Below are 57,671 nucleotides of genomic sequence, written 5' to 3'. Positions count from 1 at the left end.
AGCTGGTGCGGCTCGCGGTGGCGCACGCCGTGCCGGTGGGCGGATTCACCGGGTGGCGGCAGGCGATGCCGGTGACCCAGTGGGCCGCACAGAAGACCCTCGACACCCCTTCGGGAGCCAACAGATGACCGTGTACTTCATCGGCGCCGGACCCGGTGCCGCCGATCTGATCACCGTGCGCGGCGCCCGCACCCTCGGGGCCTGCCGGGTCTGCCTGTACGCGGGCAGCCTGGTCCCGCGCGAGCTGCTGGCCGAATGCCCTCCGGACGCCCGGCTGGTGGACACCGCGCAGCTCACCCTGGACGAGATCACCGCCGAACTGGTCCGCGCCCACGAGGAGGGGCACGACGTGGCGCGGCTGCACTCGGGGGACCCGTCGGTGTTCAGCGCGGTCGCCGAGCAGATGCGACGCCTGGACGCGGCCCAAGTGCCCTACGAGGTGGTCCCGGGCGTCCCGGCCTTCGCCGCCGCGGCGGCGGCCCTGAAACGGGAGCTGACCGTGCCCACCGTCGGCCAGACCGTGATCCTCACCCGCGTCGCCCAGCGTGCCACCGCCATGCCCGACGGGGAGGACCTGGCCACCCTCGGCCGCAGCGGCGCGCTGATCGTGCTGCACCTTGCCGCCGGCTACGTGGACCGCGTGGTCGACGAACTCCTCCCGCACTACGGCGCCGACTGCCCGGCCGCGGTCGTCGCCTACGCCTCCCGCCCGGACGAGGTGATCATCCGCGGCACCCTCGACGAGATCGCGGGGAAGACCAAGGAGGCCGGTGTGCTGCGCACCGCCGTGATCATGGTCGGGCGGACGCTGGGGGCGGAGGGGTTCCGGGACAGCCACCTCTACTCGACCGACCGGGAGCGTCACGTGTGCTGAGCCGGCCGGGCCCTCAAGCCGTGGAGCTGCGCCCCACCACCGTGCCCGCCCGGTCGACGCAGATCACGTCCACCATGACCGGCGCACCGCGCAGCACGGCCAGTGCCTCGTCGCGAGCGGTCACGGCGACCAGATCACCGAGCGGCACACCGGCGGCCAGGCACGACTGCAGAGCGGCCAGCCCGGTGTTGGCCTCGGCCACCTCGGCGCGCAGCGCCTCGTCCGCGCCGCCCCGCCGGGCCAGTTCGGCGAGGAAACCCTTGTCGACCTGGGAGCGGGCGGAGTGCAGGTCGAGATGGCCGGCGGCGAGCTTGGACAGCTTGGCGAAGCCACCGCAGATCGTCAGCCGGTCGACGGGGTGGCGGCGGATGTACTTCAGCACCGCGCCCGCGAAGTCGCCCATGTCGAGCAGGGCGTCCTCGGGCAGCCCGTACTCGGCGACGACCGTCTTCTCCGACGTCGACCCGGTGCACCCCGCGACATGCGTACGGCCCGCGGCCCGCGCCACGTCCACACCCCGGCGGATGGAGTCGATCCACGCCGAGCAGGAGTACGGCACCACGATCCCGGTGGTGCCCAGGATGGACAGCCCGCCCAGGATGCCGAGTCGCGGGTTCCAGGTGGAGCGGGCGATCTCCTCGCCGTGGTCGACGGAGACGGTGATCTCGACGTCGCCGGTGCCACCGTGCCGGGCGGCGACCTCGGCCACGTGCTCGCGCATCATCCGGCGGGGTACGGGGTTCACGGCGGGCTCGCCGACGGGCAGCGGCAGGCCGGGGCGGGTGATCGTCCCGACCCCGGGCCCCGCCCTGAAGACCACCCCGGCCCCGGCGGGCAGCCGCCGTACCGTGGCCCGGATCAGCGCGCCGTGCGTGACGTCCGGGTCGTCGCCCGCGTCCTTGACGACGCCCGCCATCGCGGATCCGTCGCGCAGTTCCTCGGCCGCCAGCGCGAACGACGGTGTCTGCCCCTTGGGCAGGGTGATCGTCACCGGGTCGGGGTACTCCCCGGTCAGGAGCGCCGTGTACGCGGCCGTCGTGGCCGCCGTCGCACAGGCGCCGGTGGTCCACCCGTGCCGCAGGCCGGTGTGCTCCAGCTGGGCCCTGCGGCCCCCCTTCACTTCGCTGCTCATGAACGGACCTGAACTTCCTTGCACGTACTGATATTGGGCGGGACCACGGAAGCCCGCCGTCTCGCCGAACTGCTCCACGAGACACCCGGCCTGACCGTGACCAGCTCCCTCGCCGGGCGGGTGGCCGGCCCCCGGCTGCCTCCGGGCGAGGTCCGGATCGGCGGCTTCGGTGGCGTGGAGGGGCTGACCGCGTGGCTCGCCGAGCACGCGGTGGACGTGCTCATCGACGCCACCCACCCTTTCGCCGGGACGATCAGTTTCCACGCGGCACATGCCGCCGCCACCGCCCATGTTCCCCTGCTCGCGGTGCGGCGCCCCGGCTGGGTCCCGGTAGCCGGTGACGACTGGCGCGAGGCCGGCTCCCTGGACGAGGCCGCGACACTGCTGCCCACGCTCGGCCGCCGCATTTTCCTCACCACCGGGCGCATGGGCCTGGCCTCCTTCGCCGCCCTGGACGACCTGTGGTTCCTCGTCCGGTCCGTCGACGCGCCCGAGGCTCCCCACCCGCTCCGCATGGAGGTGCTGCTCGACCGAGGCCCCTTCACCCTCGACGGCGAGCGCGAGCTGCTGCGCCGCCACCGCGTCGACGTCGTCGTGACCAAGGACAGCGGGGGAGTCGCCACGGCACCGAAGCTCACCGCCGCGCGGGAGGCCGGGCTGCCGGTGGTCGTGGTCCGCCGGCCGCCGGTTCCCGAAGGGGTGCAGATGGTGAGGGAGCCGGAAGAGGCGGTCCGGTGGATCAGGAGCCGACGCACTTTCCCGGCTGCTGGCTGAAACCTGACGGGGGCTTTGCCGCCTTGGGCTTGTACCTGCAATCGCTGCGCAGAAGTCTGGAGGGCGCGACTGAGAACAGCCGACCGCCGACGAGTAAGGCCCACGCCTCCATGACCACCGCGCACGCATCCGTCCGCACCACGATGACCCGCAAGGAGTGGACGAGCCTCGGCGGAATGGCCGCGTTCATCCTCGCGCTGCACCTCATCGGCTGGTTCACGCTCGTGGTGATCGTCGCCCCGGAGCACTACAGCCTGGGCGAGCGGACCTTCGGCATCGGGATCGGTGTCACGGCCTACACCCTGGGCATGCGGCATGCCTTCGACGCCGACCACATCGCCGCCATCGACAACACGACCCGCAAGCTGATGAGCGAGGGCCGGCGCCCGCTGTCGGTCGGCTTCTGGTTCTCGCTCGGGCACTCCTCGATCGTCTTCGTGCTCGCCTTCCTGCTCTCCCTCGGCGTCAAGGCGCTGTCCGGTCCGGTCGCGAACGACGACTCCGCACTGCACAGCGTCACCGGCTGGATCGGTACGACCGTCTCGGGAACCTTCCTCTACGTCATCGCCGTCATCAACATCGTGATCATGGCGGGCATCTGGAAGGTCTTCCGCCGGATGCGCACCGGCGACTTCGACGAGGCCGCCCTGGAGGAACAGCTCGACAAGCGCGGCTTCATGAACCGGCTCCTGGGCCGCCTGATGAAGTCGATCACCAAGCCGTGGCAGATGTACCCCCTGGGCCTGCTCTTCGGTCTCGGCTTCGACACCGCGACGGAGATCGCCCTGCTCGTGCTCGCCGGTTCGGGCGCCGCCTCCGGCCTGCCCTGGTACGCGATCCTGTGCCTGCCGGTCCTGTTCGCGGCCGGCATGTCCCTGCTCGACACCATCGACGGCTCGTTCATGAACTTCGCCTACGGCTGGGCCTTCTCCAAGCCGGTGCGCAAGGTCTACTACAACCTCACCATCACCGGCCTGTCCGTCGCCGTGGCGCTGCTCATCGGCACGGTCGAACTGCTGGGCCTGATCGCCGAGCAGGCGGACCTGCACGGCCCGTTCTGGGACTGGGTGTCCGGCCTCGACCTGAACATCATCGGCTACGTCGTCGTCGGCCTGTTCGTCGCCACCTGGGCTGTGGCCCTGCTGGTGTGGAAGGTCGGACGGATCGAGGAGAAATGGACGAAGGGCCTGGCCCAGCCCGCCCCGGCCCCCGTTTCGGTGGCCGAGGAGAGCTGAACCGGGCCCCACGTGCCTACGCCTCGGGATACCGGCGCGGAGTCCAGACGATCTCCTCGCCGTCCCCACGCCGGACGGCCCGCGTCTGCGAGGACCCGACCAGCAGGATCGTGCGCATGTCGACCTCGGCCGGGTCCAGGTCGGCCAGCCGCACAATCCGGACCCGCTCACCGGAGCCGCCCACGTCCCGGGCCACCACCACCGGGGTGTCCGGCGCACGGTGTTCCAGCAGCAGCTCCCGGGCCTTGCCCACCTGCCAGGTGCGGCTGCGGGAACCGGGGTTGTACAGGGCCAGCACCAGATCCGCGGAGACCGCGGCCCGCAGCCGCTCCTCGACGACCTCCCAGGGCTTGAGCCGGTCGGAGAGGGAGATCGTGGCGTAGTCGTGCCCGAGCGGGGCGCCCGCGCGGGCCGCCGCGGCGTTGGCGGCGGTGACACCCGGCAGCACCCGCACCGGGACGTCCGCGTACTCCTTCTGCGACGCGACCTCCAGCACGGCCGTCGCCATGGCGAAGACGCCCGGGTCGCCGCCCGAGACGACCGCGACCCGCCGCCCGCGCCGGGCCAGATCCAGGGCGAACTCGGCGCGCTCCGACTCGACCCGGTTGTCCGAACCGTGCCGGACCTGACCCGCCCGCCGCGGCACCCGGTCGAGGTAGGTCGTGTAGCCGACCAGGTCGTCGGCGGCGGCCAGCGCACCCCGCGTCTCGGGCGTCAGCCACAGCGGACCGGCCGGCCCGGTCCCGACCACCACGACCTCGCCCCGCTCCCGGGCCTCGGGCCGCTCGGCGTCGACCTGGCTGGGCAGCACGGCCACCGAGAAGTACGGCACCGACTCCGGGTCCACGTCCGCCAGTGCGGCGAGCCGCTCCCCGGCCATGGTGGCCCGCTCGACATAGCGGGCCTCGCCGAGCCGCCCCGAACTCTCCAGCGCGCCACGCACCTTGGTGAAGGTCCGCCCCAGCTTCATCACCACGGCCACATCCGTCGCCGCGAGCCGTGCGGTCAGCTCCTCCTCGGGCAGCGTGCCCGGCAGGATGGTCAGCACCTCCTCGCCCTCGGCGAGCGGTGTGCCCAGCCGGGCGGCGGCGGCGGACACGGACGTGACACCCGGGATGACCTCGGTGTCGTAGCGGTCGACCAGCCGCTTGTGCATGTGCATGTAGGAGCCGTAGAAGAGCGGATCGCCCTCGGCGAGGACCGCGACCGTCCGTCCCGCGTCCAGGTGCGCGGCGAGCCGCGCCGACGCCTCGGCGTAGAACTCCTCCATCGCGCCCTTGTAGCCACCGGGGTGATCGGTGGTCTCGGTCGTGACCGGGTAGACCAGCCGCTCCTCGATGTGGTCGGCGCGGATGTGCTTCGCCGCGATCGAGCGCGCGATGGAACGGCCGTGCCGCGCACTGTGGTACGCGATCACGTCCGCCTCGGCGATGGCCTCCACGGCCCGTACGGTCATCAGGGACGGGTCACCGGGGCCGAGCCCCACCCCGTACAGCTTGCCGCTCACTCTTCCTCACTCGCGATCGCGTTGAGCGCGGCGGCGGCGATGGCACTGCCCCCGCGACGGCCGCGCACGACCAGGTGCTCCAGGCCCGACGGGTGCGCGGCCAGGGCGTCCTTGGACTCGGCGGCCCCGACGAACCCGACCGGGACACCGATGACGGCGGCGGGCCGGGGCGCCCCCTCCTCGATCATCTCCAGCAGCCGGAACAGGGCGGTGGGCGCGTTGCCGACGGCGACCACCGAGCCCTCCAGCCGGTCCCGCCACAGCTCCATCGCGGCGGCGCTGCGCGTGGTGCCGAGCTTCGCCGCCAGCTCCGGCACGGACGGGTCGGACAGCGTGCACAGCACGTCGTTGTCGGCGGGCAGCCGCTTGCGCGTCACGCCGCTGGCCACCATCTGCACGTCGGTGAAGATGGGCGCCCCCGCACGCAGGGCCTCACGGGCGCGAGCCACGACGGCCGGCGTGTAGGCCAGGTCCCGTACGAGGTCGACCATCCCGCAGGCGTGGATCATCCGGACCGTGACCTGGCTGACGTCGGCGGGCAGGGCCGTGAGGTCCGCCTCCGCGCGGATGGTGGCGAAGGACTGGCGGTAGATGGCCGGGCCGTCCTTCTCGTAGTCGTACGTGGTCACGGTGTTCTTCTCGCTGCCTTCGGTCGTCATGGTCGTCATAGGGGTCATGAGGTGATCGCCGCCAGGGCGGTGGCGAGCCGGGCGGGGGCGGCCATCGAGGCGGTCCGGGGTTCCCGACCGCTCACGGCGGTGGAGAGCAGATAGCCGCCTCCCGGGGCGGCGACCACGTCGACGCGGTCGCCCCGGGGGTGTCCGCAGCGGCGTTCGCACCCGGACCAGTACAAGGGGAGGCCGCCCGGCCCGATCGCGTCGAGGGCCTCGGCCGCGTCGGTCCGTACGTCCGCCCGCGACTTGGCGCACCCGGGACTGCCGATACAGGCACCGACGCGGAGCCAGGGGGAGCCGGGGTCGGTGACCAGGCCGGTGGCGGCGAGGCGGGTGAGGGATTCCTCCAGGTCTGTCCCCTGTGTGGGAAGAACCACACCGCGCCACGGGGTGAGACGCAGCTCACCGGCGGCGACATGCGCCAGTTCCCGCCACTGGTGCGCCGAGAGCCGTCCCAGAGGAACGTGCACGGAGAGGCCGGCACCGAGAGCGCCCGGGGGCGGGCCGGCCGTGCGCCCGGTCGCCCGGTCCCGCCGCTCGTGACCGACGCCCTCGGCCCGCAGCCGCCGACCGACCGCGTCGAGCAACTCGTCACCGGAAAGGGACAGTTCGTCCACGCGCCAGACGCGGTCCCCGCTCGTCCGCACCGCTTCCAGGAAGGTCTCCGCGGCCACCAGCGCGGCCCGGGCCGCTTCCTCGGCACCGACGTGCAGCGCTTGCCCGGCCGCGCCCAGCGCGAGTTCCGCGCCACCGTCCGCCGTCGCCCGTACCGTCACATCGGCACCGAGTCCGGACACGTCGCCGCGTCCGTCGTCGAGCGCGAAGAGGAAACGCCCCGACAGGTCCCGCGCCGCCTCGCTCGCGCACAGCGCCGTGTCGAGGGCCGTCAGCCAGGGGCGTACGTCCAGCACGCCCCGCCCGTCGAGACCGGACAGCGGCGAGGCCACGATGTTGCGCACCCGCTCGTGCCCGCGCGAGGGCAGCAGCCCGGCCGCGTCCAGCAACTCGGCCAGCTCCCCGGCGCATTCGTCGGGCAGACCCCGCAGTTGCGCGTTGCCGCGCGAGGTCAGATGCAGGTCTCCGTCGCCCAGCCGTTCGGCCGCGTCCACGAGCGTCTCCGCCTGCGCGACGGTCAGCACACCGCCGGGAATCCGGACGCGAGCGAGCGCTCCGTCGTCCGCGGCGTGCAGCCGCAGCGTCCCCGGACAGGCGTCACCACGGTCGCGTGGGACCGCTGTGGCCTGGGTCGATGAGCGGGGGACAGCCGTGGACATGGCGGCGAGCATACCTACCATCACACCTGGTGTATGCCGTGCCCTCTTCCCCTGGCACTTACTATGATCACGGCGGATCATCCGGTCCGCCATCGCCACGACGGCGACAGGGGAGGAAGCCGGTGCGAGTCCGGCGCGGTCCCGCCACTGTGAGCCCGGCCCATGCGGCCGGGCGAGTCAGGAACTCCCTTCCCCGTGTGCTCGGCATCGACCGAGCAGGGGAGACCCCATTTCGAACCACCCGGGGCGCGGACACCCCGAGGAAGGCCGACGCCGCATGATCCTTCTCCTGTCGACGTCCGACACCGATCTGCTGAGCGCCCGCGCTGCCGCGGGTCCGGTGTCGTACCGCTTCGCCAACCCCTCCCGTCTCGCCCTCGACGACCTCCCCGGCCTTCTCGACGGGGTCGACCTGGTCGTCGTACGTCTCCTCGGCGGCATCCGGGCCTGGCAGGACGGCCTCGACCTGCTGCTGGCCGAGGGCCGCCCGGTGGTCGTCCTCACCGGCGAGCAGGCCCCGGACGCCCAGCTGATGGAAGCCTCCACCGTCCCGGTCGGCATCGCCGCCGAGGCGCACGCCTACCTCGCCCACGGCGGCCCCGCCAACCTGGAGCAGCTCGCCCGCTTCCTCTCCGACACGGTCCTGCTCACCGGCCACGGCTTCGAGGCGCCGGCGGCGGCACCCACCTGGGGCCCGCTGGAGCGCACGCCCCGTGACGGCGCCGACGGTCCGACCGTCGCCGTGCTCTATTACCGGGCCCACCACATGAGCGGCAACACCGCCTTCGTCGCCGCCCTGTGCGACGCGATCGAGGACGGGGGCGGCCGGGCCCTGCCCCTGTACGTCGCCTCCCTGCGCGCCCCCGAGCCCGAGCTGGTCGACGAGCTCCGCGCCGCCGACGTGATCATCACCACGGTCCTCGCCGCGGGCGGCACCAAGCCCGCCCAGGCATCGGCCGGCGGCGACGACGAGTCCTGGGACGCCGGCGCGCTCACCGAGCTGGACGTCCCGATCCTCCAGGCGCTGTGCCTCACGGGCTCGCGTGCCGCCTGGGAGGAGAACGACGAGGGCGTCTCCCCGCTCGACGCGGCCAGCCAGATCGCCGTCCCCGAGTTCGACGGCCGCCTCATCACCGTCCCGTTCTCCTTCAAGGAGATCGACGAGGACGGCCTCCCGGCCTACATCGCCGACCCCGAGCGCGCGGCCCGCGTCGCCGGAATCGCCGTACGCCACGCCAGGCTCCGCCATATCCAGCCGGCCGACAAGCGCCTCGCGCTGGTCCTCTCCGCCTACCCGACCAAGCACTCCCGCATCGGCAACGCGGTCGGCCTCGACACCCCCGCCAGCGCGGTGGCCCTGCTGCGGCGCCTGCGCGAGGAGGGCTACGACTTCGGCACGGACGCCGAGGTACCGGGCCTGGCCTCCGGCGACGGCGACGAGCTGATCCGCGCGCTGATCGAGGCCGGCGGCCACGACCAGGACTGGCTCACCGAGGAGCAACTCGCCCGCAACCCGGTGCGCATCCCGGCGGCCGACTACCGCCGCTGGTACGCCACGCTCCCCGAGGAGCTGCGCACGTCGGTGGAGGAGCACTGGGGTCCGGCGCCGGGCGAGATGTTCGTCGACCGCAGCCGCAACCCCGAGGGCGACATCGTCCTCGCGGCCCTGCGCTTCGGGAACCTGCTGATCCTCATCCAGCCCCCGCGCGGCTTCGGCGAGAACCCCATCGCCATCTACCACGACCCGGACCTCCCGCCGTCCCACCACTACCTGGCCGCCTACCGCTGGATCGCCGCCCGCGCCGAGGACGGCGGCTTCGGCGCCGACGCTATGATCCACCTCGGCAAGCACGGCAACCTGGAGTGGCTGCCCGGCAAGAACGCCGGCCTGTCCGCCGCCTGCGGCCCCGACGCCGCCCTCGGCGACCTCCCCCTGATCTACCCGTTCCTGGTCAACGACCCCGGCGAGGGCACCCAGGCCAAGCGCCGGGTGCACGCCACCCTCGTCGACCACCTCGTCCCGCCCATGGCCCGCGCCGACTCCTACGGCGACATCGCGCGCCTGGAGCAACTCCTCGACGAGTACGCCCAGATCTCCTCCATGGACCCCGCCAAGCTCCCGGCGATCCGCGCCCAGATCTGGACCCTCATCCAGGCCGCGAAGCTCGACCACGACCTCGGCATGGACGACCGCCCCGACGACGACGGCTTCGACGACTTCCTGCTCCATGTCGACGGCTGGCTCTGCGAGGTCAAGGACGCCCAGATCCGCGACGGTCTGCACGTCCTCGGCAACCCGCCCACCGGCGCCGACCACGTCAACCTGGTCCTCGCCGTCCTGCGCGCCCGGCAGATCTGGGGCGGCACCACGGCCCTGCCCGGCCTGCGCGAGGCTCTCGGCCTCGACGAGTCCGCCGCCACCCGCACCACCGCCGACGCGGCGGAGGAGAAGGCCCGCACGCTGGTCCAGGCGATGGAGGACGCGGGCTGGGACCTGGCCGCCGTCCCCACCGAGCACGGCGAACAGGTCGCCGCGATCCTGGAGTTCGCGGCCCGCGAGGTCGTGCCCCGCCTCGCCGGTACCACCGCCGAGATCGACCACGCGGTCCACGCCCTGAACGGCGGCTTCGTCCCCGCCGGCCCGTCCGGCTCGCCGCTGCGCGGTCTGGTCAACGTGCTGCCGACCGGCCGCAACTTCTACTCCGTCGACCCCAAGGCCGTCCCCTCCCGGCTCGCCTGGGAGACCGGCCAGGCCCTCGCGGACTCCCTGCTGGAGCGCTACCGCGCCGACAACGGCGAATGGCCCACGTCCGTCGGCCTGTCCCTGTGGGGCACGAGCGCCATGCGCACGGCGGGCGACGACGTGGCCGAGGCCCTCGCCCTGCTCGGCGTCCGCCCCGTCTGGGACGACGCCTCCCGCCGCGTGACCGGGCTGGAGCCCGTCCCCGCCGAGGAGCTCGGCCGCCCCCGCATCGACGTCACCCTGCGGATCTCCGGCTTCTTCCGGGACGCCTTCCCGCACACCATCGGACTGCTGGACGACGCCGTACGCCTCGCGGCGTCGCTGGACGAGCCGGCCTCGGTGAACCACGTCCGGGCCCATGTCGAGGCAGACCTGGCCGAGCACGGCGACGAACGCCGCGCCACCACCCGTATCTTCGGCTCCCGCCCCGGCACCTACGGCGCCGGTCTGCTCCAGCTCATCGACTCCCGCGACTGGCGCACCGACGCCGACCTCGCCGAGGTCTACACGGTCTGGGGCGGCTACGCCTACGGCCGTGAACTCGACGGCCGTCCGGCCCGCGAGGAGATGGAGACGGCGTACAAGCGCATCGAGGTCGCCGCGAAGAACACGGACACGCGTGAGCACGACATCGCCGACTCCGACGACTACTTCCAGTACCACGGCGGCATGGTCGCCACCGTCCGCGCCCTGCGCGGCACCGCGCCCGAGGCGTACATCGGCGACTCGACCCGCCCCGAGACGGTCCGCACCCGCACCCTCGTCGAGGAGACCTCGCGTGTCTTCCGCGCCCGCGTGGTCAACCCCAAGTGGATCGAGGCGATGCGCCGCCACGGCTACAAGGGCGCCTTCGAACTCGCCGCCACGGTGGACTACCTGTTCGGCTACGACGCCACGACCGGCGTGATCGCCGACTGGATGTACGACAAGCTCACCGAGACCTACGTCCTGGACGAGACCAACCGCGAGTTCCTCCAGCAGGCCAACCCCTGGGCCCTGCACGGCATCGCCGAACGGCTGCTGGAGGCCGAGTCGCGCGGGATGTGGGAGAAGCCCGACCCGGCGGTGCTGGAGGGACTGCGGCAGGTGTACCTGGAGACGGAGGGGAACCTCGAGGGCGAGGACTGACGGCAGGCGCCCTACACCTCGATCTGCGAGCCCATGATGACCGTGCGGTCGCGGGGCAGGCCGAAGTACTCGGCGGCGTCGGCCGTGATGTAGGAGGTGGCGACGAACAGCCGCTTGCGCCAGGGCGCCATCGTCGGGGCCTTCCCGCGCCGCAGCTCGATCTTCGACAGGAAGTAGGACGCCTGGTCGAGCTGCAGCGGCCCTTCGGTGTCGGCCGGGTCGAGGAGGGCCAGGGTGCCGGGCACGTCCGGTGTCTCCATGTAGCCGAACCGGGCGGTGACGTGGATGATCCCGTCGTCGGCGTACCCGAGGTCGTCGACGGTGATCCGCTGGTCGGCCCGGACGCGGGGCACGGGCTCGGTCCTGATGGCCAGGATCACGACATGGTCGTGGCGCACGTGGTTGTGCTCGACGTTGGCCACCATCGCCAGGGGCGCGGTCTCCTTCCCCCGGTTCAGGAAGACGGCCGTGCCGGGTGCCCGGACCGTCGGCTCCTGCCCCTCGCGGAGGTGTTCGATGAACTCGGGCAGCGGGCCTTCCTGGCGTGCCCGTTCCGCGGTGACGAGTTCCCGGCCACGCTGCCACGTCGTCATGACGGTGAACGCGGTGAGGCCGATCAGCAGCGGCAGCCACGCCCCGTGGACGAGCTTGGTCAGGTTGGCCGCCACGAACAGCAGGTCCACGAAGAGGAGCACGCCCCCGCCGGCGGCGAGCAGCCAGCGGGGTGTGCCCCACTTGGCGCGGGCGACGTAGAAGAACAGCAGGGTGGTGATGGTGATGGTGCCGGTGACCGCCATGCCGAACGCGTAGGCCAGTGCCTCGGAGGCGCGGAAGGCGAACACCAGCGTGAGGACCGAGACCATCAGGAGCCAGTTGATCCAGGGGACGTAGATCTGCCCGATGGTGGATTCGGAGGTGTGTGCGATGCGCAGCCTCGGCAGATAGCCCAGCTGGGCCGCCTGGGAGGCGACCGAGTACGCACCGGTGATCACCGCCTGGGAGGCGATCACGGTGGCGGCCGTGGCGAGCAGGACCATCGGCCAGCGTCCCCAGCCCGGCACGAGCAGGAAGAACGGGCTGCTGATGTTGGCCGGGTCGTCGAGGATCAGCGCGCCCTGGCCCATGTAGCTGAGGACACAGGCGGGCAGCACGAGGAACAGCCAGCCCCGGGTGATCGCCCGGCGGCCGAAGTGCCCCATGTCCGCGTACAGCGCCTCCGCGCCGGTGACCGCGAGGACGATCGCGGCCAGGGCGAAGAAGGCGGTACCCCAATGGCCGAACAGGAAGCCCAACGCGTACGTCGGCGACAGCGCCTTGAGGATGTCCGGGTGGTCGGAGATGCCCACGACCCCGCACGCGCCGATGGCCAGGAACCAGGCGATCATGACCGGGCCGAACACCCGGCCCACCGCCGCGGTTCCCCTGCGCTGCACCAGGAACAGAAGCACGATGATCACCGCGGTGATGGGCACGACCGCGTCTTCCAGTGACGGCTGAACGACCTTGAGACCCTCGACCGCGGACAGTACGGAGATCGCCGGTGTGATCATGCTGTCGCCGAAGAACAGCGACGCACCGAAGATGCCGAGCGCGGCCAGTGCGGCGGCGGCCCGACGCCCACGCTGTGAACTCAGCCGCCGCAGCAGGGTGATCAGCGCCATGATGCCGCCCTCGCCGTCGTTGTCGGCGCGCGTCGCCAGCAGCACATAGGTGACCGTGACGATGACCATCACCGACCAGAACACCAGGGACACCACCCCGTACACGTTGTCCGTGCTGACCGGGACCGGGTGCGGGTCGCTCGGATTGAACACCGTCTGGAGGGTGTAGATCGGGCTGGTCCCGATGTCGCCGAAGACCACGCCGAGCGCACCGATGACCACCGCGAGCCGCACCGTGTCGTGCGTGCTCGCCGGACCGCCTTCGGGCCCCGGCGACGCGGACCCGTCGTCCGACGCGTTTGCCTGTCGGCGATCGGACATGGTGCTCCTCCTCGTGCGGGCGGTCGAGCCGCGGACCCGGGGCATCGGGGCGGACGATACCGATCCCGTGGAGCAACCGCCGGTAGGGGCGCCGCGTCGTTTCGCGCGGCGTCCGGCGGCGGTGACGGCCGGAGTCCCGGCGGCGCGTCGTGGCCCGATCGGTTACCGGAAGGCTCGGCAGTCGACCTTCGGCCGTTGTCGCGTGACAATACTTGCCGGAATCAACTCTGGAGCCTGCCGGGCCATACGATGAGACCGTTCGCAGCGGCCGGTGGGGGCGAGAATTCCGACAGTTGACGGCCGGTCTGCGTGTCGCAGCGAATGCCGCGGGGCGTTCGGGGAGAGGGAGAGCATGGACAAGGCGGGTACCGCGATCCAGGATCCGAGCGCAGTGCCGGGGGAACCGGAGCTGCGGCGGCTGCTGGCCGGGCTGACGGCGGTACGCGACGGCGACTTCGGCACCAGGCTGCCGGAGGAGGCCGGCGGCCTGCTCGGCGAGATCGCGTCCGTGTTCAACGGCATGGTCGACCAGCTGTCGCTGTTCACCTCCGAGGTGACCCGGGTGGCACGCGAGGTCGGTACCGAGGGCACGCTGGGCGGCCAGGCGCAGGTACCCGGGGTTTCCGGAACCTGGGCCGACCTGACCGACTCCGTCAACGCCATGGCCGGCAACCTCACCACCCAGGTGCGTGACATCGCCCAGGTGGCCACCGCCGTCGCCAAGGGTGACCTCTCCCAGAAGATCACCGTCGATGCCCGGGGCGAGATCCTGGAGTTGAAGAACACCATCAACACGATGGTGGATCAGCTCTCGGCGTTCGCGGACGAGGTCACGCGGGTGGCGCGGGAGGTGGGTACGGAGGGCCGGCTCGGCGGTCAGGCGGACGTCAAGGGCGTGCGGGGTACCTGGCGGGACCTGACCGACTCGGTGAACTTCATGGCGGGGAACCTCACCGCCCAGGTCCGCTCCATCGCCGAGGTGACCACCGCCGTGGCGCAGGGCGATCTGTCGCAGAAGATCCGCGTGGACGCCCGGGGCGAGATCCTGAAGCTGAAGGAGACCATCAACACGATGGTCGACCAGCTGTCGTCCTTCGCCGACGAGGTCACCCGGGTCTCCCGCGAGGTGGGCACCGAGGGCAACCTCGGCGGCCAGGCCACCGTGCGCGGGGTGTCCGGCACCTGGAAGGACCTCACCGACAACGTCAACGTGATGGCCTCCAACCTGACCGGGCAGGTCCGCTCCATCGCCCAGGTGGCCACGGCCGTGGCCCGCGGCGACCTGTCCCAGAAGATCACCGTCGAGGCCAAGGGCGAGGTCGCCGCGCTGGCGGGAACGATCAACACCATGGTCGACACCCTGTCCGCCTTCGCCGACGAGGTGACCCGCGTGGCCCGGGAGGTCGGGACCGAGGGACGCCTCGGAGGCCAGGCCCATGTGCCCAACGTCGCCGGGACGTGGAAGGACCTCACCGACAACGTCAACTCGATGGCGAACAACCTGACCGGGCAGGTCCGCAACATCGCGCTGGTGACCACGGCCGTCGCCAACGGCGACCTGTCCAAGAAGATCGACGTCGACGCGCGCGGCGAGATCCTGGAACTCAAGACCACCATCAACACGATGGTCGACCAGCTCTCGTCGTTCGCCGCCGAGGTCACCCGCGTGGCGCGGGAGGTCGGCAGCGAGGGCCGGCTCGGCGGTCAGGCCGAGGTCGAGGGCGTCTCGGGCACCTGGAAGCGGCTCACCGAGAACGTGAACGAGCTGGCAGGCAACCTGACCCGGCAGGTCCGGGCGATCGCCGAGGTGGCCAGTGCCGTCGCCGAGGGCGACCTCACCCGGTCGATCACGGTGGACGCCTCCGGAGAGGTGGCCGAGCTCAAGGACAACATCAACGCGATGGTGGAGTCCCTGCGGGACACGACGCAGGCGAACCAGGAACAGGACTGGCTGAAGTCCAACCTGGCCCGGGTGTCCTCCCTCATGCAGGGGCACCGGGACCTGGACGTCGTCGCCGAACTCATCATGGACGAGCTGACGCCGCTGGTCTCCGCGCAGTACGGGGCGTTCTACCTGGCCGAGGAGACCGGCACCGGCGTGGAGCTGCGGCTCATCGGCTCCTACGGATATCCCGCCGACGGCGACCGCCTGGAGCGCATTCCCCTCGGGCACACCCTGATCGGCCAGGCGGCACGCAGCCGCCGCACCATCACCGTGGACGAGCTCCCGGCCGACTACGTGACCATCTCCTCCGGGCTCGGCAGCACGACTCCCACCTCGCTGACGGTGCTGCCCCTCACCGTCGAGGAACAGGTGCTCGGCGTCATCGAGCTGGCCTCGGTCACCCGCTTCACCCAGATCCACCAGGACTTCCTGGGGCAACTGAGGGAGACCATCGGCGTCAACGTCAACACCATCCTCGCCAACGCCCGCACCGACGAACTCCTCGGCGAGTCCCAGCGACTGGCCGAGGAACTGCGCGTCCGCTCCGACGAGTTGCAGGCCGGCCAGGGCGAGCTGCAGCGGTCCAACGCGGAGCTGGAGGAGAAGGCCACCCTGCTGGCCACGCAGAACCGGGACATCGAGGCGAAGAACCTGCAGATCGAACAGGCCCGCCAGGAGCTGGAGGACCGCGCCAAGCAACTGTCGCTGGCCTCGAAGTACAAGTCGGAGTTCCTGGCCAACATGAGCCACGAACTGCGCACCCCGCTCAACAGCCTGCTCATCCTCGCCCAGCTGCTCGCCCAGAACCCCTCCCGGAACCTGACGCCGAAGCAGGTGGAGTACGCGGGCATCATCCACTCCGCCGGCTCCGACCTGCTGCAGCTCATCAGCGACATCCTCGACCTGTCGAAGGTCGAGGCGGGGAAGATGGACATCGCCCCGGAACGCGTGCCGCTGCGCCGCCTCCTGGACTACGTCGAGGCCACCTTCCGGCCGATGACCACCCAGAAGGGCCTGACCTTCGCCATCACCAGGGCCCCGGGCGCGCCCGCCGACCTGGTCACCGACGACGCACGGCTGCGCCAGGTGCTGCGCAACCTGCTGTCCAACGCGGTGAAGTTCACCGAGCGGGGCGGCGTCGAGCTGCACATCGAGCCCGCGGCCGACGACGACGTACCCGACATCGTGCACCGCGGCGGCCCCGTGGTGGCCTTCCGCGTCGAGGACACCGGCATCGGCATCCCCGAGCAGCAGCTGGAGACCATCTTCGGCGCCTTCCAGCAGGCGGACGGCACCATGAGCCGCAAGTACGGGGGCACCGGTCTGGGACTGTCCATCACCCGGGAGATCGCCCACCTCCTGGGCGGCGCGGTGACCGTGGACAGCAACCCGGGGCAGGGCAGCACCTTCACGCTCTACCTTCCGGTGGCGCGCGCCGACTTCGAGGACCTCTCCGCCGCACCCCGGCTGGACGGCACACAGGACGACGACAGCGCCGTCGGACCGGCCGAGGGCCAGCGCCCGGGTACGGCCCTCGCGCTGCCGGTACCGCACACCCGGCGGCTGCTGATCGTCGAGGAGCGGGTGCGCGGGCTGCTCTCCGTGGTCGCCGAGAGCGCCGTCGCCGACCTGGACCAGAGCCGTGCCGCGCGGGACCAGCACGACGCCGTGGAGATCGTCACCGCCATGGACGCCCAGGAGGCGGCCTCCGCCCTGGCCGCCGGGCCGTGCCACTGCGTGGTCCTCAGCATGGATCTGCCCGACGGCGAGGGCCCGAGGCTCCTCGAGGCCGTGGACGGCGACGCCGCGCTGGCCACCGTCCCGGTCCTCGTCCACAACAACCACCGTCCGAGCGCGGCTCAGGAGGCCGCCCTGCAGGCCCGGGCGGACAACCGCCCGCTGGAGGTGCTGTCGAGCCTGGACGAGCTGAAGGAGCGGATCACCCTGCATCTGTCGGCCGAGCAGCCCGGGGACGTGGTGCCGCTCGTGCGGATGGAGGAGGGCCTGGGCAAGGCCCCGGAGGTCGACATCACCCTGGCGGGACAGACGGTGCTCGTCGTCGACGACGACGCCCGCAACCTCTTCGCCCTCAGCGGCATCCTCGAACTGCACGGCCTGCGGGTGCTGCACGCGGAGAACGGCCGCAAGAGCATCGACATCCTCACCGCGCACCCCGAGATCCGGCTCGTGCTGATGGACGTGATGATGCCGGAGATGGACGGGTACGCCGCCACCGCCGAGATCAGGAAGATGCCCGAGTACCGGGGCCTGCCGATCGTCGCGGTCACGGCCAAGGCCATGCCGGGCGACCGGGAGAAGAGCCTGGCGGCCGGCGCCAGCGACTACGTGACGAAGCCCGTCGACGCGAACGACCTCATCGCCTGCGTGCGGCACTGGCTGTCCGCGTGACGCCGAAACCCACCGACATCACGACGCCTCCCACACGATGTGCGGGTCAGAAGGAGCAAGCGTCCACGTGAGCAACACTGATCTGTCCGGGGACCCCTCCCGGGACGACGAGCCGCTACGGCACGGCCCTGCGACAGGGCCGTCGGGCGCCGGGCCTGCCGAGAGTGACGGCATGCCGACCGCCGAGCCGCCCGGCGGACCGCTGACCTCTCCGGTCGGCCGGCTGGCCGTCACGGTGGAACGCCTGCGCCACGAGGTGCAGGCGGCGCACGCCGCGGCCGATGGACGCGCCCTCATGGATCTCGCCAAGGGCGTGCTCGTCGAGCGGCTGCACTGCGGTCCCGCCGAAGCCGCCCGGCAACTGTCCGAACTCGCCGAACAGTCGGCGATGACCCCTCTCGAGCTGGCCGTCGACATCATCAACCAGACGGCACGCGACCGTCTGACCGAGGTCGCGGTCGACTTCGCCACGGCGGTCCGCGGCACCCCGCCCGACACGCCACCCGCCGTGTCCGCGGCCGTACGGCTGCGCACGGCGGAGAGCAGTGCCCTGGCCGCAGAGGACACCCAGGCAGTCGCCGACTCCCTGCTGCAGCACGCGCTGGAACCGCTCGGAGCGACCGGCGTGGCGATCTGGGCGGCCGGCGCCGACGGCTCCCTGACGCTCGTGGGCAGCTCCGGATTTCCCGAGGGCGAGGCAGAGCGCTGGCGCTACGTACCGCCGGGCGTGGCGACCGTGGCCCGCGCCGCGCTGACCGAGCGCAGGCCCGAGTGGATCCGATCCCTGGCGGTCGGGCCTCCGTCCATCGGCCGCACCCACCACCCCGACGGAGGACGGGTCGCTGTCCCCACCGGCGTGGGCGGACGGATCCACGGCGTGCTCGAGATCTGCTGGCCGACCCCGCTGGTGGCGCAACCGCCCGCCGTCGTCCGCCAGTTTGAAGCACTCGCGGAACTGTGCGCCCACACCCTGGAGATCCACTCGCCCTCCTCCTCCCTGACCCTCGACGGCTCTCCGCCCAGGACCGTCCTGGCGGAACTGGCTGACCTGGCCGACTCGCTGTACGACCCGGCGCTGGTGCTCATCCCCCAAGTCGACGACACCGGACATCTCACCGACTTCCGCATCCACCACGTCAACCAGCGCTTCCGCGACCCCGCGGGACGCCCCCGCAGCACCGTCGACGGCGCACTGCTGCTGGAGGCGTATCCCCTGGCAGCGGACGAGAGCGGCCTCTTCAGCCACCTGGAACGCGTCTACGCCACGGGCGAGCCCTTCCGGGCCGGTCACATGACACTCACCGCGCTCGTGGACCAGGTGCCGCTGTCCTCCGTCGCCGAGGTCAGCATGACCCGGCACGGCGACAGCGTGCTGCTGATCTGGCGGATCGAGGACGAGATGGCACGCCTGGCCAATCTCCTCGAACACGCGCAACGCCTCGGCCGGATCGGCGGCTTCGAGGAAAACTTCGTCACGGGCGAGATCACCTGGAACAGCCAGCTGTTCGCCCTCTACGGCAGGGCCGAGTCCGACGGGCCCGCCCCCGTCGAGGAACTGCGGGCCCACGCCCACCCGGACGACGCCGTCGCCATCGGCCGCTTCCTGCGGACCGTACTGCACCACCGCAAGCCGGCGTCGGCGGCCTTCCGCCTGCTGCGCCCGGACGGGGTGACGCGCCACATCCGGGTGGTCGCCGAACCCGTCGTGGACATCGACGACAGCCTGCTCGCCGTGCGGGGCGCCTACCAGGACGTCTCGGCGCAGCACTGGACGGAGGTCGCGCTCGCCGCCACCCGCGACCAACTCGCCCACTCCGAACAGCAGTCGGCGGAGCGCAACCGGCTGGCCCTGCAACTGCAACAGGCCATCATGCCCTCCACGGCGGCACCCCTGGACGCGCCGGGACTGCGCACGGCCGTGCGCTACCGGCCCGCCGAGACCGATCACCTCGTGGGCGGCGACTGGTACGACGCCGTGGTCCTGCCCTCGAAGCACATCCTGCTGAGCGTCGGAGACGTCGCCGGGCACGGCATCGAGGCGGCCACCAGCATGGTCGTGCTCCGCAACGCCCTGCGCGGCCTGGCCGTCACCGGAGCGGGCCCGGCCCAGCTGCTGTCCTGGCTGAACAGCGTCGCCCACCACCTCTCCGACTCGGTGACGGCGACCGCGGTCTGCGCGCTGTACGACCCCTCCCGCCGTGTCCTGCGCTGGGCCCGCGCCGGGCATCTGCCGCCGGTTCTCGTACGGGAGGGGCAGGCGACGACCCTGCCCCTGCTCAAGGGTCTGCTGCTCGGCGCGGCGTCGGACATCACCTACCAGGAGGAGGAGATGCGGCTGGAGATCGGCGACACGTTGCTGATGTACACCGACGGACTGGTGGAACGCAGGGACCGCTCCATGGAGGAGTCCCTGAAGCATCTCCTGGTGACCGCCAGCGCCAAGAAGACCACCCTCGACCAGCGCCTCGACCATCTGCTCACCTACAGCAGATCCGACACGGACGACGACACCTGCATCATCAGCATCGAAGTCATGTAGGCGGCGGCGTCACGCCCTCGCGGGTGAGCGGCGATCCCAGAACGTGTGCCCCGGCCAGCGTCGCTCCTGGCCGTAGGTCTCGGCGTGATGCCGCTGGTAGGCGTCCGTGATCCCGTCGAGGAACCGGGAGTAGCCGTCGAGGGCGGCCGTCTCGCCGGACAGGCACAGGTCGACGGTCCGGCCGGCGCGGGCCCCGGTGTGCAGGGCGGTGAGGATGCCCTGGGAGGAGAGCGGGTCGAAGGCGAGGGCGGCGTCTCCGGCGGCGATCCATCCGGGGCCCGCCGCCGGGCACAGCCGCAGCCCGTGGGCGGCGGTCCAGCGCGGCGCCGGGGCATGGGCCGGGTCGTAGCCGTCGAGACGGGTACGGACGTGGCGGGTGTCCCCGATCGCGCCGAGGAAGCCCTCGGCGGTGCGCAGGGCGGAGTGGGTCAGGTCGGCGTCGGTGAGGTGTGCGACCAGTCGTCCGGCCGGAACCCTGGCCGTGTACCACCAGCCGCCGGGGGCTGCTTCGACGAGCGTGCGAAGCTCGGTGTCCTCGGCGCGCCGGCCGGGGAGCCGTCGCCCGAACAACGCGTACACGGCGACGAGCCGGTCCTGCTTGCGGCGCAGACCCCGCCGGCGGCCGATCACGGCGCGACGGCCGGTGGCGTCCACGACCCAGTCGCAGCGCACCTCTTCGAGCAGGCCGCCGCTACGGAGCAGTACGCGCCGGTCGCCGGAATGTGGGGGAGGGGCCGGTGGCGGCACGGCCTCGGCCCGCCGCAGTTCGGCGCCGGCGGACTCGGCCGCTCCGCGCAGAAACGCGTCGAACCCGCTCCGGTCCAGGTGCCAGCCGTGCCCGTGCGGGTCGTGGAGGTGGCTGCGGCCGTGGAGGGTCTCCGATCCCCAGGAGGCGTAGGTCCCCGCGCAGCGCAGGTGAGGCCCCGCGGCGAACTCGTCCCACAGGCCCAGATCGTGCAGCAGCGTCCGGGCCGCCGGCAGGAGCGTCTCGCCGATCCGGGACAAAGAGGACCGGGGGCCGTCCGTGCCCGGGTCGACGAGCAGGACGCGACGGCCGGCCCGCGCCAGGACCAGCGCCGCGACGGCGCCCGCCGGACCGCCTCCGGCCACGACCGCCTCGAAGCTCACCGCCCGTCCGGGAAGCGCTCGACCTTCTCGAAGTAGCCCGCCATCACCTGCTCTTCGGGTACGTCCGTCTGGGCGAGGGCAGCGGCCACGACGCCGTCGCCCGAGTCCACCGCCTCCGGGACGTGCAGGCACCGCAGATTCCGCAGAGCGGGCGGAGGCTGCTCCGGATGGAAGCTCACCGCGGACTCCACGAACATCGTCGCGGGCAGCTCCGGGTCGTCCGGGGCGCCCGCGCGCCGTTCCACGAGGCCGAGCTTGCCGAAGTCCTTGACCATGGCGTTCATCTGCTCGATGCGGTCCGGGGGCAGCCACCTGTCCCACACGGCCCGGCGCTCGAAGGCGGTCCGGCGCTCCTCCGCCGGGCTGCCGGGGTCGATCGCCTTCTCGTAGTCCTGCTCCGTGAGGACGTGGTTGGGCACCCGGGCGGGCCAGAAGGTGGGCAGATAGGGGTCGTAGCGCGGGCCGTACCCGAGGTAGTAGCCGGAGCGGCAGCGGGCGGTGTCGGTCTGCCAGGGCACCGCCATCCAGCGCGTGAGATCGCCCGGCCCCTGCGCGTACAGCGGACCGCCGGCGCCGAGCGCCGTCTGCGGAGTCAGCACCGCGCCGTGGTCGGGCTCGGGCGTGCCGGGATCGCGGTGCCGTACCCGGAACGGTGCCGCGTACAGGGTGCTGTGGCGCATCGGCCAGGACATCTCGCACCCCGGGTGGAACGCGTCGGCCAGACAGAACGACAGGGCCGCGCGGTCGAGCATGCCCGGCCGCTCTCTCAGTGGCACCGCGTCGAGGCTCTCGGGCGGCACCGCCGAAGGGTCGTGGTCGGCGGTGAAGTCCCCCGCGGCCCACCGGGCCAGCGAACGGTACTGCAACGGGGTCAGCGTCAGATGCTGCCGCGGGTAGACCGGCCGCACGCTCATCGTGTCGCCGTAGAGCGGCGGCCAGGGCACGGGCGAGAGCCCGTCGCGGTCGAGGTCCCGCATCGTGGCCCAGATCTGCTGTCGCAACTCCGCGTTGCGCGGCCCGGGGTCGGCCAGCCTCGCGAGCCGCCCGGGCGCCAGGAAGTGCTCCCGCCCGCCGTGCCCGAACAGCGTGGCGATGCCGCGATTGACCCACTGGAGGTCGCACAGACGCCGCAGGACCGGCAGGACGTCACGGGTGAAGGAGACCTTGTCCGACGGTGGCAGGGTGCCGGCCGAGACGAAGACGTCACGCATCAGGTCGTACATCGTGCGTACGGACGTGAGCTCCGGCGCGAAGTTCGGCGGCGCCACCACCACCCAGGCCGGTTCGACGGGGACGGAACGGCCGTCGACGCGTACCTGCGCGCTCACCGGGCCGTCGGAGACGTCGTCGTGCCAGCCGTCGTTGTTGGCGAAGTGCGTGGCCTGCGCGTGGTCCACCGAGGCCGAGACGCCGTGCCCGCCGAGGAACAGCAGCCGGCCGGCGCCGTCGGTGCGCACCTCACCCAGCGGGACGGGCCTGCCGAGGAAGCGGCCCGTGTCGAACCGGTACTCGGGCCGGCCCATGCGGTCCCGGCCGCGGATCGAGCGCGGACCGGGGTCGATGACCAGCTTGCCGCGCTCCGCGGGCGGCACCTTGGCATTGCGGGGCGTGGTGGCGGGCGCGGCCGTGGCTTCGGGGATGTCCAGGGCCAGCTGGAACTGGTACCAGGCGGCCTTCTTGTTGGCCACATGCACGGTCCACCGGATGTCCGCGTTGTCCGCGGTCAGCTCGGCGACCGGTTCCCCTGCGGCGTTGTAGCCGTAGACGCGGAAGCGTGCCGCCTGCCGCTTCAGGGCGCCGGCCGCGTCCTTGTACGAGCCGGTGGGCAGCGGGGGAGGGGCGTCCACCTCCGGCGCGAGGAAGAACTCGTCCGCGCTGTCGCCGACCCGCGCCACTCCGATGGCGGGATGGATCGCGGCCCGCACGATCCGGGTGTCACGCCCGAGGGGTTCGGCGGACGGCGGCCGTGCGGGACCCGGTTCCGCGACCGGAACACCGTTCGCGTCGCGGCGTCGTGCGGCCGAAGCGCGGTACACGACCTTGCGGGCGTCGGCCACGCTGCCGACCGGCCGGTGCTCGGCCAGGCTGTGCCAGGGGTTGTAGGCCAGGTTCTCGCCGTAGGCGTCCTGACCGCGCGCCCGGACATCCTGCTGACGCAGGGTCAGCCGCGCCACGCGGACCGGTGCGCTCAGCGACTCCTCCCAGCGCACGGTGGCACGGTCCAGGGGCATCCGGTCCGGGTCGGTGCGGAACTGCACCAGCAGGTCGAAGGCGGCCTCGCCCGCGGCGAGCCGGTGCCGCAGATCTCCCCGCATGAAGGCGGGGTCCTCGTCCGGGGGCGCCGCCTGCGGGTCGCCGGGCGGGCAGGAGACCGGCGCGAGCACGTACTTCACATGGCGGCCGGCCCCGAACGCGTACGGCAGCACGCCCCAGTACCTGGCCGTCAGCGTGCTCTCCTCGGGCTTGCGCATGGCCAGCAGAATGCTGCGGGTCTCCGGATGCGCGTTCTGGTACGCGACCGGGTCCTGCTGGAACTCGCACATGTCCCGGGCGGTGTCGACGAAGAACACGTCATGGTTCTGCAGAATGAGATCCTGCGTGTCCGTCCGGCTCTCGTCCTCCAGCAGCTTCGGGCCGGGAACGCCGAACAGCTTGATGCCCATACCGAGGGTCCGGCGGAAGTCCGGGCGGTCCGGGAGGATGTCGCTGGAGAACCGAACCCAGGCGGTCAGACCGCCCTGGTCCCGGGCGGCCTTGAGGAATCCGATGCAGAGGTCCGGCGGCAGATCGGGGGCGACCGTGAGCACACCCCGGGCGGTGCCGTGGTACTTGACGAAGACCGGCCGCAGCACCGGGTCCTGGCCCTGGGCGATCCGCTGCCCCATGCGCTTGTCGACGAATTCGGCCACGATGCCGGCGATCGGCTCGGCCGCGCAGTCGGCCGGCGGCTGCGCGGAGTTCTGGGGCTGGTCGGCTGTCCCGGTCATGGGCGCGCTCTCCCGCTGGTCTGGCTGATTCGGCGTTCGTTCCCTGCTCATAGGTGGAACAAGACCGGAGAAAATATGCCTAAGTCGCTCGTTCGGTGTAGTGCCGCGGCCTCGTGTGATCTGCGCCATACCCCCCTTCAGGAACTCACCTGACGGCCCGTCCGACCTCTGAACCGGTGCGGCGCGATCCGAGCGACGTCGTACGACGTGACCTGGAGACGCGGTTGATGGACGAGGCTCAGCAGTCCCCTTCGAACGGCGTGAGCGCGGGCCTGCGGAAAGCGGCGCCTCCGCCCGCGCTCTGCGGCTTCCTCCTGCTGCTGGTTCTGGTCTTCGCGGTGTCCTACGCCGTCGGCGTCGGCGCCGGCCCCGTCGCACCCGGTATGCACGGCGACAGCACGAGCCGCGACGGCGGCGAACCGAGCGGTGGCGGGGGTATGGGAGACATGGACGGTATGCAGGGGGGACACGGCTGATGGGGGCTGAAGCGGGGGCCGTTCTGGTGACGACCGACCTGACCGTCGGCGGCATGACCTGCGCGGCCTGTGTGACCCGGGTCGAGAAGAAGCTCGGCAAGCTGGACGGGGTCACCGCGACCGTGAATCTGGCCACCGGCACGGCGCGCGTGAGCCATCCGGCGGACATCGGTCCGGAGGAACTCGTCGCCACCGTCGAGAAGGCCGGCTATACGGCGGCCCTGCCCGAGCCGCCCACGGCCAAGGAGCCGGCGGACGGTGACCGCGACGACGCCGAGGGCACCCGGCGAGAACGCGACCGGCTGGTCGTCACCGCCCTGCTCGCGTTGCCCGTGCTGGTCCTGTCCATGGCGCCCGCGCTGCAGTTCCGCAACTGGCAGTGGCTGTGCTTCGCACTCACCGCGCCCGTGGCCGTATGGGGTGCCTGGCCCTTCCATGTGCGGGCGGTCCGGGGACTGCGGCACTCGGCGGCGACGATGGACACGCTCGTGTCGCTGGGCGTGGTGGCGTCCTTCGCCTGGTCCGCGTACGCGCTCTTCCTCGGAGGCGCGGGCGATCCCTGGATGCGGATGCCGTTCACCCTGGTACCCACCGCCTCGGACGGCGTCGCGCACCTCTACCTCGAAGCTGCCGTGGGCGTACCGCTGTTCGTGCTCGCCGGGCGGTTCCTGGAGGCGCGGGCGCGGCACGGGACGGGGGAGGCGCTGCGGTCACTGGCAAGGCTCGCGGCCAAGGAGGTCTCCGTCCGGACCGACGACGGCTCGGAACGGCTCGTACCGATCGAGGAGTTGAGGGCCGGACAGGTCTTCCTCGTGCGGCCGGGCGAGCGGGTCGCCACCGACGGGCAGGTGACGGACGGCAGTTCGGCCGTGGATCTGTCCCTGGTCACCGGCGAGAGCGAGCCCGTGGAAGTCGGACCGGGATCAGCGGTCGTGGGCGGCGCCGTCAACGCCGGAGGACTGCTGCTCGTACGGGCCACGGCCGTCGGTGCCGACACACAACTCGCCCGGATCACCCGGCTGGTGACCGAGGCACAGGCCGGTAAGGCGCGCGCCCAGCGGCTGGCCGACTCGGTGGCCGGGGTGTTCGTGCCGGTCGTGCTGGTGCTGGCCGTCACCGCGCTCGGGTTCTGGCTGGGCGCCGGTGCCGATGCGCAGGCCGCGCTCACCGCGTGCGTCGCGGTCCTGGTGGTCGCCTGCCCGTGCGCGCTGGGCCTCGCGACACCGACCGCGCTCATGGCCGCGACCGGCCGGGGCGCTCAGCTGGGCGTGCTGGTCACCGGCCCGCAGGCCCTGGAGGGGCTTCAGCATCTCGACGCCGTCGTGCTCGACAAGACCGGCACCCTCACCACCGGACACATGACCGTCGCCCGGATCACGGCCGTATCGGACGGACTCGGGAAGGAGGCGGTACTGCGGCTGGCGGGAGCGGTGGAACAGGGGTCGGAGCATCCGCTCGGGCGGGCCGTCTGTGCCCGCGCGCGGCGGGAGCAGGGCGAGCAGAGGCTGCCGGACGTGAGCGAGTTCGGCGCGCTGCCGGGGCGCGGAGTGCGGGGGCGTGTCGAGGGGCGGCTGGTCGAAGTCCTCGCCCCCGGCGACGACCTGCCCGGCGAACTGGTGGCCGCCCTGGCCGGGGCCGAGGACGCCGCCCGTACGCCGGTCGTGGTCCGCGTGGACGGCACGGCCGAGGCCCTGATCGAGATCGGGGACGTCCTGCGGCCCGGCAGCTACCGGGCCGTGGACCGGCTGCGGCGCCTCGGCATACGGCCCGTCCTGGCCACCGGCGACCGTGAGGCGCCCGCCCGGGCCGTCGCGCAGGCGCTCGGCATCGAGGAGGTGCACGCCCGCTGCACCCCCGAGGACAAGGCCGGCCTCGTACGGGACATGAAAGAGCAGGGGTACCGGGTCGCGGTCGTCGGTGACGGCGTGAACGACGCGGCGGCGCTGGCGGGTGCCGATCTGGGCATCGCCATGGGCGGCGGCACGGACGTGGCGGTCGGCGCCGCCGATGTCACGCTCGTGCGCGGGGACATCGAGGCCCTGGCGGACGCGGTCCGGCTCGCCCGGCGCACGCTGGTCACGATCCGCGCCAACCTGGTGTGGGCCTTCGGCTACAACGTCGTCACCGTCCCGCTCGCCATGGTGGGCCTGCTGAACCCCATGCTCGCCGCCGCGGCGATGTCGGCCAGCTCGGTGCTGGTCGTCGCCAACAGCCTTCGGCTGCGCGCCTGGCAGTCGTCGCCCTCAGCCTCCCCCGCCGCCCGGAGACGCGCCTGATGACCGGACAGAGCCCCTGGCGCCCGACCCGCCGCCGGCTTGCCGACACCCTGCTCGCCGCGGCCGCACCCGTCGCCGCCTGCGGCCTCGCCCTCGGCGGACTGAGCGTCTGGACCGCATACGGCAACGCCGGCACTCCGGCCTCGATCACGGTCACCGACGGCAAGGTGTTCGCGCCCACCGGTGCCACCCCGGACACGGCGGCCTTCTTCCGCATCACCAACAGCGGAGGCACGCCGGACCGGCTGCTGAAGGTGACGACCGCCGAGGCGGGCGACCGTGGGACCACCCTGAGCCGCCACGTCATGACCAGCTCCAGCACGGCCTCCGACCGGACGGTGTCCTCCGTCGGAATCCCGGCCGGGCGCAGCCTCGTGATGTCACCGGCGGGCTTCGACGTGATCGTGCCCGCGAACGAGGGCTGGCAGACCGGTGACCTCGTCGCCTTCACGCTGCACTTCGAACGCAGCGGGGCCGTGAAGACCCTCGCGGTGGTGGTCCGTCCGGGCCAGGACGCGGGTGAGCGGCCGTCATGACTGCCGGGTGGTGTGCGCGCCTGCTGCGGGCCGCGGTGTTCGCGGCCGTCTGCGTGCTGCTCGCCGCCCTCGGGCACGTGGTGATGTCGGGCTCCACCGTGCCGGGGTGGACCGTGGCCACCGGGTTCGTCGTCACGAGTGGCGTCGGCTGGGCACTGGCGGGCCGTGAACGAGGCTTCCCGCTGGTCGTGTCCGTGGCCGTCGTAGCCCAGGGGGCGCTCCACTCGGTCTTCTCATGGGGCCGGTCAGCGGGCTCGGCGGACATGGCGTCCATGGACATGGGCCACGCGACGCACGCCGAGCACCTGGGCCACATGGCCCACGGCACCGGCGACACGTCGTCGCTCGGCATGCTCGCCGCCCATCTGCTGGCCGCTCTGCTGAGCGGTGTGTGGCTGGCGTTCGGCGAGCAGGCCGCGTTCCGTCTTCTGCGCGCCGTCGCGGGCCGGCTGGCCGCTCCGCTGCGGCTGCCGTCGCCGCTGCCGGCCCCGCCCCGTCGGCCCCGCCTGCGGCCGACGCGCGAGCGTGCGGAGCGGGTCCTGCGGCTGACCTTCGCGTACACGATCATCTCTCGGGGGCCTCCGGCGGGGACCGCTGTCGTCTGAGACAGCCGGCTCCATCCCACTTCCGTTCCGGGACCCCTTCGGCCGTGGCGTGCCCAACCGTGCCGCCGCCTTGCCGAACCGGCCCCGGATCACCCGAGAAGGACATCAGGTGATCACTCCTGTCCGCGACGACCGTGCCACGGCCTGGGCTCTCGCCGCCCGGTCCGGCGACCCCGACGCCGTCGACCGCTTCGTACGCGCACTCCATCCGGACGTCGTCCGCTACGTCACCTACCTCTCCGCCGACCGTCAGCTGGCCGACGACCTGACGCAGGACACGTTCCTGCGGGCGCTCGGCAGCCTGCACCGGTTCGAGGGGCGCTCGTCGGCACGCACCTGGCTGCTGTCCATCGCGCGCCGCACGGTCATCGACAGCCTGCGGTACGCCGCCACACGGCCGAAACCGGCCTACGTGGACGACTGGACGGCATGGGTCGAACGCGCCCAGCCGACCGGTCTGCCCGGCTTCGACGACGGCGTGGCCCTGCTCGACCTCCTGGACACGCTGCCCGCCGAGCGCCGTGAGGCGTTCGTCCTCACCCAACTGACGGGACTGCCCTACGACGAGGCAGCCCAGACGGGCGACTGCCCCATAGGCACGATCCGTTCGCGGGTGGCACGAGCCCGGGCCGCCCTTGTCACGCTCCTTCAGGAAGCCGAGAAAGCCGGCGCGAGCGAGGAACTCAACCCCTTTCCCGACCGACTATCAGCCCGACAGAACAGCTCGGAGTCGGCCCTGAAGTTCGAGCGTCGCGCAACGGCACTGCGGAGAACCGTGTGACACCAGAGATAGAGAACGCCTTCGCCGCCGTCCGAGCCGAGTTCGGCGCGGAATCGATTTCCCGGGTCGAGCAGATGCTGGAGCCCGGCGGGTTCGAACGGCATCCGTTGCAGAGGGCGGCCAGATGGATCATGCCGGGACTCTCGCCCACTCCCTGGCACGACCCCTACGCCTACACCGAACTAGCCCCCGTCGTCGCGGAGTTGGAGGCCCATCACCAGGCCATCAAGAAGGAGTTGCGCAGCGCGTGGATGGCACGCCGGGAGGTGTTCGCCGACTACGAGCACTATCTGAGGCGCCAAGAGAACTGGCAGGCCCTGTATCTCTACCGCAAGGGCGGCCTCGTCGAGGAATCGGCCGTCACAGCTCCGACCGCCTATCGGGTGCTGAAGGACGCCGCTGTCGACACGGGCAAGATATGCCCTCTCCTGGAATGCCATTTCTCCACCCTGTTGCCGGGCGCCTTCATCGAACCGCACTGCGATCTGTGGAACTTCAGCATCAATCTGCATCTCGCCGTGGACGTCCCCGAAGGGTGCCGCATCACGGTCGCGGGGGAGACCCGCTCCTGGGAGGAGGGGAAATGCCTGCTCTTCGACTACTCCTTCGAGCACGAGGCACGTAACGACGGCACCAGGCCACGGACCTGCCTGCTCATCGACCTCTGGCACCCGGAGACGACCGTTCCGGAGCGTCGGGCCCTGGTCGCCCTCGTCACCGAGGTCCGTCGGCTCATGGGGGAGAGCGGGGGTGACCGATGACGGCCGCGACAGAGCCCGGGAAGACCACGCCGCGAAAACCCCTCGGGTTTCCCTTGCTCGTGCTGGCGTCGGGGCAGCTCGTCATCTCGCTCGACTACAACATCGTGTACGTCGCGCTGCCCGACATCGGCACCGGGCTGGGCTTCTCCGACCACGATCTGCAGTGGGTGGTGAGCGCCTACGTCGTGGCCACCGGGGGCTTCCTGCTGCTGGGCGGCCGGGCCGCGGATCTGCTCGGCCGACGCCGGATGTTCGTCCTGGCGGCTCTGCTGTACGCGGGATCGTCCCTCGTGGGCGGAGTCTCGGAGTCACCCGGCGTCCTGGTCGCCGTCAGGGCGGTCCAGGGTGTCGGCGGCGCTCTGCTGTTCCCGGCGACGCTGTCCCTGGTCAACACCCTGTACGACGAAGGACCGGACCGGAACCGCGCGTTGGCGGTGTGGAGCGCCGCCGGCGCCGGCGGGCTCTGCTTCGGGTCCCTCCTGGGCGGCTTCCTGGTGGAGGCGTTCGGCTGGCCGGCGGTGTTCTTCGTCAACGTGCCCGTGGCCGGAGCCCTCGCGGTCGCCGCGTGGTCGCTCTTCCCGAAGGACGGACCGGTCGACCGCTCGCGGCACTTCGACGTGGCGGGCGCGCTGACCGCGACGGGCGGGGTCACGCTCCTGGTGTTCCTGCTGGTGCAGGGCCCCGCGGCGGGCTGGGGCAGTCGCACGGCCCTCACGAGCGCGGCGCTCTCGGCCGGTCTGCTGACGCTCTTCGCCGTCGTCGAGAGAAGAGCCCGTGATCCGCTCATGCCCGCAAGGCTGTTCGCCCACCGCGGCCCTGTCACGGCCATGGGGCTGACCGCCCTGTTCAGCGCCACGTTCAGCTCGGTGCCGTACTTCCTGACCCTGTACTTCCAGACCGTCCACGGCTACAGCGCGGTCGGGACCGGGCTCGCGTTCCTCGTGCCGGCCCTGGTGGTGGCCCTCGGTACGCAGGCGGGCGAACGGGCCGTGTCCGCCTTCGGGACGCGCCGCATGCTGGTGGGCGGCATGGTGCTGGGTGCCGCCGGGGCCGCGGCCCTCGGCCTGGCGCTCACCTCGGACGGCTCGTATCCCGCGCTGCTGCCGGGGATCGTGCTGCTTGGCCTCGGCCAGGGGGCCGCGTGGACGGGGATGTGGATCGCCGCGTCCGCCGGAGTGGCCCCCGAGGACCAGGGCATCGCCTCGGGGCTGGCGTCGACCACCCTCCAGGTGGGCGGGGCGGTCGGCCTCGCCGCGCTGGTCGCGGTCGCCGGGGGAGTCGGGCAGAACGGATCCGGCCCCGGGCTCCTCGACGGCATCCGTACCGCCGTCTTCGTGATCGCGGGCGGTATCGGCTGCGGCGCGCTCGCGCCGCTCCTCCTCCGCAGGCCCACTGGCACCACCACAGCCGTCTGAACCCACGGAAGGACACCCTGTCATGGAGATCAAGGAACAGCCCGGCGACGCCATGGGCGCGACGGTCGACGACTTCGACCACACCACCGCCTCGGACGCCGACATCGCGGCGCTCAAGAGCACCCTCTACACGAAGAAGATCGCGATCCTGAAGGGCCAGGACCTCGCCCCCGAGCAGTTCCTGGAACTCGGCAAGCGGCTCGGCCGCCCCGAGACGTACTACGAGCCGATGTACAAGCACCCCGAAGTGCCGGAGATATTCGTCTCCTCCAACGTGCCGGAGAACGGCAAGCAGATCGGTGTGCCCAAGACGGGCAAGTTCTGGCACGCCGACTATCAATTCATGCCGGACCCCTTCGGGATCACCCTCATCTACCCTCAGGTCATCCCGGAGAAGAACCGCGGCACCTACTTCATCGACATGGGCCGGGCCTACGGGAAACTGCCCGAGGATCTCAAGAAGGAGATCACCGGAACGTACTGCAGGCACTCCGTGCGCAAGTATTTCAAGATCCGGCCCCATGACGTCTACCGGCCTCTCTCCGAGGTCATCGACGAGGTCGAACAGAAGACCCCGGCCGTCCGCCGGCCGACCACCTTCACCCACCCCATGACCGGCGAGACGGTCCTCTACATCAGTGAGGGCTTCACGGTCGGTATCGAGGACGAGAGCGGCCGGCCGCTCGACGAGGAGCTGCTGAAGCGGCTGTTCGACGCCACCGGTCAGCTCGACGAGACCTTCGAGCACGAGAACATCCATCTGCAGGGCTTCGAGAAGGGCGACCTGCTGGTCTGGGACAACCGCAGCCTCATCCACCGCGCCCGGCACACCACCACACCCGAGCCGACCGTCTCCTTCCGTGTCACCGTGCACGACGAGCGCAGGCTCCACGACGGCATGGAGGCGGCGGCATGACCGACGAGGCTCTGCTGGCCCAGGTACTGACGCCCTACAAGGAGCACTGCAAGTACCTGCGTTCGGCTGTCGTGACGGAAAAGGAAGGCCGGGCTTTCGCCCGGTGCGAGTTCGAGATACCCGAGTCGTGCTACATCGACGACACCGGACACCTGAATTCCGTCGAGGTGAACATCTGCTACAACCAAATGATGTATTACCTCGTCGCCAAGTCCGTGAAGGACGGCATCGGTACGGGATTCGAATCCTGGACGCTCGACGACTTCTGGAAGCACCAGCTTCCCGACATCCTCATCGCCCGTTTCTCAGCGCGATTCCGGCGCCCGGTCGATCCCCGTGCCTTCTCCGGGGAGATGGAGTTCCGGACCGTCACCCGGCGCACCCGGACCGGCGGCACCCCGTTCCTGCACGCCGAGACCGCCTTCCGCTACCAGGACGCCGCATCGGGGCGCTGCGACGGCGAGGCGACCCTCGCGTTCGTCAACGTCCCCTGACCGCCGAAGGGTTCGCCCATGAAGACGCTCGTCCAGAGCACCCGGCACCACGCCGAGCACCGACCGGACCACCCGGCGGTCCTGTGCGAGGGCCGCAGCCTGACCTACGCCGACCTCCACCGCGAGAGCAACCGCGTCGCCCACGCCCTGCGCGCCGCCGGGCTCGCCCCCGGTGACCGGGTCGCCTACCTCGGCAAGGAGTCGGAGCACTACTACGAGATCCTCTTCGGCTGCGCCAAGAGCGGCACCGTCCTCGTCCCGGTCAACTGGCGGCTCACCGCACCCGAGGTCAGTCACATCCTCCAGGACTCCGGTACCCGGCTGCTGTTCGTGGAGGAGGAGTTCGCGGCAGCCGTCGAGGAGGAGCCCGAAACCGTCGTACATCTGGGGTCCTTGGACGTATGGCGCGCACCGCACCCGCACCATGACACGGAGTTCGAGCCCACCCCCGACACCCCCGTCGCGCAGCTCTACACCAGCGGCACCACCGGACTGCCCAAGGGCGTCGTCCTCGCCCACCGCAGCTTCTTCGCGATCCGCGACGCCCTGGCGAGCGAGGGCCTCGACTGGATCGACTGGCGGGCCGGCGACATCGCCCTGATCGGCATCCCCGGATTCCACATCGGCGGACTGTGGTGGGCCACGCAGAACTTCAACGCCGGCACCACGGTCGTCGCCCTGCGCGCCTTCGCCGCCCGCCCGGCCGTCGACCTCATCCGCGACCTCGGCGTCACCACCGCCTGCGTCGTGCCCGCCATGCTCCGGATGATGCTGACAGAACCGGGCGTCGGCGCCGAGGACTTCACCACCCTGCGCAAGACGGTCTACGGCGGCTCCCCGATCTCCGAGGCGCTGCTGGAGGAGAGCCTCGCCGTCCTCGACTGCGAGTTCGCCCAGATCTACGGCCTCACCGAGACCGGCAACACCGCCGTCTGCCTGCCACCGGCCGCCCATGTCCCCGGCAGCCCCCTCATGCAGGCCGCGGGCCGCCCCTACCCGGGAGTCCGCGGCAAGGTGATCGACGGCGAGGGCCGCGAACTGCCGCCGGGCGCCGTCGGGGAGGTCTGCCTGGCCACGCCCGCGCACATGGTCGAGTACTGGGGACTGCCCGACAAGACCGCCGAGACCCTCGTCGACGGCTGGATCCACACCGGCGACGCCGGATACATCGACGAGGACGGCTACCTTTTCATCCGCGACCGGATCAAGGACGCCGTCCTCGTCGCCGGCGAGAACGTCTACCCCGCCGAGATCGAGAACGTCCTGGAAAGCCACCCCGGAGTCGCCGAGGCCGTCGTCGTCGGCGCCCCCGACGAACGCTGGGGCGAGTACGTCCACGCCTTCGTCGTCCCCACGGCCGGGCAGCAGCCCAGGCCCCGGGACCTGCACACCTTTCTCGTCCCGCAACTGGCGAGCTTCAAGCTGCCCGCCCGCTACGAGTTCATCGACAGCGTCCCGCGCAACCCCAGCGGCAAGATCCTGCGCCGGGAACTGCGCGACCGCTTCTGGGGCGACTCCGCACGCAAGGTCAACTGACCGGCCACCACGGCTCATCGGTACACCGGCCCATCGAGAGAGAACGACATGCCTGCTCCCCTCACGCTGGAGGGCTTCCGCGCGGACCTGGCGGAACTCCTGCACCAGCAGCCCGACGAAGTCGACCTCGACGAGAACCCCTTCCACGCGGGACTGGACTCCCTGCGCGTCGTCACCCTCATCGAACGGTGGCGGGAGACCGGCGTGGAAGTGACCTTCGTCGACCTCGCCGAGTGCACCTCGTTCGCCCAGTGGTGGCGGCTGCTCTCCGTACCTCGGGGAGGAACCACGTGACAACGGCGCGCCATCCGCTGCTGGCCGCCCAGGAAGGCATCTGGACCGGCCAGCAGCTCGACGCGGACAGTCCCGCCTACAACACCGCCGAGTACGTCCACATCCACGGACCGGTGGACACGTCCGCCTTCGACGCGGCGCTGCACCACGTGGTCGCGGAGACGGAGGCCCTGAACGCCGCCTTCGTCGTCGACGACCAGGGCCGCCCCTGGCAGATCGACGCCGCAGCCGCCGACTGGCGTCCGCACACCGCGGACCTCACCGCCGAGCCCGCCCCGCACGCGGCGGCCCTGGCCTGGATGGACCAGGACATGTCCCGCCCTGTGGACCTGACACGCGGCCCCCTCTTCGGCCACGCCCTGCTCCGCATCGCACCGGAGGAACACCTCTGGTACCACCGCGTCCACCACATCGCCCTCGACGGCTTCGGCCTGTCGCTGGTCGCCCGCCGGGTCGCCCAGGTCTACACGGCCCTGACAGCGGGTGAGCCGGTCGGGGACAGCGGCTTCGGCACCCTGGCCTCGGTGCGGGAGGAGGAGCGGACGTACCGCGAGTCGGCCCGCTTCGCCCAGGACCGCGCCCGCTGGACGGACCGTTACGCGGACCGGCCGCCCGTGGCCACACCCGCCGGCCGTACGGCCCTGCCCGCGCGCACCTTCCACCGCCGGGTGGTCGACCTCGACGCCGCACGGACAGCGCCCCTGCGTGCCGTCGCCCGCGACCTCGGGGTCACCTGGTCGGAAATCCTGCTGGCCGTGACGGCGGCCCACCTCCACCACGCGACCGGCGCCCCGGAGATCGTCCTCAGCCTGCCGGCGATGGGACGCCTCGGCTCCGTCTCGCTGCGCGTCCCCTGCATGGTGCGCAACATCCTGCCCCTGCGCGTCACCGTCACCGCCTCGGACAGCCTGCGCGACCTCGCGGCCCGGGTCTCCGCCGAACTCCGCGCCGGACTGCCGCACCAGCGCTACCGCTACGAACAACTGCGGCGCGACCTCGGACTCGTCGGCGGACAGCGCCGGTTGTCCGGCCCGGGCGTGAACATCATGCCGTTCGCGTACGACCTGCGGTTCGCCGGACACCGCAGCACGGTCCACAACATCTCGGCCGGCCCCGTCGACGACCTGTCCGTCAACGTCTACGACCGCTCCGAGGGCGGGGCCCTGCGCATCGCCGTGGACGCCAACCCCGACCTCTACGACGAGGCGGACGTCACCGCGTTCCAGGAGGGGCTGCTCGCTCTGCTCGAAGCGGCCGTCACCGCCCCCGGCCGGGCGCTCGGGGAGTCGCGTGCACACGAGGCGGTCCAGGTCCTGGACGGAGGGCCGCTGACCGTCCCGGCGCGACCGGTCCTCGCCCTGATCGCCGAACACGCGGCCCGGAGCGGTGGATCCGTCGCCGTGGAGCATGACGGGCACAGCATCACCTACGCGCGGCTCTTCGGAGCGGCAGGCGCGCTCGCCCGCCGCCTGTCGGCTCGTGGGGTCGGCCGCGATGACCTGGTGGCCGTCGCCCTGCCGCGCGGTATCGAGGCGGTCACCGCCGTCCTGGGTGTCCTGCTCTCCGGGGCGGCCTACTGCCCGCTCGATCCGACGGCGCCCCCGGCGCGCAGGGCCGAGCTGCTGGACGGCGTCCGTCCCGCGCTCGTGGTGACGTCCGGCGCCCACGCCGGCGTTTTCACGGACCGGACGATCCTGCGACTCGACGAGCCGGAACCCGAGGCCGCGGCCGCTCCGCCGACGACCCCGACGCCGGACGGCCTCGCCTACGTCATCCACACCTCGGGCTCCACCGGCCGCCCCAAGGGCGTGGCGATCGGCCACCGTGCCCTGGCACATTTCGTCGCCGGCGCCACCCACCGCTACGGCCTCCACCGCGGGGACCGCGTCCTGCAGTTCGCCCCGCTCCACTTCGACACCAGCGTCGAGGAGCTCTTCCTCACCCTCTGCGCGGGCGCCACCCTCGTCGTCCGCACCGGCGACATGACCGAGTCGGTCCCCGGTTTCCTGGACGTCTGCGCCCGGCTGCGGATCAGCGTCCTCGACCTGCCGACGGCGTACTGGCACGAATTGGCCTACGCCGTCTCGACCGGCACCGCGACCCTGCCGACCGAGGTACGCACCGTCGTCATCGGCGGGGAGCCGGCCCTGCCCGCACGGGTCGACGGCTGGCGCGAGGCCGTAGGGACGTCGGTCCGGCTGCTGAACACCTACGGCCCCACCGAGGCCACCGTGGTCGCCACCGTCGCCGACCTCCACGACCCCTCCCTCGCCCCGGGCGACGTCCCCATCGGGCTGCCGCTCCCCGGCACCCGCGCAGCGGTGGTCGACGGCGAACTCCACCTCCTGGGCGACAACCTGGCCCTCGGCTACCGGGGCGAACCGGTCCCGGACGCCTCCCGCTTCGCCCCGCTCGACCGACTCCCCGGCGCGCCCCGCGCCTACCGCACCGGTGACCTGGTGCGGATCGGCGACGACGGGCAGCTGCGCCATCTGGGCCGTGCGGACGCCGAGTTCAAGATCAGCGGACACCGGGTGCACCCGGCCGAGGTGGAGAGCGTCCTGGTGACCCATCCGGGAGTCCGCGACGCCGTCGTCGTCGGCCAGGTGCTGGGCGACGGAACACGGCGGCTGAGCGCGTACGTCGTCCCGGACGGGCCCGCACCGGCCGTGGCCTCCATCCGGGACCGTCTCCGGGCGGTGCTGCCCGCCGCGATGATCCCGTCGGCCGTCGCGTTCCTGGACCGCCTGCCCCGGACGAGCTCGGGGAAGATCGACAGGAAGGCGCTGGACACGCCCGGCGAGCAGTCGGCCGCGGCCCACAGCTCGCTGGAGCGGACCATCGCCGCCGTCTGGCAGCACATGCTCGGCGCGGCCGCCGTATCCGCACAGGACGACGTCTTCGACCTCGGCGCCCAGTCGCTGCAAGCCATCCAGGTCGCCAACCGACTCGGCGTCGAACTGGGCCGCGACGTGAAGGTGGCCTGGCTGTTCCAGCATCCGACCCCGGCCGGGCTCGCCCGGTACCTGGAGCGCCAGGGACAGCCCACCGCTCCAGGTCTGCCGGCGGCCCTGCTCACGGACACCGTCCTCGATCCGGACATCCGGCCCGGCGAAAGACCTCGGACGGACGGCGGACCGGACAGGGTCCTGCTCACCGGCGCCACCGGCTTCGTAGGCGTACACCTGCTGGCCGAACTCCTCACGGCCACCGACGCGGAGGTCGTCTGCACGGTCCGCGCCCCAAGCCCCGCCGAGGCCACAGCGCGCCTTCACCAGGCCATGGAAACCCACCGGCTCCACCTCCCTGACACAGCGAGGAAGCGCATCACGGCGGTATGCGCGGACCTGGCCCGCCCCCGACTCGGCCTGGACGAAGAGACGTTCGGCGAACTCGCCCGCACCTGCGGGGCGATCCTCCACAACGCGGCGACCGTCAGCATCATGCGCGAGTACGCCACCCTCCGTGCCGCCAACACCCATTCCACGAAGGACCTGTTGCGCATGGCGGCCGTACGGTCGGCCCCCCTGCACTTCGTCTCCACTCTCTCCGTCGCCCCGCCCCTCGCCCTCAGCCCTGAAGTGCCGGAGGCGTTCCTGCCGTCCCACCCCGGACTGCGCTACGGCTACCAGCAGTCCAAATGGGCGGCCGAGCGCCTGCTCGAACAGGCCGCGGGTCGGGGTCTGCCGGTCACCGTGCACCGGCTGGGCCGCGTCGTCGGCCCGTCCGCCACCGGTTACGTGAACGAGCGGGACTTCCTGTGGAGCGTGCTGCGCGCGGGCGTTCCCGCGGGCATCGTGCCCGACCTGTTCGAGGAGGAGGTCTGGGCGCCGGTCGACCACGTCGCGAAGGCCCTGGTCCATCTCTGCCTCGGGCAACCCCTCACGACGGCAAGGGTGTTCAACCATGCCGGCAGCGTCCCCGTGCGGCTGGGCGATGTCTATGACTGGCTGGGGGAGTACGGCTACCCCTTGCGGCGCATGCCGCTGGACCAGTGGCGCGCCGAGCTTCCCCGCACGTCCGGCGTTGCGGCGGCCATGCTCTCCTTCTTCGACTCCCATGCCGCCACCGAGCCCGACCTGCGCCTCGGGCGCGTCCGCGCCGACAACGTCGTGAACGCCCTGCGCGGCGGCGGCATCACCTGTCCGCCTGTCGGCCGGGACCTCTTCTTCCGCTACCTCGATCACTGCGTCGCCACCGGAGCGCTGCCCGCCCCGGTCCGGCAACACGGCCATCTCGGCGCGCCCGCAAAGTAGTTGACCTGCTTCGGGAACTCAACGGCTCCGCCCTCCGACTACTGGACCAGAACCCACCACGGCTCATGAGCAGCCCGCACCAAGGAGCAAGCATGTCGACGAAACGGCCGGTCGCCGCCGCCCTGGCCGGTGCCCTCTGCCTCATCACCACGGCATGCGCCGGCTCCTCGACGGACAAGGACGGCACCCCGGGCGGCAACGCGTCCGCGGCCGCCGCGCAGTCCGGCTACCCCGTGACCCTCGACAACTGCGGGGTGCCGGAGAAGTTCACCAAGACACCCGGCCGCGTCGTCCTCATGAACGGAGCCTCGGTCGCCGAGGTCTCCACCCTGCTCGCCCTGGGCCTCGGTGACAAGATCGTCGCCAACCAGCAGAGCTACGGCATGTCCGAGGTCCCCGGTCGCGCCAAGGCGATCAAGGCGCTGCCCAACGGCGACGTCAAGCTCAACGACGCCTACGACATCCCCCGTGAGGCGATGGTCGGGCTGCGCCCCGACCTGGTGCTGTCCACGACCTCCTACGGCTTCGACGAGAAGAACGGCTTCGCCACCCGCGAGCAGCTCGACCAGGTGGGCGCCAACACCTACGTGTCCCCGCAGGGCTGCGACCAGGACACCTCCAGGATGACCATCGCCGACAGCTACACGCTGCTGCGCGACATGGGCAAGGTCTTCGGCAAGAGCGACCGCGCCGAGAAGCTGATCGCCGCCTCGGAGAAGAACATCGCCGACGTCTCGGCCAAGGTGAAGGGGGAGAAGAAGCCCAAGGTCATGGTCCTGTTCTCCAACATGGCCATGGGCGGCAACGACTTCAGCTCGGTCGTCGCCAAGGGCATCTACAACGACATCCTCGCCAAGGCCGGCGGCTCCAACGCCTTCGAGAACGCCTCCAAGACCTCCTTCGCCGACCTGAGCAAGGAGAAGGTCGCCGCCACCGATGTCGACGCCCTCGTCGTCATCGGCTACAACGACCCCGATCCGGCGGCCTACGCCAAGAAACTGCTGAAGGAGTTCCCCCAGTGGCCGGCCGCGAAGAACAAGAAGTACGTGGCGCTGTCGGACTCGATGTACCTCGGCCCGAGCAACGACCTGGCCGTGAAGAAGATCGCCGGGATGCTGCACCCCGACAAGGTCTGAACGGCCTGCGGCTGACTCTCGCTGTCGGTGCCCTGCTGGTGCTGCTCGGCGCCGTCATGGTGGTGGCGGTGAGCATCGGAGCGGTCACCATCCCGGTCGGTGACGTGTGGCGGATCCTCCTGCACCACGTCACCGGGCAGGGCGCCACCGCCGACCCGGCCACGGACCAGATCGTCTGGAGCTTCCGGGCTCCCCGCGTCGCCCTGGCCGCCCTGGTCGGCGCGGGCCTGGCCGTCGCCGGGGCGGTCCTCCAGACCCTGGTCTCCAACCCGCTCGCCGACCCGATCGTCCTGGGCTTCTCCTACGGCGCCTCGCTCGGGGCCGTCCTGGTCATCACCCTCGGCGGTGTCGCCCTCGGCGGCCTGGCCGGCCTCGGGGTGTCGGGCGCCGCGTTCGTCGGTGCCCTGGCCGCCGGGGCCCTGGTCTTCGCCCTGGGGCAACGGCGGGGCCGCCTGGCCCCCACCCGCCTGGTCCTGGCCGGAGTCGCGGTCGGCTACGTCCTGCTCTCGATCACGAGCTTCGTCCAGCTGCTGGCGACTCCCACCGAGTTGCGGACGGTGATGTTCTGGATGCTGGGCAGCGTCGCCGGCGCCCAATGGGACCAACTGCCCACCGTCACGGTCGTGGTCCTGACGAGCACCGTCGTACTGACCCTGTTCGGACGGCGGCTCAACGCCCTGCTGGCCGGCGACGAGTCCGCCACCGCACTCGGCGTGGACGTCGACCGGCTGCGGGCCGTCCTGCTGGTCATCAGCGCGCTGCTCACCGGCACCGTCATCGCCGTCGCGGGCGGCATCGGCTTCGTCGGCCTGATGATCCCCCACCTGGTCCGCCTCACCGTGGGCGCCGACCACCGCAGGCTGCTGCCCCTGACCGCCCTCCTCGGAGCCGTCTACCTGGTCGTCGTGGACCTGCTCTCCCGCACCGTCAACCGCCCCAACGAACTGCCACTGGGCATCCTCACCGCCCTGCTCGGCGCCCCCTTCTTCCTGTGGCTGCTGCGCCGCAACAAGGGCCTGGACACCGTATGAAACTGACCGTGGACCACCTCCACATCACCCTGGACCGCAAGCCGATCCTCCGCGCGGTGAGTCTGGAGGCCGCCAAGGGCGACATCGTCGGGCTCGTGGGACCCAACGGCAGCGGCAAGTCCACCCTGCTCCGCACGGTCTACCGCTCACTGCGCCCCGCCGACGGCGTGGTCAGAGTGGGGGACGACGACGTCTGGTCGCTGTCCGCGCGCACCGCCGCCCGCCGCACGGCAGCCGTGCTCCAGGACGCCGGCACCACCACCGGCCTGACCGTGACCGAGATCGTCGCCCTGGGCCGGACACCCCACCACGGCCTCATGGGCCGGGACGGCACCGAGGACCGCCGGGCCGTGTCGGAGGCCGTCGACCGCTGCGGCGTCGCACCCTTCGCGGACCGCGACTACGCCACCCTCTCCGGCGGCGAACGCCAACGCGTCCTCCTGGCCCGCGCCCTCGCCCAGCGCCCGCATCTCCTGGTCCTGGACGAACTCACCAACCACCTCGACATCCGCGCCCGCTTCGAACTCCTTGACCTGATCCGCAGCACCGGCATCACCACCCTCGCGGTCCTCCACGACCTCGACCTCGCCGCCCGGCTCTGCGACCACCTCGTCGTCCTCCACGAGGGCGAGGTGGTGGCGGCCGGACCCGTACTGGAGGTCCTGACACCGGACATCCTGCGCGGCGTCTTCGGCGTACTCGGCAGGACGGAGCGGCACGAGGACGGCGTCGTCCGCATCACGTACGCGGCCCAGCCGCTTGCCCCCGTCCCGTCCGGGACGGCGTACTCCCAGGCCCCGCCCCGCCGCGTCAGGGATGCGTCAGCATCCGCCCGCCCGCCGTCAGCGTCCCGTCATGAAGGGTCACAGGACCCGGCGACCCGGGCATAGCGTCACCGGAGAGCCCCGGTACGCGCCTCCGCACCGGGGCCGTCCGTCAGCCGGTCCCTTCCGGGAGGTGTCCCATGCCAGAACTCCTGCCGGCGCAGACCGCCTCCCGGCCGGACCTCCGTCCGTGCCCGCCCGGCCAGGACCAGGCGGGTGCGTGGCCTGTCTCCTCCGCACACCACTCGGTGAGCGCGCACCACCCGGATTCACGTCCCGCGCCGCGTCCCCCGCACACCACCTCCGGGCGAGCCTTGGCCCGGCCCTCGCCCGGAGGTGTTCCAACCCCTTCTGCTCCCGTCCCGCCGGGAGTGACCAGCGCCGCCCGTTCCTCGTCCGATGACGCACTCGCGCGTCCGTGCAAACATGGCAATCGCGGCACGCGCGACGCCCGCGTCCCGCAAGGAGGTGAGCCATGACGGCCCACGACACGCCTCGGCAGGAGATCCCCGTCGTCGACTGCGCCCTGTACGAGCACGGGCGCCGCAGGCCCGGACGGCTGCCTCTGGACGAGGCCATGGACGCCACGCGCACCACCCCTGGCGGGTTCGTCTGGATCGGCCTGCACGCCCCGACCGCCGAACAGCTCCAGGTCGTCGCCCGGGCCTTCGGCCTGCACCCGCTCGCCGTCGAGGACGCCCTCAACGCCCACCAGCGACCCAAGCTGGAGCGCTACGACGACACCCTCTTCCTCGTCCTGCGCACCGCGGTCTACCTGGAACACGAGGAGCTGACGCCCACCACCGACATCGTCGGCACCGGCGAGATCATGGCCTTCGTCGGCCGCGACTTCATCGTCGTCGTACGCCACGACCCCGCCCGGCACCTGGGCGGTGTCCGCACCGGCCTGGAAGCCGACCCCGAGCGTCTGGCCCACGGCCCGGTCGCGGTGCTGCACGCCATCGCGGACACGGTCGTCGACCAGTACCTCGACGTCGTCGCCGCTCTGGAGGCGGACGCCGACCAGGTCGAATTCGACGCCTTCTCCCCGGAGGCCCGACACGACGTCGGCCGCGTCTACCAGCTCAAACGCGAGCTCCTCGAACTGCGTCGCACCGTGGCGCCGCTGGCCCAGCCCCTGGGCGATCTCGCCGAGCGCCGCGTCCCCGGCGTGGACCGGGAGCTGGCCGCGTACTTCCGTGATGTCGCCGACCACCTGGCCCAGGCCGCCGAGCGGGTCACGGTGCTCACCGAACTCGTCGACAACGCCCTGTCCATGGCCCTCGCCCAGACGAGCGTCCAGCAGAACCACGACGTGCGCCGCATCAGCGCGGCCGCCGCCCTGATCGCCATCCCCGTCGCCATGGCGGCTGTCTACGGCATGAACTTCGACCACATGCCCGAGCTGGGCTGGCTGCTCGGCTACCCGGCGATGCTGATCATCACCGCGGCCCTGGTCACCCTCGTCTACCTGGTCTTCCGCAAGAAGCGCTGGCTCTGACGACCGCCTTGTCGCCATTTGGCACACTGTCCCGATCGGACGGTCCGGTGATGAAGGAGCCCGCATGTCAATGGTCGGCAACCTGCGCAAAGTCGCGAACCTGGCGCGGCGCAGTCGCCGCCGTGTGGACCTCAGTCACCCGGCCCGCTCGCCGCTCGGCTCGACGGTGGTCAACTGCGTCGTCTACCGCGACGGCCTCCGCGGGCCGGGAACGGACTCGGTGGAGGACGCCGTACGGCAGGTCCGCAAGCACCGGGGCAGCTTCGTCTGGCTGGGCCTGCACGAACCGGGCGAGGCGGAGATCGCCGGCGTCGCGGAACTGTTCGGCCTGCACCCGCTCGCCGTCGAGGACGCCGTCCACGCCCATCAGCGGCCCAAGGTCGAGCAGTACGGCGACGTCCTCTTCGCCGTTTTCAAGACCGTCACCTATGTCGAGCACGCCGAGCTGACCTCGACCAGTGAGGTCGTCAACACCGGCGAGATCATGGTCTTCACCGGCCCCGACTTCGTCGTCACGGTCCGCCATGGCCGCCACGGCTCCCTCGGCCCTCTGCGCGAGGACCTCGAAGCCGATCCCCGGCAGCTCGCCCATGGTCCCTCCGCCGTGCTGCACGCCATCGCCGACCATGTCGTCGACGACTACGTCAGGGTCGCCGACGCCGTCCAGATCGACATCGACCAGGTCGAGACCGACGTCTTCTCCCCGCGCAGCCCCCGCAACGCCGACGCCGGCCGCATCTACCAGCTCAAGCGGGAACTCCTCGAACTGAAGCGGGCCGTCGTCCCGCTCGCCCGCCCCCTGGACCGGCTCGCCACTGAACCCCGCGGCTGCCTCGACCAGGAGATACAGACGTACTTCCGGGACGTCGCCGACCACCTCACCCGCGTCACCGAGCAGATCAACGCCTTCGACGCCCTGCTCGACTCCATCCTCCAGGCCCACCTCGCGCAGGTCACCGTCGCCCAGAACGAGGACATGCGCAAGATCACCGCCTGGGCCGCGATCATCGCCGTGCCCACCATGGTGTGCGGCGTCTACGGCATGAACTTCGACCACATGCCGGAACTGCGCTGGCGCTTCGGCTACCCGCTCGTCCTCGCCGTCATCGCCACCGCCTGCTTCGTCATCCACCGCGGCTTCAAACGCAACGGTTGGCTGTAGACGGCCGGACCCTGACGCACCCGGCAGGCTCGAACTGCCGCACGGTCCGGCAGGATGGTGCGATGGACCATCACTTCGTCGGTATCCCAGAGTTGACCGGCGTTCCCCGTGTCGCTGTCGTCATCGACGTCATGCGCGCCTTCACCGTGGCTGCCTGGGCCTTCTCGCGTGGCGTCGAGAGGATCGTCCTGGCCTCGACGGAGAGTGAGGCACTCGCCCTGAAGGAGAGCCGCCCGCGTTGGCTGGCGCTGAAGGACGGAGCGCAGGCAGCGGGCTTCGACGCGGTGAACTCACCTGGCCTGCTGCGGTCACGCGATTTCGCCGGTCGCACACTGGTGCAGAAGACGACGGCAGGAACCGTGGGCGCGCTGGCCGTCGCGAACGCGCCGCTGGTCCTGTGCGCGAGCTTCGTGGTGGCCGGACCGACCGCGCGGTTCCTGCGGGCCAAGGACTGCGGACCGGTGACCTTCGTTGTCACCGGCGAGGGAGGCCGGGCCGACGAGGACCTGGCCTGCGCTGAGTACATCGGTCAACGCATGGCCAAAGAGGGTGTCGAGGCGGCCCCGTATCTCCACCGCGCGAGGACGTCTCGTGCCGCGGCAGACCTCGCCGGCGGGCGGCGGAGCGGATACCACCCGGACGATGTCGATCTCTGCCTGGAGATCGACAGGTTCTCCTTCGCGATGGTGGCTCGCCGGGAAGAGTCTCTGACGGTGCTCCGTCCCGTCCCGGTGCCTGACATCCCGCCACCCGCCCGTGGCTCGGGGTGACTCTCGAATCCATTCCCTCAGGTCATCCTGACGACGACTTTGCCCGCCTTCGCGCGCCCTGCCTCCACGTACTCCAGCGCTTCATGGGTCGACTCGAACGGGAACACGGTGTCCACGACGGGTCGGATCCTGCCGGCCTCGATGAGAGCGGTGAGTTCGCGCAGCTGGTCCCCGCTGGCCTTCATGAACAGGAACGAGTAGGTCACGTTGCGGCGCCGGGCGCGTCGTCGGGTCCGGAAACTCAGCGCGGACATCACCAGCCGGATGATCGGATTCGCTCCCAGCTCCCTGGCGAGAGCGGCGTCGGGAGGACCCGCGACGCTGATGACCTTCCCGCCGGGCTTGAGCACGTCCAGGGACTTCGCGAGCGTCTCGCCGCCGAGCGAGTCCAGGACGACGTCGTAGTCGTGCAGCACCGTCTCGAACGCCTGCTTCTTGTAGTCGACGACGACGTCCGCGCCCAGACGCTTCACCAGGTCGACGTTGGCCGTGCTCGTGGTCGTCGCCACGTGTGCCCCCAGCTGCTTCGCCAGCTGGATGGCGATGGTGCCCAGGCCACCGGAACCGGCGTGGATCAGGACCTTCTGGCCCGGCTGGACATCGGCTCGCTCGACCAGTACCTGCCAGGCGGTCAGGGCGACCAGCGGAAGGGACGCGGCCTCCTCCATGGTCAGCGTGGCCGGCTTGGCGGCCACGTCGTCCTGGTGCACCGCGATGAGCTCGGCGAAGGTGCCGATCCGGTCCTTGTCGGGCCTCGCGTAGATCTCGTCGCCCACCGCGAACCGCGTGACGGACGTACCCACTTCGACCACCACTCCGGCCAGGTCGTTGCCCAGGACGAACGGGACCTTGTACGGCAGGATCGTCTTCATCTCCCCGTCCCGGACCATCCGGTCGAGCGGGTTGATGCTCGCGGCCCGGATCCGGACCAGCACATCGTCGGGGCCCACCTTCGGATCCGGCACGTCGCCGGCACGCACGCCGGCCTTGTCGCCGTAGCGCTCCACCGTGAAGGCTCTCATGGTCGTCTCCGTATCTCGTCCGCGAGCGGACCGGGTGAGGTGCGTTTAGTTCATTGGATTATGTTCATAATACTATGGGTCCGGTCGGTGGGTCGCAAGTGGATCTGGTGGTGGAGGGGCGGCCGCTTGTGACCCGCCGCCCTCCATGCATAATATTATGACCATAATGCAATGGTGGATGAGCGCCGCGTACGGCGCCAACGGGCGCCGGTGATGAGAACTCCGAGAAGGACACCGTGAGCACATATCTGGCAGACAAGGCCGAGGACCTCACCGTCGAGGGGCCCTCCGCGAGGTTCACCTATCGGCGGATGGGTCCGCGGGGCGGCGTCCCGCTGGTCCTCCTGAACCGCTTCCGCGGGACCATCGACTGGTGGGACCCGGAGTTCCTGGACCGTCTGGCCGCCGACCACGACGTGATCGTGTTCGACAACGTCGGCGTCGGCTACACCGACGGTGAGCCGCGCGACTCCCTTGAAGGATTCGCCCAGGGGGCCATCGAGTTCATCGACGCACTCGGCCTCGCGCGGGCCGACCTGCTCGGCTGGTCCCTGGGTGGCATCGTGGCCCAGCGTGTGGCCGTACGCCGCCCCGAGCTGGTACGCAGGCTCGTCGTGGCGGGCAGCGGCCCGGCCGGTTGGGTGCCCGGCGCTCCGCCCTTCAGCGAGAAGGTCCTGGGCATCATGGCCAAGCCCGATGCCGGCCTGGAGGACATGCTGTACCTCTTCTACCCCGAGACGGAGGCGGCCCGCGCCTCCGGACGCGAGCACTTCGCCCACGTCTCGCCCCGGCTCGCGAACGGCGGCCCCGCGGTCTCCGAGGTGGCGGCCCAGGGGATGCTCACCGCGGCGGCCACGCTCCTGGCGGCGCCCTTCGACCAGGTGGTGGCGGAACTGGAGGCCATCAAGCATCCCGTCCTGTACGCGAACGGTCTGGACGATGTGATGATCCCCGCCCACAACTCCTATGTCGCGGTCCAGCACCTCGACAACGCCATTCTCGTGCTCTACGCCGGCGCCGGCCACGCGTTCCTCTTCCAGTACGCCAAGGCCTTCACCCGGCAGGTGGCCGACTTCCTCGCCGCCTGACGACCCACGGGCAAGCGATGTCCTTTCGTCCGGCTCGCACGCTTGTAGACCTATAGACGTACGATCGTACGTTAATCATCGACGTGATGCCGAGGAGCCGGACCGCTCCGGGTTCCGGCTCCTACGGCCCTCGACCGTCGCCACCGAAGGGAACGACCATGCAGGACTCACAGGAAGCACGAGGCGACGTGATGACGTCGTACAAGAGCGCGCCGACCCACACCCTCACCGCCGGGGGAGTGACCTTCGCCTACCGGGAGCTCGGCCCCCGGTCCGGCGTCCCGGTGGTCTTCCTCACCCACCTCGCGGCGGTTCTCGACAACTGGGACCCCAGGGTTGTCGACGGCATCGCCGGCAAGCGTCACGTCATCACGTTCGACAACAGAGGCGTCGGCGCTTCCAGCGGCTCGACGCCGCGCACCATCCAGGCCATGGCGAAGGACGCCGTCACCTTCATACGGGCGCTCGGGCTCGAGCGCGTCGATCTCCACGGCTTCTCGATGGGCGGCATGATCGCCCAGGTGATCGCGCAGACCGACCCGGACCTCGTTCGTAAGCTGATCCTCACCGGTACCGGTCCCGCGGGCGGCGAGGGCATCAAGGACGTGACCCGGCTGTCCCACCTCGACACCGTCCGGGGTCTGCTCACCCTGCAGGATCCGAAGCAGTTCCTCTTCTTCACCCGCACCGCCCAGGGGCGCCGGGCGGGCAAGGAATTCCTGGCCCGACTGAAGGAGCGAACCCAGGACCGGGACAAGGCGATCTCTCTCGCGTCGTACGGAGCTCAGCTCAAGGCGATTCACCGTTGGGGGCTGGAGCGGCCCCAAAATCTCTCCGTCATTCACCAGCCCGTGCTCGTCGCGAACGGCGAGAGCGACAGGATGGTTCCGAGCCGGAACTCGGTTGACCTGGCGCGGCGCGTGCCGAACGGCGAGTTGGTGCTCTACCCCGACGCCGGTCACGGCGGCATCTTCCAGTTCCACCGGCAGTTCGTGGAGACGGCTCTCGAGTTCCTCGAGCGGTAGAGGGCGCGCAGCGCGTTCGTCACCTGAGCCGAGACCGGCGTGGGACGCCATGGGGGGAGCTGTCGACGGCAGCCCCCCTCACCTCATGAACGCGAGGGCGTTCTCGATTCCCTGCTCAAGGACCTCATCGGCGAACTTCGGGTCGGACAGGGCGCGGGACAGCTGCAGCGTCCCCACCATCATGGTGAAGAGCCCGATGGCCTTGGCCCGGGCGGACCCAGGGTCCCCCGGTGTCAGGCGGGCGGAGATCTCCTCCACGACGGCCCGCGCCCCGTCGGTGTAAGCCTGCTTGGTCCCCTCCGTGCAGCGGCCGATCTCGTCGAGCAGGGCGGCGGACGGGCATCCGAGGCCGGGGTGATCCCGATGTTCGGGGGACAGGTACTCGCGAATGAGGTCCTCGAGTCCCGGGCGGCCGGGGCGCAGCGTGCCGTACCTGGCGACCTGTGTGCGCAGTTCGTCGGTCACGACATGGGCGACGAGGTCGTCCTTGGAGGCGAAGTGCGCGTAGAACGCTCCGTTGGTGAGTCCCGCGTCCGACATCAGCGTGGAGATGCCCGAACCGTCGATACCGTCCTGCTTGAACCGCTGGCCGGCCTTCTCGATGATCCGTTGCCGCGTCACCTGCTTGTGCTCCTTGGCGTAGCGCACCACGAGCTTCCTCCGATCGCTCCGTGAGGCCGTCGCCCCGCACTCGGGCCCCGTCGATGGCCTGACGTACGTAATACTATAACCGGCAGGTGAGCGCGGCTGCTGCTCTGTGGCCCGGCGGACTGGGTGCCGACGGTTCACGACCGGAGCCGAGCGCCAGGTCCCAGCCGGGCCGTGACCTCCCCGGGGGTGAGGGCGGAGTGCTCGGCGGAGCACTCGACGACGACCCGGACCGGAGCGTCGCAGTCGGTGTGGCGGACATCCAGCACGGGACCCTCGGGGCCGAGGGCATGCCTCTCGCCCCACTGGCTCAGTGCCATGAGGACGGGCCACAGGTCCCAGCCCTTGCGCGTCAGGCGGTACTCGTTGCGGGAGCGGCTGCCCGGCTCCCGGTAGGGGGCGGTCTTCAGGATGCCGGCCGAGATCAGCTTCCGGAGGCGGTCGCTGAGAACGGCCTCCGACAGGCCGATATGGCGGTGGAAGTCGTCGAAGCGGCGGACTCCGTTGACGGCGTCACGCAGGATCAGCAACGTCCATTTCTCTCCGACAACGTCAAGCGTGCGTTGGACGGGGCAGTTCTCCGTGCTCGCCTCAAGCCACTCCATCCCGCCATCGTAGAGGCCTGGCTTCGTCATTGACAGTCAGGCGAACGGGAGTCTAGCTTCATTCGAAAAAGTCAGAGAGGAAGGCGCTGGGCTGTGGGGCGAGCACGTACATATCAGTGGGAGGATCCCGCGATCCTGGCGGAGGCCGCCGGGCGCATGGCCGGTATCGACTTCCTGCGCGAGTTGCAGGCCGGGCGGATGCCGGGGCCGCCCATCAGCCACACCCTCGACTTCACCCTGGACGAGGTGGAGCCCGGAAGGGCGGTCTTCTCGCTGACGCCGGGGGAGGAGCACTACAACCCGATCGGCAGCGTGCACGGCGGCGTCTTCGCCACGCTGCTCGACTCGGCGGCGGGTTGCGCCGTCCAGTCCACCCTCCCGCAGGGCATGGCGTACACCTCGCTCGACCTGACGGTGAAGTTCCTGCGGCGGATCACCGCGGACACGGGAGTGGTGCGCGCCATCGGCACGGTCGTCAGCCAGGGCCGTCAGACCGCCCTGGCTCAGGCGCAGTTGCTCGACGTGAACGACCGCCTGCTCGCCCACGCCACCAGCAGCTGCATGCTCTTCCCGGTGCCTCCCTCACAAGGGTGAGCCGCAGCCTACGGCTACGGCCTCGACCCGAACGCTCTCAGCCGACGTCGAAGACGTTCGGCAGCCGGAGGAGGTAGCGGGTGCGGTCGTGTCGCTTGAGTGCCTCCAACTCGGGGGCCCGGTACAAGGGGGTCACGGTGCACCGCTCGGCGGTCGAGCCGATTCGCTCCAGCAGGGCGTTGACGGCCTGCCGGGCCGAGGAGTTGGCGCCCTCCATGGTGGCGAGATCGATGGGCACGGCCACGTAGTCGCCGGCCAGGAAGAGGTTGGGGATCTTCGTGGCCGACCGCGGGCGGTGGTGAAAGGTCCCCACCGGGTGGATGAGCAGCTGTTCCTCGTTGACCGGGTGCGGCGTGCCGAGTCCGTCCACGGCCGGATCGAGGAACCAGGAGTGCAGCACGGAGTCCTTGAGGACCGTACGGCCGCTGTCGTTGAGCGCCGCCTTCAACTGCGCCCACACCTCACGGGCGACTTCGGTACGGGTGCATTGCTTGGCCGTCTTGCCGTACAGGATGCCGGGGCGGTCCCACTCCGAGACGTCGACGGAAAGGCAGTCCGCGACCGTGCCGTCGCCGAAGTCGGCGGGGAAGTCGTGGCCCGGCCAGTGCTGGGCCTGGGCGATCGCGGTCAGCGACCACGGGGAGTCGATGAGGTCGAGGTGCCCGTGCAGGATCGGCGTACGTTCGGTCAGATAGAACTGGATGCCGGTCATCCAGTCCGTCTCCAGCTGGTCGCACTGCCAGTTGGGGGTCGGCGGCACGTACCGCCGAGTTCCATGTGCGGCGGGCGTGCTCGACCGGCATCGCCGAAATGTAGTGGTCGGCGGTGACGGTCCGGCGCGCGCCCGCCGGGTCCTCCACGACGGCTCCGGCGATCACACCCGCGCCCAGGGGCAGGTCCCGTACGGTCCAGCCGACGCGGAACTCGACGCCGAGTGACTTCAGGTACGTCACCCAGGGGTCGATCCACGCCTCGTTGGTGGGTGCGTTGAGGATCCGGTCCAGGGGTCCGTCCGCGCCGCGCCCGAGGAGGTTGAAGGCGAAGGCCTCCAGCAGGGTGGCGACCGTACGGGTGCTGGCCTCCTCCGCCTTGGTGGCCACGATGTTGCGGGTGATGCCGACGGCGAGGATCCGCTGGTAGTCGTAGGACATCCGTCCGGCCCGTACGAACTCCCACCACGGTGTCCGCTCCCATACGTCGTCGCGGCGCTCGTCGCAGCTGGTGAGGAAGACCAGGAAGCGGTTGGCGAAGTAGAGAGCCTCGTGGAGGGGGAGGTTGAAGGCCGTGTCCAGGACCGAGGTGAAGGCGCGGCGGATCTCGTCGGGGGTGAGTTCGGCCGGGGTGTTGCCGGGCCAGGGCAGCGGGATCCGGATGTCCTCGCGGCCGCCCGACCGGGCGAACAGCATCTCCTTGGGGGCGACGAGGTTGTCGTGGACACCGCCCGGGTTTCCGGGGAACGGGATGCGCCGCATGGTGTCGGGCAGGTTGTGGTAGATGCCGGGGATGAAGCGGAAGCCGTGCTCTCCTGGCAGAGGGCGGCGGCCGCCCGTGCCGCTGCCCGGTACGTCCATGCTGCGGGCCTTGCCGCCCAGCGCCTTGCGTTCGTAGACCGTGACCCGGAAGCCGCGCTCGGCGAGTTCGTGCGCGGCCGTCAGTCCGGCGACGCCCCCGCCCAGTACGGCCACGGTCTGCGGTGCCGCGCCGTTCTCGGCCGAAGCCCGCTCGGCGGTTCCGAGGGCGACGACCCCGCTGCCGGCGGCCGCGGCCGTGCCCAGGAACCCTCTGCGCGTGGTGCCGCTCATCGCTACCCCTTACCGTCGGTAACATCGGGGCGCAGGATATGGGTGAGGCGACAATCCCGGAAGACGGCCGACACGACTTTGACTTGATGCCGCGTGCCGAACCGCTGATGATCCGCAGCATGAGGGACGCATCGGGCGGGCGGCCGGGCGGGGACTCGCCCCTCACGGCCGCCCGGGTGGTTCAGGAGGCGGCGGGTGTGTAGTGGGAGGCGTCGTCTCCCTCGACGACGTGGCTGAGGGTGCCGTCGATGCCGGCGGGAATGTCGCCCGCGACGGTGACCCGGTGGAGGAGGCGGGGCAGGTCGCCGTAGTCGTCGGGGGCGTAGTGCTGGGTGATGCGGTTGTCGAAGAGGACGACGTCGCCGGGTGTCCAGGTGACGCGCACGATGTTCTCCGGGCGGGTGACATACGCCTGGAAGATGCGCAGCAGATCGCGGGAGTCGGACGGGCCGAGGCCGACGATGCTCTGGGCGAAGCCGCCGATGAACAGGCCCCGTTCCCCGGTCTCGGGGTGGACGCGGACGACCGGGTGCGCGGTGCGGTACTTGCGGGAGACGAACCGCTTGCGGTGTTCGGCGGCCTTGTCGTTCTTGGGGGCGGCGTAGTCGTAGTCGTTGGTGTGGACGGCCCACAGCTTGTCGGCCAGCTCGCGCAGCGGCTCGGGCAGGTCCCGGTAGGCGGCGGCCGAGTTGGCGATGAGGGTGTTGCCGCCGTAGGGCGGGACCACGATGCTGCGCAGTGTGGACGCCTTGGGCGGTGTGCGCACGAAGGTGACGTCCGTGTGCCAGCGGTTGGCGCGGATGCCTTCGTCGCCGTCGACGGGCAGGATCTGGGGCTGGCCCTCGACGGAGGGCACGGTGGGGTGGGCGGCGGTGAGTTCGCCGAAGAGGGAGGCGAAGCGGAGCTGGCCGGCGTCGTCGAGGTTCTGGTCGCGGAAGACGAGCGCCCTGTGCTCCAGGAGGGCGGAGTTGATCTCGGTGACGATGGCGGGGTCGAGGTTGCCGGAGAGGTCCACGCCGAGGATCTCGGCGCCGATACGGCCGCCGATCCTGCGGATGTCGAAGCCGGTGCTGGTGGTCATGTGCGGTCTTCCTTTCGGGCAGCGAACGGTGGAGAGGTGATGCGTCGGAAAGTCGTCAGGACGTGATCGGCGGGGAGGATTCCCTGGATCCCGGCGGTCCGAGGGAAGGGCCTTGATGTGGTGACTCCTCGGACCGGGGCGGTGAGACACGGGAACGGGAGGGCGGGCCGGGGTCAGCCGTCAGCCGGGAGGCGCCAGGAGCTGAGCCGTCGTTCCACTGCCACCAGGAGTTGGTTGAAGGTCACTCCGATGGCCGAGATGGTGACGATCCCGGCGTACATCTGCGGGATCGCGAAGTTGTACTGGGAGGCGTTGATCAGGTAGCCGAGGCCGGCCTTGGCGCCGATCATCTCGGCGGCGACGAGTACGAGGATGGAGACCGCTCCGGCCAGTCGGATGCCGGTGAAGACGACCGGTACCGCGGAGGGCAGGATGACCTTCTGGAACAGCCTGGGCGCGGACAGGTCCATCGACTTCGCCAGCTTCAGCAGGGTCGGGTCGACGCCCCGGACCGCGCTGATGGTGTTGAGCAGGACGGGCCAGGTGCACGCGTAGAGCACGATGGAGATCTTCGAGGTCTCGCCGATGCCGAGCAGGAGCACGAAGACCGGCAGCAGGGCCAGTGCCGCGGTGTTGCGGAAGACCTCCAGCAGCGGGCCGAGGAGGTCGGCCACCGGCCGGTACCAGCCGATCAGCAGGCCGAGGGGCACGGCGACGAGCACGGCGAGGCCGAATCCGCCGAAGGAGCGGACCAGGCTGGCGCGGGCGTTGTCGGCGAGCCGGCCGTCGGCGGCCAGTTCCCACCAGGCGCGGGCGACCTCGCTGAACGGCGGCAGGAACGTCCGGTCGACCAGCCCGAGGCGCGGCGCTGTCTCCCAGAGCAGGAGCAGGGCCACGATCGCCGCGGACTGGGTGGCCCCGCTCACCAGCAGATCGGGCAGCCGGCGGGCGAGCCTGCGGGTCCGGGCCGTCGTGACGGGGACCCGGCGCGGCCGCGGAGGCGACGCCTCGGGGGAGGGGACCGCGGCGGGCTCGGGGGTGCCGGACGTGGTGCTCTTGTCGGTGACCGTTGCGGTGGTGGGGCTCATGCGGCAGCCGCCTCCTTCTCCAACTGCTGGGCCCTGGCGACCTCGTCGTGCAGCAGTGACCAGATCTCGTGGCGGTGGCGTGCGAACTCGGGGCTGGAGCGCAGGTCGTCGGTGGCGTCCCGGGAGCCGAGGGCGACCGGCACGATCTGCTTGATGCGGCCCGGCCTGGACGTCATGACGGCGACGCGCTGCCCCAGGTAGACGGCCTCGTCGATGCCGTGCGTGATGAAGACGACCGTCTTGCCGGTGCGCTGCCAGATGCGCAGCAGCTCGTCCTGGAGCGACTCGCGGGTCTGGGCGTCCAGCGCGGCGAACGGCTCGTCCATCAGCAGCACATCGGGGTCGTAGGCGAGACTGCGGGCGATCGCCACGCGCTGGCGCATCCCGCCCGACAGCTCGTGCGGATGGCGGTCCGCGAACCCGGTGAGGCCGACGAGGTCCAGGAACTCCCTGGCGCGCTGGGCGCGTCGGCGTCGCGGAACGCCTGTGGCTTCCAGGCCGAACTCGACGTTGCCCTGCGCGGTGCGCCAGGGCAGCAGCGCGTACTGCTGGAAGACGATGCCGCGGTCCAGGCCCGGCCCGGTGACGGGGCGCCCGTCCAGCAGGACGCGTCCGCCGGTGGGCCGGGTGAGGCCGCCGAGGAGATCCAGCAGGGTCGACTTTCCGCAGCCGCTCGGGCCGACGAGGACGACGAATTCTCCGGCCGCAATCTGCAGATCGATTCCGTCGAGTGCGGTGAACCGGGCTTCCTCGTCCGTTCGCGCCCGCTTCTTGACGGTGAATTCCTTCGTTACGTTCTCGAACTCGATCCTGGGTGTGGTGGTTTCCGGCATAGGGGGTCAGCTCCCACTGGCGTTGAACTCGTTGGTGTAGAGGTCCGGCAACGTGACCTGACCCTTTTTGATGTCACCGCGCTCGGCCAGCCAGTCGATCCACAGCTTGAGCTCTTTGCCGGTGATGCGGCCGGCCTTCTCGGCGACGCCGAAGGACTGCCAGTACTTGAGGGGTGCGGGGTCCTCGTTGCGGCCGCGCTTCTTTACGATGTCCGTCATCCGGGCGACGACTTCCTCGCGTGGAGTGGAACGGGCCCATTCGATGGCTTTTCCGACGCCGGTGACGAAGATGCGGGCGGTGTCGGGGTTCTGCTTGAGGAAGCGGTCGGTCATCACGTAGGTGCCGGCACTGAAGGCGCCGAGCAGCTGGTAGTCGGTGAACAGCGGGCGGATGCCTCCGGTGGCGAGGGCTTTGTCGCGCAGGAGGCCGCCGAGTACGGCCACGTCGATCTGCTGTTGACGCAGGGTCTGCTCCGTGTTGACCGGCGGGACGACCAGGGGCTCGGCCTTGCCGATGTCCGACGGGGACAGGCCGCCCCGCTGCAGGTAGATGTCGAGCATGGCCTCGGAGTGGGCTCCGAGGGTGTTCATACCGATCTTCTTGCCGATGAGGTCGCGGGCCGAGCGGATGGGGCTGTCCTCGAGGACGTAGAAGCCGTTGTAGGCGTACTTGTCGGCGCCGTAGTAGCTGATGACGGCCTTGACGGGGGCCTTGTTCGCGGCCAGTTTGACGACCGCGCCGTTGAACGCGCCGCCGAAGTCGATCTGGCCGGTCGCCGCGGACTGGATGTCCTGCGGTCCGCTGATGGTGTTGCCGACCCAGTCCAGCTTCACCTCCTCCAGATAACCGAGGTCCTCGGCCAGCTCCGGCAGAGTGACCTGGCCCGCCCAGCCCTGATAGCGCAGCGTCCTGGTCCCGCCCTTGCCCGACGCGGCTCCAGCGGTAGTGCCGCAGCTCACGGCCACCGCCGAAAGGCCCAGCAGGGAAAGGAATTGGCGTCTGGTCGATGCCGTCGTGGCCATGAAAAATCCTGTTCAAGGGAATGAGGAATCGGACGTGCCGAGAACATGGGAAACCGCGGCGAACAGCGGGAATTGAGACCCCGGCAGAGAGAGCTGCGAGGAACGCGGCGTTCTACGGCAGCATCAGCGCGACATGACAGCCGACTGTGAAAGGGAGCGTGGGAGAGCGGTGCCCGTCAGGGGCTCAGATACCGACGGCACAGATGGCGCTGGCCTGGCGTCGCAAATCGACGTGCAGGCGAGCGGCAAGGTTCTCGGAATGGCTCACAGCCAAGAGAGTTGCAGCGATAACCAGCCACGTCAATGTCGCTTGCGTACACGTCTCATGTTCGCAACTGTCCGACACGCGAGTGAAGTACACCGTTCACAATCACCTGACACACCGAACGGCTCATCCGCGGAGGGTCGTTCGCCCATCCGGTCGTCGCTCCCGCAGCCTCTCGCCGCGTTTCACCTCGCGGCCTGTCCGCGGACCGTGTCGCGGAATGCGATCGGGGTCTGGCCGGTGCGGTGGTGGAAGTACTTGCTGAAGTGGGTCGCGCTGGAGAAGCCGAGGCGGTCGGCGATGCGGGCGGCGCTCTGGTTGCTGTGGGCGAGGAGGCGCTTGGCCTCCAGGACCACGCGGCGGTCGATGAACTCCTTGGCGCCCAGGCCGGCGGCGGTGAGCGTGGCGCGGGAGAGGGTGCGGGTCGAGTAGCCGAGCGATTCGGCGTAGTCCTCCACCCGGCGGGTGCGCGCGAAGTCCTTCTCCAGCGCATCGCGGAAGCGCAGGAAGGTGGCGTCGGGTTCGGGCGTGGGGCTGCCGGCGGGTGCGGTGAGGTGCGCCAGCCGCAGGACGAGGACCGCGAGCAGATGGCGCAGGGCCGCGGTGTGGATCTCAAGGGGCAGGTGCCCGAGGGCGTGGAACTCGGTGGCGAGGTGGTCGGCGGCCAGCCGCAGGGCCGCTTCGTCGTCGGGCAGCGGGCGGAGCAGGATCGGGGCGTGTGGGTCTTCTGTGTGAGCGCCGTGCGTGGTGACCGGGTCGAGGAAGTCCTGGCGGAACAGGATCAAGGTGCCGTCGGCGCCGGCGAGGTCGCCCCACTGCTGGACCTGCCCGGGGCGGACCCAGAGCCAGGAGCCGGGGTCGAGGGCGTAGGCGGTGAAGTCGACCGTGTGCCGCAGGGTCCCGCCGGTGAGGGTGATCAGGTGGTGGAAGTCCGGGCGCTGGGGAAGCACGAGCCGCTCGGCGGGGACCCGCCGGCGCAGGTCGGCGAGGGACAGCACCTCCACTCCGGCCGGCGTGCCGGCCGGCGCGGCGAAGGGGATCTCTGGGATGCCGCGATCGGCATCGTGTCGCTTTCTGACCATAGCGAGTCGCCAGCGTATCCGATCCGACCCTTTCAGCACCCATAGCGTGAAGGTGTCGCCGCATTCGGAGCCGAGCCGGTGTCGGAAAGACCACACCCCCAAACCCTCACCTCGCAAGGAGAACAGCCATGAACAACGCCGAGAACACCGTCCTGACCGCAGCCGCCGAGCTGTTCGGACAGCAGGACCCGAGCGCGGTGGACCGCTGGGTCGCCGCCGACTACCGCCAGCACAGCGCCCTGGCCGCCGACGGCCCCGAGGCCCTGCGCCGGCTGGTCGCCGGCCTGCCGGAGGGCTTCCGATACGAGGCCGCCCGTGTGATCGCCGACGGCGACCTGGTCGCCCTGCACGGCACGTACCACGGCTTCGGCCCCGACCCGCTGGTCGCCTTCGACATCTTCCGCGTCAACGCCG

44 protein-coding genes, 1 pseudogene and 1 riboswitch (2 of these 46 only partly in view) are annotated in these 57,671 nt (G+C 71.0%); of the genes and pseudogenes, 29 read left to right on the top strand and 16 right to left on the bottom strand.

All coding sequences use genetic code 11. From position 1 onward, the window contains the following. Together cbiE and cobM are read left to right on the top strand one after the other, a co-directional pair. On the top strand, positions 1 to 128 hold the 3' end of the coding sequence (gene cbiE / locus ACZ6I3_RS20460) for a precorrin-6y C5,15-methyltransferase (decarboxylating) subunit CbiE (protein WP_469416252.1). It extends 1,144 nt beyond the left edge of the window; 128 of the gene's 1,272 nt are visible here — the last part of the coding sequence; the start codon falls outside the window, past its left edge; the stop codon is at positions 126 to 128. After that, complete coding sequence (cobM, locus tag ACZ6I3_RS20455) at positions 125 to 874, top strand: precorrin-4 C(11)-methyltransferase (protein WP_469416251.1); 750 nt, start codon at positions 125 to 127, stop codon at positions 872 to 874. Before cbiE ends, cobM begins: the two co-directional genes overlap by 4 nt. 13 nt (positions 875 to 887) lie before the next feature. Here cobM and ACZ6I3_RS20450 read toward each other — a convergent pair whose 3' ends face one another. Further along, entirely contained in the window at positions 888 to 2,006 is a 1,119-nt protein-coding gene (locus ACZ6I3_RS20450) for a cobalt-precorrin-5B (C(1))-methyltransferase (protein ID WP_469416249.1), read from the bottom strand. Positions 2,007 to 2,024: 18 nt separating this feature from the next. Here ACZ6I3_RS20450 and ACZ6I3_RS20445 point away from each other — a divergent pair, with 18 nt between their 5' ends. Both ACZ6I3_RS20445 and nicT read left to right on the top strand, forming a co-directional pair. After that, on the top strand, positions 2,025 to 2,780 hold the full coding sequence (locus ACZ6I3_RS20445) for a cobalt-precorrin-6A reductase (RefSeq protein WP_469416247.1): 756 nt from the start codon (positions 2,025 to 2,027) through the stop codon (positions 2,778 to 2,780). A 110-nt stretch (positions 2,781 to 2,890) separates the two neighbouring features. Beyond that, entirely contained in the window at positions 2,891 to 4,015 is a 1,125-nt protein-coding gene (nicT, locus tag ACZ6I3_RS20440) for a Nickel transporter NicT (RefSeq protein ID WP_469416246.1), read from the top strand. 16 nt (positions 4,016 to 4,031) lie between these two features. Here nicT and ACZ6I3_RS20435 read toward each other — a convergent pair whose 3' ends face one another. The 3 genes from ACZ6I3_RS20435 to cobG are packed head-to-tail and all read right to left on the bottom strand — an operon-like array spanning position 4,032 to position 7,482. After that, positions 4,032 to 5,522, bottom strand: a complete 1,491-nt coding sequence (locus ACZ6I3_RS20435) for a precorrin-2 C(20)-methyltransferase (protein ID WP_469416244.1) — start codon at positions 5,520 to 5,522, stop codon at positions 4,032 to 4,034. Further along, positions 5,519 to 6,190: a precorrin-8X methylmutase gene (locus ACZ6I3_RS20430; RefSeq protein WP_469416243.1), complete on the bottom strand. Its 672-nt coding sequence runs from the start codon at positions 6,188 to 6,190 to the stop codon at positions 5,519 to 5,521. The genes ACZ6I3_RS20435 and ACZ6I3_RS20430 overlap by 4 nt, the downstream gene beginning before the upstream one ends. 5 nt (positions 6,191 to 6,195) lie before the next feature. Continuing rightward, complete coding sequence (gene cobG / locus ACZ6I3_RS20425; protein ID WP_469416369.1) at positions 6,196 to 7,482, bottom strand: precorrin-3B synthase; 1,287 nt, start codon at positions 7,480 to 7,482, stop codon at positions 6,196 to 6,198. A 100-nt stretch (positions 7,483 to 7,582) separates the two neighbouring features. After that, positions 7,583 to 7,657, top strand: a riboswitch (cobalamin riboswitch). Positions 7,658 to 7,747: 90 nt separating this feature from the next. Here cobG and cobN point away from each other — a divergent pair. Then, positions 7,748 to 11,341 carry a cobaltochelatase subunit CobN gene (cobN, locus tag ACZ6I3_RS20420; RefSeq protein WP_469416242.1) on the top strand — a complete coding sequence of 1,198 codons (3,594 nt, stop codon included), beginning with the start codon at positions 7,748 to 7,750 and terminating at the stop codon, positions 11,339 to 11,341. A gap of 11 nt (positions 11,342 to 11,352) precedes the next feature. On the opposite strand, the gene ACZ6I3_RS20415 is transcribed toward cobN, so the two are convergent. Further along, the gene (locus ACZ6I3_RS20415; protein ID WP_469416240.1) at positions 11,353 to 13,323 is read right to left on the bottom strand and encodes a potassium transporter Kup; all 1,971 of its coding nucleotides are present in this window, start codon (positions 13,321 to 13,323) and stop codon (positions 11,353 to 11,355) included. A gap of 352 nt (positions 13,324 to 13,675) precedes the next feature. On the opposite strand from ACZ6I3_RS20415, the gene ACZ6I3_RS20410 reads away from it, so the two are divergent. After that, positions 13,676 to 17,677, top strand: a complete 4,002-nt coding sequence (locus ACZ6I3_RS20410) for a hybrid sensor histidine kinase/response regulator (RefSeq protein ID WP_469416239.1) — start codon at positions 13,676 to 13,678, stop codon at positions 17,675 to 17,677. 67 nt (positions 17,678 to 17,744) lie between these two features. After that, entirely contained in the window at positions 17,745 to 20,216 is a 2,472-nt protein-coding gene (locus ACZ6I3_RS20405; protein WP_469416238.1) for a SpoIIE family protein phosphatase, read from the top strand. Between the two features lie 9 nt (positions 20,217 to 20,225). On the opposite strand, the gene ACZ6I3_RS20400 is transcribed toward ACZ6I3_RS20405, so the two are convergent. Further along, positions 20,226 to 21,344, bottom strand: coding sequence for an NAD(P)/FAD-dependent oxidoreductase (locus tag ACZ6I3_RS20400; protein ID WP_469416237.1), 1,119 nt, complete (start codon positions 21,342 to 21,344; stop codon positions 20,226 to 20,228). Beyond that, positions 21,341 to 24,331, bottom strand: coding sequence for a LodA/GoxA family CTQ-dependent oxidase (locus ACZ6I3_RS20395; RefSeq protein WP_469416235.1), 2,991 nt, complete (start codon positions 24,329 to 24,331; stop codon positions 21,341 to 21,343). The genes ACZ6I3_RS20400 and ACZ6I3_RS20395 overlap by 4 nt, the downstream gene beginning before the upstream one ends. A 227-nt stretch (positions 24,332 to 24,558) precedes the next feature. Here ACZ6I3_RS20395 and ACZ6I3_RS20390 point away from each other — a divergent pair, with 227 nt between their 5' ends. The 18 genes from ACZ6I3_RS20390 (at position 24,559) to ACZ6I3_RS20305 (ending at position 45,101) form a co-directional block, all read left to right on the top strand. Further along, positions 24,559 to 24,807, top strand: a complete 249-nt coding sequence (locus tag ACZ6I3_RS20390; RefSeq protein ID WP_469416368.1) for a hypothetical protein — start codon at positions 24,559 to 24,561, stop codon at positions 24,805 to 24,807. Then, positions 24,807 to 27,083, top strand: a complete 2,277-nt coding sequence (locus ACZ6I3_RS20385) for a heavy metal translocating P-type ATPase (RefSeq protein ID WP_469416234.1) — start codon at positions 24,807 to 24,809, stop codon at positions 27,081 to 27,083. The genes ACZ6I3_RS20390 and ACZ6I3_RS20385 overlap by 1 nt, the downstream gene beginning before the upstream one ends. Then, positions 27,083 to 27,619 carry a copper chaperone PCu(A)C gene (locus ACZ6I3_RS20380; protein WP_469416232.1) on the top strand — a complete coding sequence of 179 codons (537 nt, stop codon included), beginning with the start codon at positions 27,083 to 27,085 and terminating at the stop codon, positions 27,617 to 27,619. The genes ACZ6I3_RS20385 and ACZ6I3_RS20380 overlap by 1 nt, the downstream gene beginning before the upstream one ends. Then, positions 27,616 to 28,224 (top strand): hypothetical protein, encoded by a 609-nt coding sequence (locus ACZ6I3_RS20375; protein WP_469416231.1) that lies wholly within the window; start codon positions 27,616 to 27,618, stop codon positions 28,222 to 28,224. Before ACZ6I3_RS20380 ends, ACZ6I3_RS20375 begins: the two co-directional genes overlap by 4 nt. A 109-nt stretch (positions 28,225 to 28,333) precedes the next feature. Then, complete coding sequence (locus ACZ6I3_RS20370) at positions 28,334 to 29,005, top strand: sigma-70 family RNA polymerase sigma factor (RefSeq protein ID WP_469416230.1); 672 nt, start codon at positions 28,334 to 28,336, stop codon at positions 29,003 to 29,005. Further along, positions 29,002 to 29,766, top strand: a complete 765-nt coding sequence (locus tag ACZ6I3_RS20365; RefSeq protein ID WP_469416228.1) for an aspartyl/asparaginyl beta-hydroxylase domain-containing protein — start codon at positions 29,002 to 29,004, stop codon at positions 29,764 to 29,766. The genes ACZ6I3_RS20370 and ACZ6I3_RS20365 overlap by 4 nt, the downstream gene beginning before the upstream one ends. After that, positions 29,763 to 31,181 carry an MFS transporter gene (locus ACZ6I3_RS20360; protein ID WP_469416226.1) on the top strand — a complete coding sequence of 473 codons (1,419 nt, stop codon included), beginning with the start codon at positions 29,763 to 29,765 and terminating at the stop codon, positions 31,179 to 31,181. Before ACZ6I3_RS20365 ends, ACZ6I3_RS20360 begins: the two co-directional genes overlap by 4 nt. Before the next feature lie 22 nt (positions 31,182 to 31,203). Continuing rightward, a complete protein-coding gene (gene scoE, locus ACZ6I3_RS20355; RefSeq protein WP_469416224.1) occupies positions 31,204 to 32,097 on the top strand; it encodes a (3R)-3-[(carboxymethyl)amino]fatty acid oxygenase/decarboxylase in 894 nt (297 codons plus the stop codon). Beyond that, positions 32,094 to 32,591, top strand: a complete 498-nt coding sequence (gene scoD, locus ACZ6I3_RS20350; protein WP_469416223.1) for a (2E)-enoyl-ACP glycyltransferase — start codon at positions 32,094 to 32,096, stop codon at positions 32,589 to 32,591. Before scoE ends, scoD begins: the two co-directional genes overlap by 4 nt. An 18-nt stretch (positions 32,592 to 32,609) precedes the next feature. Beyond that, positions 32,610 to 34,127, top strand: coding sequence for a long-chain-fatty-acid--CoA ligase (locus ACZ6I3_RS20345; protein WP_469416221.1), 1,518 nt, complete (start codon positions 32,610 to 32,612; stop codon positions 34,125 to 34,127). A 48-nt stretch (positions 34,128 to 34,175) separates the two neighbouring features. Then, the gene (locus ACZ6I3_RS20340) at positions 34,176 to 34,421 is read left to right on the top strand and encodes a phosphopantetheine-binding protein (protein ID WP_469416219.1); all 246 of its coding nucleotides are present in this window, start codon (positions 34,176 to 34,178) and stop codon (positions 34,419 to 34,421) included. Then, on the top strand, positions 34,418 to 38,677 hold the full coding sequence (locus ACZ6I3_RS20335; protein WP_469416217.1) for an amino acid adenylation domain-containing protein: 4,260 nt from the start codon (positions 34,418 to 34,420) through the stop codon (positions 38,675 to 38,677). Before ACZ6I3_RS20340 ends, ACZ6I3_RS20335 begins: the two co-directional genes overlap by 4 nt. A gap of 92 nt (positions 38,678 to 38,769) precedes the next feature. Continuing rightward, the gene (locus tag ACZ6I3_RS20330; RefSeq protein ID WP_469416215.1) at positions 38,770 to 39,813 is read left to right on the top strand and encodes an ABC transporter substrate-binding protein; all 1,044 of its coding nucleotides are present in this window, start codon (positions 38,770 to 38,772) and stop codon (positions 39,811 to 39,813) included. Between the two features lie 56 nt (positions 39,814 to 39,869). Then, complete coding sequence (locus tag ACZ6I3_RS20325) at positions 39,870 to 40,844, top strand: FecCD family ABC transporter permease (RefSeq protein WP_469416367.1); 975 nt, start codon at positions 39,870 to 39,872, stop codon at positions 40,842 to 40,844. Further along, positions 40,841 to 41,734 carry an ABC transporter ATP-binding protein gene (locus ACZ6I3_RS20320; protein ID WP_469416214.1) on the top strand — a complete coding sequence of 298 codons (894 nt, stop codon included), beginning with the start codon at positions 40,841 to 40,843 and terminating at the stop codon, positions 41,732 to 41,734. Before ACZ6I3_RS20325 ends, ACZ6I3_RS20320 begins: the two co-directional genes overlap by 4 nt. A gap of 409 nt (positions 41,735 to 42,143) precedes the next feature. Further along, a complete protein-coding gene (locus ACZ6I3_RS20315) occupies positions 42,144 to 43,169 on the top strand; it encodes a magnesium and cobalt transport protein CorA (RefSeq protein WP_469416212.1) in 1,026 nt (341 codons plus the stop codon). A gap of 64 nt (positions 43,170 to 43,233) precedes the next feature. Next, positions 43,234 to 44,331, top strand: coding sequence for a magnesium and cobalt transport protein CorA (locus ACZ6I3_RS20310; protein WP_469416211.1), 1,098 nt, complete (start codon positions 43,234 to 43,236; stop codon positions 44,329 to 44,331). Positions 44,332 to 44,393: 62 nt separating this feature from the next. Beyond that, positions 44,394 to 45,101 carry a 2-phosphosulfolactate phosphatase gene (locus tag ACZ6I3_RS20305; RefSeq protein WP_469416210.1) on the top strand — a complete coding sequence of 236 codons (708 nt, stop codon included), beginning with the start codon at positions 44,394 to 44,396 and terminating at the stop codon, positions 45,099 to 45,101. 17 nt (positions 45,102 to 45,118) lie between these two features. Here ACZ6I3_RS20305 and ACZ6I3_RS20300 read toward each other — a convergent pair whose 3' ends face one another. After that, positions 45,119 to 46,123: an NADP-dependent oxidoreductase gene (locus tag ACZ6I3_RS20300; protein WP_469416209.1), complete on the bottom strand. Its 1,005-nt coding sequence runs from the start codon at positions 46,121 to 46,123 to the stop codon at positions 45,119 to 45,121. Between the two features lie 236 nt (positions 46,124 to 46,359). Here ACZ6I3_RS20300 and ACZ6I3_RS20295 point away from each other — a divergent pair, with 236 nt between their 5' ends. Further along, the gene (locus ACZ6I3_RS20295) at positions 46,360 to 47,211 is read left to right on the top strand and encodes an alpha/beta fold hydrolase (protein WP_469416207.1); all 852 of its coding nucleotides are present in this window, start codon (positions 46,360 to 46,362) and stop codon (positions 47,209 to 47,211) included. A gap of 158 nt (positions 47,212 to 47,369) precedes the next feature. Next, positions 47,370 to 48,236 carry an alpha/beta fold hydrolase gene (locus tag ACZ6I3_RS20290; protein ID WP_469416205.1) on the top strand — a complete coding sequence of 289 codons (867 nt, stop codon included), beginning with the start codon at positions 47,370 to 47,372 and terminating at the stop codon, positions 48,234 to 48,236. A 78-nt stretch (positions 48,237 to 48,314) separates the two neighbouring features. Here ACZ6I3_RS20290 and ACZ6I3_RS20285 read toward each other — a convergent pair whose 3' ends face one another. After that, on the bottom strand, positions 48,315 to 48,887 hold the full coding sequence (locus ACZ6I3_RS20285) for a TetR/AcrR family transcriptional regulator (RefSeq protein ID WP_469416203.1): 573 nt from the start codon (positions 48,885 to 48,887) through the stop codon (positions 48,315 to 48,317). A gap of 134 nt (positions 48,888 to 49,021) precedes the next feature. Further along, entirely contained in the window at positions 49,022 to 49,489 is a 468-nt protein-coding gene (locus tag ACZ6I3_RS20280; protein WP_469416201.1) for a winged helix-turn-helix transcriptional regulator, read from the bottom strand. A gap of 93 nt (positions 49,490 to 49,582) precedes the next feature. On the opposite strand from ACZ6I3_RS20280, the gene ACZ6I3_RS20275 reads away from it, so the two are divergent. Continuing rightward, on the top strand, positions 49,583 to 50,083 hold the full coding sequence (locus ACZ6I3_RS20275) for a PaaI family thioesterase (protein ID WP_469416200.1): 501 nt from the start codon (positions 49,583 to 49,585) through the stop codon (positions 50,081 to 50,083). Positions 50,084 to 50,120: 37 nt separating this feature from the next. Here the strand turns inward: ACZ6I3_RS20275 and ACZ6I3_RS20270 are convergent. The 6 genes and pseudogenes from ACZ6I3_RS20270 to ACZ6I3_RS20245 form a co-directional block, all read right to left on the bottom strand. Continuing rightward, positions 50,121 to 51,885, bottom strand: a pseudogene (locus tag ACZ6I3_RS20270) (hydroxysqualene dehydroxylase). Between the two features lie 181 nt (positions 51,886 to 52,066). After that, positions 52,067 to 52,966 carry a TauD/TfdA dioxygenase family protein gene (locus ACZ6I3_RS20265; RefSeq protein WP_469416199.1) on the bottom strand — a complete coding sequence of 300 codons (900 nt, stop codon included), beginning with the start codon at positions 52,964 to 52,966 and terminating at the stop codon, positions 52,067 to 52,069. Positions 52,967 to 53,139: 173 nt separating this feature from the next. Next, positions 53,140 to 54,054: an ABC transporter permease gene (locus ACZ6I3_RS20260; RefSeq protein WP_469416197.1), complete on the bottom strand. Its 915-nt coding sequence runs from the start codon at positions 54,052 to 54,054 to the stop codon at positions 53,140 to 53,142. Further along, complete coding sequence (locus ACZ6I3_RS20255) at positions 54,051 to 54,887, bottom strand: ABC transporter ATP-binding protein (RefSeq protein ID WP_469416195.1); 837 nt, start codon at positions 54,885 to 54,887, stop codon at positions 54,051 to 54,053. Before ACZ6I3_RS20255 ends, ACZ6I3_RS20260 begins: the two co-directional genes overlap by 4 nt. Before the next feature lie 6 nt (positions 54,888 to 54,893). Then, the gene (locus ACZ6I3_RS20250; RefSeq protein ID WP_469416193.1) at positions 54,894 to 55,910 is read right to left on the bottom strand and encodes an ABC transporter substrate-binding protein; all 1,017 of its coding nucleotides are present in this window, start codon (positions 55,908 to 55,910) and stop codon (positions 54,894 to 54,896) included. 450 nt (positions 55,911 to 56,360) lie between these two features. After that, positions 56,361 to 57,257 carry a helix-turn-helix transcriptional regulator gene (locus ACZ6I3_RS20245; protein ID WP_469416191.1) on the bottom strand — a complete coding sequence of 299 codons (897 nt, stop codon included), beginning with the start codon at positions 57,255 to 57,257 and terminating at the stop codon, positions 56,361 to 56,363. 128 nt (positions 57,258 to 57,385) lie between these two features. Between ACZ6I3_RS20245 and ACZ6I3_RS20240 the strand changes: the two genes are divergently transcribed. Then, a protein-coding gene (locus tag ACZ6I3_RS20240) for a nuclear transport factor 2 family protein (RefSeq protein WP_469416190.1) crosses the window boundary here: on the top strand, positions 57,386 to 57,671 show its 5' end (the start). Its footprint extends 482 nt past the window's final position; the window shows 286 of its 768 coding nt (coding positions 1–286); the start codon lies at positions 57,386 to 57,388; its stop codon lies off the right edge, out of view.

Source organism: Streptomyces sp. NPDC041940 (assembly GCF_055589465.1).
Note: the sequence above shows the minus strand (reverse complement) of the source record. Positions and strands in the feature narration are given on the sequence as shown.

What these genes read in the sequence shown, in the direction of transcription:
- scoD (WP_469416223.1), top strand. Translation starts at nt 32,094, where the DNA reads ATGACCGACGAGGCTCTGCTGGCCCAGGTACTGACGCCCTACAAGGAG.
- scoE (WP_469416224.1), top strand. Translation starts at nt 31,204, where the DNA reads ATGGAGATCAAGGAACAGCCCGGCGACGCCATGGGCGCGACGGTCGAC.
- ACZ6I3_RS20340 (WP_469416219.1), top strand. Translation starts at nt 34,176, where the DNA reads ATGCCTGCTCCCCTCACGCTGGAGGGCTTCCGCGCGGACCTGGCGGAA.
- ACZ6I3_RS20265 (WP_469416199.1), bottom strand. Translation starts at nt 52,966, where the DNA reads ATGACCACCAGCACCGGCTTCGACATCCGCAGGATCGGCGGCCGTATC.
- ACZ6I3_RS20315 (WP_469416212.1), top strand. Translation starts at nt 42,144, where the DNA reads ATGACGGCCCACGACACGCCTCGGCAGGAGATCCCCGTCGTCGACTGC.
- ACZ6I3_RS20415 (WP_469416240.1), bottom strand. Translation starts at nt 13,323, where the DNA reads ATGTCCGATCGCCGACAGGCAAACGCGTCGGACGACGGGTCCGCGTCG.
- ACZ6I3_RS20245 (WP_469416191.1), bottom strand. Translation starts at nt 57,257, where the DNA reads ATGGTCAGAAAGCGACACGATGCCGATCGCGGCATCCCAGAGATCCCC.
- cobN (WP_469416242.1), top strand. Translation starts at nt 7,748, where the DNA reads ATGATCCTTCTCCTGTCGACGTCCGACACCGATCTGCTGAGCGCCCGC.
- ACZ6I3_RS20380 (WP_469416232.1), top strand. Translation starts at nt 27,083, where the DNA reads ATGACCGGACAGAGCCCCTGGCGCCCGACCCGCCGCCGGCTTGCCGAC.
- ACZ6I3_RS20305 (WP_469416210.1), top strand. Translation starts at nt 44,394, where the DNA reads ATGGACCATCACTTCGTCGGTATCCCAGAGTTGACCGGCGTTCCCCGT.
- ACZ6I3_RS20250 (WP_469416193.1), bottom strand. Translation starts at nt 55,910, where the DNA reads ATGGCCACGACGGCATCGACCAGACGCCAATTCCTTTCCCTGCTGGGC.
- ACZ6I3_RS20410 (WP_469416239.1), top strand. Translation starts at nt 13,676, where the DNA reads ATGGACAAGGCGGGTACCGCGATCCAGGATCCGAGCGCAGTGCCGGGG.
- ACZ6I3_RS20450 (WP_469416249.1), bottom strand. Translation starts at nt 2,006, where the DNA reads ATGAGCAGCGAAGTGAAGGGGGGCCGCAGGGCCCAGCTGGAGCACACC.
- ACZ6I3_RS20360 (WP_469416226.1), top strand. Translation starts at nt 29,763, where the DNA reads ATGACGGCCGCGACAGAGCCCGGGAAGACCACGCCGCGAAAACCCCTC.
- ACZ6I3_RS20255 (WP_469416195.1), bottom strand. Translation starts at nt 54,887, where the DNA reads ATGCCGGAAACCACCACACCCAGGATCGAGTTCGAGAACGTAACGAAG.
- ACZ6I3_RS20390 (WP_469416368.1), top strand. Translation starts at nt 24,559, where the DNA reads ATGGACGAGGCTCAGCAGTCCCCTTCGAACGGCGTGAGCGCGGGCCTG.
- ACZ6I3_RS20375 (WP_469416231.1), top strand. Translation starts at nt 27,616, where the DNA reads ATGACTGCCGGGTGGTGTGCGCGCCTGCTGCGGGCCGCGGTGTTCGCG.
- ACZ6I3_RS20345 (WP_469416221.1), top strand. Translation starts at nt 32,610, where the DNA reads ATGAAGACGCTCGTCCAGAGCACCCGGCACCACGCCGAGCACCGACCG.
- ACZ6I3_RS20430 (WP_469416243.1), bottom strand. Translation starts at nt 6,190, where the DNA reads ATGACGACCATGACGACCGAAGGCAGCGAGAAGAACACCGTGACCACG.
- ACZ6I3_RS20320 (WP_469416214.1), top strand. Translation starts at nt 40,841, where the DNA reads ATGAAACTGACCGTGGACCACCTCCACATCACCCTGGACCGCAAGCCG.
- ACZ6I3_RS20330 (WP_469416215.1), top strand. Translation starts at nt 38,770, where the DNA reads ATGTCGACGAAACGGCCGGTCGCCGCCGCCCTGGCCGGTGCCCTCTGC.
- ACZ6I3_RS20280 (WP_469416201.1), bottom strand. Translation starts at nt 49,489, where the DNA reads ATGGAGTGGCTTGAGGCGAGCACGGAGAACTGCCCCGTCCAACGCACG.
- ACZ6I3_RS20310 (WP_469416211.1), top strand. Translation starts at nt 43,234, where the DNA reads ATGTCAATGGTCGGCAACCTGCGCAAAGTCGCGAACCTGGCGCGGCGC.
- ACZ6I3_RS20260 (WP_469416197.1), bottom strand. Translation starts at nt 54,054, where the DNA reads ATGAGCCCCACCACCGCAACGGTCACCGACAAGAGCACCACGTCCGGC.
- cobG (WP_469416369.1), bottom strand. Translation starts at nt 7,482, where the DNA reads ATGCTCGCCGCCATGTCCACGGCTGTCCCCCGCTCATCGACCCAGGCC.
- ACZ6I3_RS20300 (WP_469416209.1), bottom strand. Translation starts at nt 46,123, where the DNA reads ATGAGAGCCTTCACGGTGGAGCGCTACGGCGACAAGGCCGGCGTGCGT.
- cobM (WP_469416251.1), top strand. Translation starts at nt 125, where the DNA reads ATGACCGTGTACTTCATCGGCGCCGGACCCGGTGCCGCCGATCTGATC.
- ACZ6I3_RS20395 (WP_469416235.1), bottom strand. Translation starts at nt 24,331, where the DNA reads ATGACCGGGACAGCCGACCAGCCCCAGAACTCCGCGCAGCCGCCGGCC.
- ACZ6I3_RS20290 (WP_469416205.1), top strand. Translation starts at nt 47,370, where the DNA reads ATGCAGGACTCACAGGAAGCACGAGGCGACGTGATGACGTCGTACAAG.
- nicT (WP_469416246.1), top strand. Translation starts at nt 2,891, where the DNA reads ATGACCACCGCGCACGCATCCGTCCGCACCACGATGACCCGCAAGGAG.
- ACZ6I3_RS20385 (WP_469416234.1), top strand. Translation starts at nt 24,807, where the DNA reads ATGGGGGCTGAAGCGGGGGCCGTTCTGGTGACGACCGACCTGACCGTC.
- ACZ6I3_RS20325 (WP_469416367.1), top strand. Translation starts at nt 39,870, where the DNA reads ATGGTGGTGGCGGTGAGCATCGGAGCGGTCACCATCCCGGTCGGTGAC.